We start from the raw sequence: 55,458 nt of genomic DNA, 5'->3' as shown, positions 1-55,458 counted from the left end.
GGACTTCGCGGCACTGCTCGAGATGCTCGACCCCGACGTCGTGCTCACGGCCGACGAGGCCGCCACGGCGATGGGCGCACCGGCGCAGCTGCGAGGCCCGGACGCCGTGGCCCAGCGCTTCAACGGCGGTGCGAGGTCGGCACGGCTCGCGGCCTTCGACGGCGGCGTCGGCGCGGTGTGGACCCTCCACGGCCAGCCACAGGTGGCCTTCCGCTTCACCGTCGAGGGCGACGTCGTCACCGGCATCGAGATGGTGGCCGACCGAGCCCGGCTCGGTGAGATGGAGATCTACTACCTGCCCGCCTGAGGGCGCCGGTCCGCGGGCTATCGTCGAGATGTGGCAGAGGGGATTCGTGCGGCCGTCGTGCTCGGCTCCGGTGGGGCCCGGGGCTACGCCCACATCGGGGCGCTCGAGGTGCTCGCCGAGCGGGGGTTCGAGGTCGTGTCGATCGCGGGCACGTCGATGGGCGCGCTCGTCGGCGGTGTCGCCGCGGCAGGCAAGCTCGAGGCCTACACCGAGTGGGCCCGCAGCCTCACCCAGCGCGAGGTGTGGCGCCTGCTCGACCTCAGCCTGACCACGGCCGGGGGCGCGATCCGCGCCGAGCGCATCATCGGCAAGGTCGGCGAGATCCTCGAGGGCGCGACCATCGAGGACCTGCCGATCCCCTACACGGCGGTCGCGACCGACATCAACGCAAGGCGCGAGGTGTGGTTCCAGCGCGGACCCGTCGAGCACGCGATCCGGGCCTCCATCGCGATCCCGGGCGTCATCACCCCGGCCGTCATCAACGGGCGGGTGCTCGTCGACGGCGGCCTCATCAACCCGATCCCGATCGAGCCGACGGCGGCCGCCTCCGCCGACCTGACCATCGCCGTGTCGCTGTCGGGCATGCGCGCGGCCGGAGGGCCGACGACCCCGGTCAAGGAGTCGTCCGAGCCCCGCCCCCGCGAGGAGTGGACGACCCGGCTGCGCCGCAGCGCCACCGAGGTGCTCGACTCGGAGCGGGTGCGGGCCATCACGAGCCGCTTCGGCAGTCACCCCCGTGACGTCGAGACCGACGCGACGCTGCCCCCCTCGGCGGTCGAGGAGGTGCCGCAGACCCCGACCGAGGCCCTCGTCACCCGGCACGCCGACGTGGGGCTCGTCGACCTGCTCAACATGTCGTTCGACACGATGTCGGCGCTCATCTCGCGCTACCGGATGGCGAGCAACCCGCCCGACGTGCTCGTCACGGTGCCCTCCAACGCCGTGCGCACCCTCGACTTCCACCGGGCCGCGGAGATGATCGAGCTCGGCCGCCTCCTGACGACCGAGGCCCTGGACCACGCCGGCTACTGAGCTCGCTGGATGTCGGTGGTGGGCTGTCGGTAGGGGCTGTCGGTGGGCGGGCGGAGACTGGGGTCGTGGTCCTCCTGCACGCCGACGCCGACGCCTTCTTCGCCTCGGTCGAGCAGCGGGACGACCCGTCGCTGCGCGGGCGGCCGATGGTCGTGGCCCACGAGGTCGTCGCGTGCCCGTCCTACGAGGCCCGCGCCCTCGGCATCCACGCCGGTATGCCGCTCCGCCAGGTCACGCGCCGCTGGCCGCAGGTGCTCGTGACCGGCTACCGGCCCGAGGCCTACGAGGAGGCGTCGGCGCGGCTCTTCGAGATCTTCCACCGGTTCACGCCGCTCGTGGAGCCCGGCTCGGTCGAGGAGGCGTTCCTCGACGTCACCGGCCGCGACCGCGGTGACCCGCACGGGCTGGCCGTCGCCCTGCGCGCCGCGGTCCGCGACGAGGTGGGGCTGCCCGTGTCGGTGGGCGTCGGCCGCACCAAGCTCATGGCCAAGCTCGCGAGCCGCCGCGCCAAACCGGACGGGCTCGTCGTCGTCGACGCCGAGCTAGAGGCCCGGGTGCGACCACGGCTGCGCCTCGACGAGCTGTGGGGCGTCGGCCCCACGACCTACGCCAAGCTCCACGCCGCAGGCCTCTTCGTCGTCTCGGACCTGCACGGCCTCGACGAGGACGACCTCAAGACCATCGTCACCACGGCGATGGCGCGGCGCCTCGTGGCCATCGCGCAGGGCACCGACGACGCGACGATCCGCCTGCCGGGACCGCGCCGGTCGGTGAGCGCGAGCCGGTCCTTCTCCGCCACCCGGACCCGGTCCAAGGTCGTCGCCGTCCTCGACGGGTGCGTCGAGCGGGCCGTGGAGCGGGTGCTCGGGCTGGACGGGCCGGCGCGGCTCCCGAGCCGGCTCGAGGTGCTCGTCCGCTACGACGACGGCGCCCAGGTGCTCGAGCGCGGACCGCTCGAGGTCCCGACCCTCGACCCCGCCGAGCTGCGGACCGCGGCCGGGCACCTGCTGGAGCGGACGGCATACGACAGGGACGGGCGCGGCGTCACGATGGTCGGCGTCACACTCCCCCTGCCCGCGCCCGCTTGACCTCGAGTCGGCTCGAGGTCGCAGCATGGTCGGGTGACCCCACACCTCACGGCTGCCGAGACGGCCGCCTACCTCGCGCGCGTCGGCGCCGCCGCCCCCGAGGCGCCGACGGCCACGGCTCTCGCGTCGCTGCACCGGGCCCACCTGCTCTCGGTGCCCTTCGAGAACCTCGACATCTCGCTCGGCCGGCCGATCCTGCTCGAGCGGGATGCCCTGCTGGACAAGGTGGTCCGCTCTCGCCGCGGCGGCTACTGCTATGAGCTGAACGGCCTCTTCGCGCTGCTGCTGCGCAGCCTCGGGTATGCCGTCGACCTCGTCTCGGCGCGGGTGGCCACCGCGGAGGGCAGCCTCACCGCCGACTTCGACCACCTCGCGCTCGTCGTGTCGGGCGGCCACCTCGACGGACCGGTGCTCGCCGACGTCGGCTTCGGCGACGCGTTCATCGAGCCACTGCGGCTGCTCGACGGGGAGCAGCGCGCCGAGCCCGGCAAGGACGTCGGGCTGGCGCGCGACGGCGAGGACTGGCACTACCGCGAGCGCCGCGCCGGGGGCGAGTGGCACGCGCAGTACGTCTTCTCGCCGACCCCGCACCCGCTGGCCGACTTCGAGGCGCGCAACGTCTGGCAGCAGACCTCGCCCGACAGCCACTTCACCCGGTCGAGGGTGGCGTCGCGCCTGACCCCCACCGGACGGGTCACGCTGAGCGGCGACCGGCTCATCACGACGACGCACGGGCGACGGCACGAGGAGCACCAGGGCGGCGAGGACGCCGTGACGGCAGCCCTGGCGGAGCACTTCGGCCTCGTGCTGCAGTGAGGCCTCAGCCCCACGCGTCCTTCGTGGGCCGGCAGAGGCAGAAGGGGTGGCCGGCCGGGTCGGCGTAGACGCGGAAGCCGCGCTCGGGGGCGGGCTGCGGCGGGTCGACCGGGTCGAGGGCCGTCCCGCCGAGGGCGAGCACCCGCTCGTGCGCGGCCGCGATGTCGGCCACGACGAAGTCGAGGTGCGCCTGCTGCTGTCCCCGCGGCCAGTCCGGCGACTCCTGGCCGGGCGCGACCTGGGTGGCGATGCGGGGTCCGTCCCACCGCACGTCGAACCAGTCGCCGCCGGGATCCGCGACGACAGTGCCGCCGAGCAGGCCGGCGTAGAACTGCGCGACGCCGGCCGCGTCGGCGCAGTCGAGCGCGACGCAGTCCCAGCCGATCTTCGGTGCAGAGGTATCAGTGGTCATGCTTCGACCCAACCACCATCCGCAGACACCACGTCGCGCGCCTGATCGCGCGGGAGATCGCGCAAGAGGTGTCGCCATGGCGCAGCGGACGCGCGATCAGGCGCGCGATGTGGCGCACGGTCACGAGGGCGACGTCCGCGGCGCGGTGGACGCCGGGCCGACTCAGCGGGCCGGCTGGGGCCAGACGAGGGTCGTCGACGTCACGGGTCGCACGGTCGAGGCCGGGCCGCTCCCGCCGAGGGTGACCGTGTGCGTCCCGGCCGGCATGTCGGCGAAGCTCGCGCGTCCATGGCCGGCCCGCAGCTTCGGCTCGGCGGTGGCGAGCACCTTGCCCTTGGCGTCGCGCACCGTCACCGTCACGGCCTTGTGCGGCGGGTCGGCGCCGGCGTCGTCGGACTCGAGGTCGAAGGCCACCTCGAGCGGGTGGCCTGCCGTGACGAGGTCGGGCACCACGGCGCGCAGGCTCGTGTCGGTGATCTCGCGCCGGCGGACCGGCTGCGCCGAGAGGATCTCCTGCACCTGGTCGAGGACGAACTGGTTGCACTGGAGGTTGGTGTGCTGCTCGGGGACCCGGACGGCGAGGTTGGTGTCGAGCGTCTCGCCCAGCCCGACCGCGCCGGTGAGTGGCACCGTCCCGTCGCCGTAGTCGTCGTCGGAGCCGAACGTCGTCGACGTGACCGCCCGGCCGTCCTGGAAGGTCACCGTCGTCTGGCTCGGCTGGCGGATGCCGACGACCATGTGCGTCATCGTGTGGCTCTCCGGTCGCGCCGCCTCCGCTGCCTGCAGGTCGGTGTGGAAGGCCATGGCGTCGGCGACCATGGCGGTGCTGACGTTGGGCACCGAGACCTCCGTCGTCTTGGCCCAGCCGCCGGCGTCGGCGATGCACGCGAACTCCGGGAGCAGCTGGAAGAGCGAGGGCATGCTCCGGGAGAAGGCCGTCAGGTCGACCGAGAGCGGCCCGATCCCCTTCTTGACGCCGTTGACGAGCTGTTCGAGCGCGTCCGTCGCCCCGCGCCACGGCGTGCCGAGGGTGATGAGCTTGCGCGTCACCTCGGCGCCCCCGCACTTCTCGATGTACCAGCGGGCGACGAGGCCCCCCATGGAGTGGCAGACGAAGACGAGGCGGGCGTCGGCATACGCCCCTCCCTGCGCGCGCAGCTGCTCCAGCGCCGGCTCGACGACGGACCCCAGCCGCTCGCCGTTGTAGCGGTTGGACAGGCGCCAGTCGTAGGCGAACGGGATGAGCGTCGCGGGCCGGCCGGCGCTCCCCTGGTGGTAGCCCTGCTGCTCCAGGGCGCTGACGAGCACGTCGTAGCCGCGGATCGGCGTCCAGATGCCCGGCAGCACGTGCACGTCGGGCATGAGCCCGACCGGTTCGACGCCGTCGTCCGGGTGCGCGTCGCCGATGCCCTCGGGCAGCGCCTTGCGGAGGATGGACTGGCCGCCGGTGAGCAGCTTCCAGACGGCTCCCGCGCTCGGGGCCCAGATGAGGTGGTCACTGGCGGGCGAGCCGTCGTCGCCGCGGACTCCGAGGGTGCTGCCGGTGATGCCGGGAAGCACCACGACCAGGTCGTTGCTCGTCATGCCGAACCACCATCCGCGCGTCGGTGAACTCTCCCGACCAACGGTGGCACCACCGGCCCGCGGTGATACGCGAAACGGGGAAGCCCGCGGGTGGGGCACGGCCCTACGCATACATCGGGTATGGATGCGGCACAGTGGATCCGGAAGCCTCCGGACGACAGAAAGGCCCACCGTGGACATCACCGACGTCATCCTCCGCCAGCACGACGAGCAGCGGCGGATGTTCGCCCAGCTCGAGGAGTGGCCGCGGGACGACCACGAGGGCCTGGCCGCGATCTGGAAGCGGCTCGAGATCCTCCTCGAGACCCACGCCGAGGCCGAGGAGCTCTACTTCTACCCGGAGCTGCTGCGCATCGGCACGGGCGGCGCCGACGCCGAGTCCGTCGACGAGGAGGTCCAGGACGCCGTCAAGGACCACAACGAGATCCGCACGTCCGTGCGGAAGGTGGGACGCTGCCGCACCGGCTCGGACGCGTGGTGGACGGCCGTCGTCGACGCCAACGTCCACAACAGCGACCACATGGGCGAGGAGGAGCGCCAGGACCTCGCCGACTTCCGGCAGCGGGCCAGCCTCGAGCTGCGCCACGAGATCGCGCTCCAGTTCCTGCGCTACGAAGCGATGCGCGGCGCCGAGGGGATCACCCCGAAGGACAAGGACCTCAAGGCCTACGTCGCGGCGAAGAAGACGAGCAAGGCCTCGGCCACCGCCAAGAAGGCTGCCACCCGGGCACGCAAGGCCGCCAAGACCGCTCCCGCCCGGGCGGCGAAGTCGAAGAAGGCCTCCGCCGGCGCCTCGGAGGAGTAGCCGAACGGACGACGTGCACCTCCTGTCACCCCGTGCGGACCGTTCGGCACGGGCCGACGACAGGTGCACGTCACGTCGTCGACAGCGCCGTCAGGCCGTGGAGCCCCGCTCGCGGCGTCGGTGGTCGAGGCGGAGGGCGACGAGGACGAGGACCCCCGCGACGAGGCCCCAGAACGCCGCACCGATCCCGGCGATCGTCACGCCCGAGGCCGCGACGACGAGGGTGACCGCGCCTGCCTCCCGCGACGACGCGTCCCCGAGCGCCGCCGCGGCAGCCGCCGCGAAGGTGCCGAGGAGGGCCAGTCCGGCGATCGTCTCGATCAGCCCCGGCGGCGCGGATCGCGCTGCGGCCGTGACGATCCCGGCCAGTGGTCCGAACGCGAGGTAGGTGAACCCGCACGAGACGCCGGCGACCCAGCGACGGTTGCGGTCCGGGTGCGCCTCGGGGCCGGCGGCGAGCGCCGCGGAGATGGCGGCGAGGTTGATCGCGTGCGCGCCGCCGAGGGCGCCGACCGCCGTCGCGCCGCCGGTGTAGAGCAGCGGGGCCTTGATGCCGGGGCGGTAGCCGAACGACGCGAGCACCGCCATGCCCGGGATGTTCTGGCTCGTCATCGTGACGACGAAGAGCGGGACCGCCACAGCCACGAGCGTGGTGGCGTCCCAGGTCGGCGTCACGAGGACGAGCGACGGGGCGGCCGCGCCGAGGTCGAGCCGGCCGAAGACGCCCTGAACGCCCATGACGACGAGGGCCGCCCCGAGCGCACCGAGCACCGCCCACCGACGGGCGACCGCGACGAGGACGAGCCACGTCACCATGACCGGAGCGATCGCCGCGGGTGACGCGACGACCGCCCGGAACGGAGCGACGCACAAGGTCAGCAGCACCCCGGCGAGCATGGCGCTCGCGAGCGGCGCCGGGATGCGCTCGACGAGCCGCTCGAGCGGGCGCACGAGCCCGCACAGCGCGAGCAGCAGCCCGCAGACCACGAAGGCGCCCACGGCAGAGGCGAACCCACCGGCCGGCACCGTCGCCGCCGCGAGGAGCGCCGCCCCCGGCGTCGACCACGCCATGGTGATCGGCATGCGCAACCGCCACGAGAACAGCACGCAGCCGAGGCCCATCGTCACGCACAGCACGAGCAGGCCCGAGGCCGCCTGGGCCGGGTCGGCCCCCACCGCGCGCAGTCCCGTCAGCACGACGGCGAAGGAGCTCGTGAAGCCGACGAGCCCGCACACGACGCCCGCGAGCACCGCGTGCGCCGTCGAACCCGCCGAGCCGCTCGAGCCCGCCGAGCCGGGACGTGAGGTCACCGGGACCTCAGGGCAGGTGGGCGCTCGAGGCGAGCGCACGGCATACGTGGTCGTATGCCGTGGGGCTGCCGGCGGCGACCAGGCCCGGGGGCGCGGTGTCGCGGGGTGAGTACGCGACGCCCTCGGTCGTGCCGAGCAGCCCGCCGGCCTCGGTGAGCAGGAGCGAGCCGGGCACGTGGTCCCAGGGCGCGGCGGACGCGTAGAGGATGTAGTCGGCCTCCCCCTCGACGAGCTTGGGGTAGTCGATGCCGCACGACACCCACGTCAGGGTCATCGGCTCGAGCCCGGCGAGCGACTGGCCGATCCAGGCGCGGCGCGACGTGCGGCCCCGCAGGTGCGCGTCGGCGCGGTCCGGCACCGTCAGGCGCACGGTCCCGTCGGCGTCGTGGCGCCAGGTGCCGCTGCCACGCTCGGCGACGTAGCCGACCTCGTGCTGCGGCTGCCAGATCCAGGCGCGCACGGCCTCACCGGCCACGGTCTCGCTCACCATGACGGCGTGGTCCTTGGAGCCGTGCACGAAGTTCTTCGTGCCGTCCACCGGGTCGACCGTGAAGGCGTGCTCGGCGACGGCGTAGCGGTCCATGAGGGCCGGGTCGCCGGCGAACGTCTCCTCGCCGAGCACGACGGCGTCGGGGTAGGCGGCGACGAGGGCGGCGGTGATGAGCACCTCGGCCTCGCGGTCGGCGTCGGTCACGAGGTCACCCGGTCGCTTCTCGTGGATCTCGCCGTCGGCGAGCGCCCGGAACCGGGGGTTGATGACCTGCTCGGCCACGTCCTTCAGGAGGCTCAGCACCTCGTCCGTCTGCACGGGCTCCAACCTAGCGACACCGGCTCAGCGCTCCGGGCGCAGGTGCTCCGGCACGGCGAGCCACCAGCCGAGCACGCCGCGCGCGATCTCGGGCATGGCCCGCGGGTCGGGCCCCGGCGCCGGCAGCGCGTCGCGCAGCGCGGTCAGCAGGTCGCGGCGCCCCCGCATGCCGAGGACGTAGACGAGGCCGCGCAGCAGCTCCGCCTGGAGCTCTGCCTGGAGCTCCGGGTCGTGGGCGCCACCCGCGACGACCTCGGCGATGCGCCGCGCGAAGGCCACCTCGCGCTCGTCACGGCGGCGGCCGCGGCCCTCGAGGGTGTTGCCGACGACGTAGCCGGCCTCCATCGCGACGGTCGGCGGCGTGGCCGGCGAGAGCGCGACCCGCTCGAAGAGGTCGAGGTCCTCGACCTGCCCCATCCAGGTCAGGACCGTGGCGCTCTCGTGGGCGGCGACGTGGTCGTGCCTCGCCATGGCCTCGGCGAACGCGGCGGCGTGCACGGTACCGATGATCGAGGCCTGCGGCGAGAGCATGAGGATGCACAGGGCGTTGGAGCGGTCCTCCTCGTTGGTCTCGCCGAGCGCCGTCTGGAGCAGCTCCCCGAGGATCGGCTCGCCCGCTGCGGCCCGGCCCTCGCCCGTCTCGAGCACCGACCGGATGCGCTGGCTCGCCTCTCGGATCGCCTGCGCGGTGATGGCGCGGCCGTCGCGGATGATCGAGGCGGCGGCGCGGCGGTCCTCGGCCGTCAGGACGGTCGCGACGCGGTTGCTGCCGGCCGGCCCGAGGGTGCGCACGAGGTTGGCCGCGCCGCGGTGGACGAGGTAGGGCTGGTCGGGGTCGCGCAGGTGCCGCACGGCGAGGCGGACGGCCTCGAGCCGGGTCTCGGGGTCGAGCCGGGCCCCGCGCACCAGGGTGGTGAGCACGATGAGGCAGGCCCGGAGCGAGCTCGGGTTGGTCGGCTCGCGTAGCTGCCCGAAGAGGACGGCGAGGGCCTGCGGGTCGCGGGTGAACTGCAGCAGGCTCAGGGTGTCGTTGTAGAACTGCGCGTCGGGCCGGCCCACGACGTCCGCGGCCAGGGCGGCGACGACGGCTCCGCTGCGCGGGTGCCCGGCGAGGCGCGCGAGGGCCTCGGCGCGCTGGGCGTAGTCGAGGTGCAGCCCGAGGCTGAGCTCCTGGAGCAGCCGACCGAAGACCTGCTCCCAGTCCGCGGCCCGGACCATCGCGTGCGGCATCCGGCCGAGGTTGTCCGAGAGCCGGTCCCAGTCCAGCCCCGTCATCGGCTCGTGGCCGAGCGCCCGCTCGAGCAGCGCCAGGGTCGCGTCGACGTCGGGCGGGGTGCGCGGCGGCAGCGTCGCGGCCGACCGGACCGGGTGGCGCGAGCGGGAGAAGAAGTCGATGGCGCTGAGCAGCAGCCCCTCCGGGAGATCGAGCACCGACTCGTAGCGGCGCACGAGCGCCCGCGTCACCTCGACGCCGCCGCTCTCCCACCGCCCGACCTGCGCGCGGTGCACCGGCTCCGCCCGTCCGGCACCCTGGGCGAAGCCGGCGGCGCTGCGCAGCGCCGGGTCGGCGGCGTGGAGGCGGGCGTTGCGCAGCACCCACTGCATCTCCTCGCTCAGCACGTCGCGCCCCCGCCCGGCGCCGAAGCTGTTGCGCGCCGGGCGAACCTGCGCAACGTGGGACGGGCACGGCACCCGACCTTCGTAGGGTGACGGTCGAGCCCGATGCTCGGGGACGGGAGCCGTGGCCAGGGGGAGGCTCCCGTCCCGTCATCGGGCAGGCCGGTGTCCCGGGTGCGCCCGCACGTCCGTGCGACCCCTGTCAGCGACCCCACCGCAACCCCCTTCACCGGCCGGCGACCCCTGTGGCCATGCCTGCGCCCTCCCCCGAGTTGCGCGCGTCAGGAGGGCACGCAACGCGTGTTCGTCCTGACGGCCCATTGGGTACGGTAGGCCTCGGTACGCAGCCTGTGGAGGGGAAGCGGGCCATTTGGACCGGGAGCCGGCTCGGCCGGCTCCCGGTCCGACTCGTCTCCCGGGACCTCGGGCGTCACTCCCGGGGCTCAAACCTCGGTGACGAGGGCGTATGCCGGCTGGCAGGCTGACGCCGTGACCGACACCTCCCCGCCGCCCACCGACCACCCCACCGTCACCGGTCCCGTCACGGTGCTGACCGACGGGGTCGTGACCCTGCGGGCGCACTCGGTGGACGACGCCGACGCCATCACGGAGCAGAGCAACGACCCCGAGAGCCTGCGCTGGACGACCGTGCCGCGCCCCTACTCGCGCGAGGACGCGCTGGGGTGGGTCGAGCACAACCTCGCGGCCTGGGCCGACCCCCGTGCCACCCGCTCCTGGGCGATCGAGTGGACCGACGAGACGGGCGCCGCCCGCTACGGCGGCACGATCGACCTGCGTCCCGGCGCCGCGCCGTCGGCCGGCGAGCTCGGCTTCGGGCTGCACCCGGACGCGCGCGGCCGAGGCCTGATGTCCCGCGCGGTGCGCCTCGTCGTCGGCCACGCCTTCTCGACACCGGTGTGGGGTGCCCCGGTCGGCCGCGTGCACTGGCGCGCCGTCGTCGGCAACTGGGGCTCGCGCCGGGCCGCGTGGGCCGCGGGCTTCACCTTCCACGGCACCATCCCCGGCGGCCACCCGGACCCGGAGGGCGGCCCGGTCGCCCTCGACACGTGGACCGGCAGCATCGCCCCGGGTGACCCCCTCTCGGCCCGGACGCCATGGCTCGCACCGCCCCCCGTCGCCGGCGAGCGCGTGCAGCTGCGGCCCTGGCGCCTGGCCGACGTCGAGGCCATCGAGCCGCGCGACGACCCCGAGCACTGGATGCCGCCACGGTCGATCCTGCGACCGGAGACCTTCGCGGCCTGGCTGCTGACGCGGCAGGAGCGGATGTCCGAGGGGACGGCGGTCGACTGGTGCGTCGCGGACCGCGAGACCGACCGCGCCCTCGGCAGCGTCACCCTCTTCAGCCGCGGCGGCCCCATCGGCGACACGGCCGAGCTCGGCTACCAGTTCTTCCCGAGCGCCCGCGGGCGCGGCGCCGCGAAGGAGGCGGCCCGGCTCGCCGTCGCGCACGCCCTGGCGCCGGTCGCCGAGGGTGGCCTCGGGGTGCGCCGCCTCGTCGGTGAGACCGCGGCCGACAACGAGGCGAGCAACGCGGTGCTGCGCTCGGTCGGTTTCGTCCCCTTCGGCCGCGAGCACGCGGTCGACCGCGTGGCCGGCGGCGGCTGGGGCGACGGGCTGCACTGGGAGCTGCTGCCTCCCGGCGCGACCGACTGACCGGGCCGGCTCCTGGTCGGCCTTGGGCCGCCCGGGGCTGCCCGGGCGCCCCTGTCGGGGCCGGTCCGGGTATGCCACCGTTGACCACAGCGCCGCCCGTCACGACCCGGGCGGCGCGGCCGACGGAAGGACACCCGATGAGACTCGCCCACGAGCAGGAGCTCGACGCACCGCAGGACGTGGTGTGGGCGAACTTCATGGACCTGCGCCGCATCGGCCGCTGCTTCCCCGGCGCCAAGGTGACCCAGGTCGACGGCGACGACTTCGTCGGCGAGATCAAGGCCAAGCTCGGGCCGCTGTCGATGTACTTCGACGGCACCGGCTCGATGGTCGAGCGCGACGAGGACGGCGGCCGAGCGCGCCTCACCGCCACCGGGCAGGAGCGGCACGGGCTCGGCCGGGCGACGATCGACATCACGCTGAAGCTGCGCCCGGTCGGGTCCACCGGGCGCACCCGCGCCCACCTCGTCACCGACCTCGTCTTCCTCGGCTTCCCGATGGACTTCGGCACCGGGCTCGTCCAGCGCGCCTCCGACCCGCTTATCGAGCGGTTCCTCACCTGCATGGCCGTCAAGGGTCCGGTCGCCGACGCCGAGGCCGACGACGACGGCTCGCTCGACCTGGTGCGCTCCGCGACCGACCTGTTCGGCTCCTTCCGGCGCGACCGCCGCGAGCGCAAACGGCGATGAGGGTCGCCGTCGTCGGCGCGAGCGGCTACGTCGGGTCGCGGCTCGTGCCGGAGCTGCTGCGGCGCGGCCACGAGGTCGTCGCCACGCACCATCGGAGCCCGTCGACGGCATACCCCTGGTCGGGCGACGTCGAGTGGCGACGCGTCGACGTGCAGGACGAGGAGCGCGTCCTCGAGTCCCTGCACGGGGTCGACGCGATCTGCTACCTCGTGCACGGGCTCGACGACGCGGACTTCATGCGGCTCGACCGCCAGGCGGCCGACAACGTCGCGTATGCCGCGGGCGTCGTGGGCGCCTCACGGCTGGTCTACTTCTCGGGGATCGTGCCCGACCTGCCCGACGACGAGCTGTCGGACCACCTGCTGTCGCGGCTCGAGGTCGAGGAGATCCTCGCGACGGCCGACTGCTCGGTGCTGACGCTGCGCGCCTCGATGGTGGTCGGGGCCGGGTCGACGAGCTTCGAGGTGATGCGCCAGATGTCCACCCGGCTCGGCGTCGTGCAGACCGTCCCGGCGTGGATGGGCGGCTCGGTGATCCAGCCGGTCGCCGTCGCCGACGCCGTCTGGTTCCTCGCCGAGGCCCTCGAGCGGCCCGAGGTGACCGGGCACCTCGACGTCGTCGGCCCCGACCGGCTCAGCTACGTCTCCCTGCTGAGGACGTATGCCGCCCGCGCCCGCCTGCTCCGGGTGCAGCTGCCCGTGTGGCTGGCGCCGGTCGAGACGGTCGCCCGGGTCGCCGGCGCCCTCGTCGACGTGCCGAGCGGCACGGTGCAGTCGCTCATCCCGAGCCTCGGCCACGACATGGTCGGTGAGCGCGACGCCGCCGACGTGCTCGGGGAGCCTCCGGGTGGGCGGCTCGGCGTCGCCGACGCCGTGTCCCGGTCCCTCGCCACGCCGCTGGCGGGTGACGGCGCCCCCGACGGGGCCGCGGTCGACGGGGACCCCCAGGCACCGTCGGTCGGCGACCCCGCGTGGGCCCGCCACCGCTCGGTCCTCGACTGGGTGTGGTCGACCGCCCGCGGCCGGTAGCCGCAGGCGGTCCTGCCCACCGACCGGCCCCGTCACACCGCCGGGGCCGGCGTGGGCGCTCGTGGGCGCCGGTGCTGCTGCTGGGCGCTCGGGTCAGCGCGCGATGTAGCCGCCGTCGATGTAGAGCTCGAGACCGGTGACGAAGGCCGCGTCGTCGCTGACGAGGTAGGCGACGCCCGCCGCGACCTCCTCCGGGCGCCCCAGCCGTCCCATCGGGGTGAGGTCGATCATGGCCTGCTCGAACGGGGTGCCGCGGGCGCTGTCGAGGATCGGGGTGTCGATGAAGCCCGGGTGGATCGAGTTGACCCGCACCCCGTCGGTGGCCCAGTGCAGCGCGACGTTCTTCGTCAGGGTCCGGACCGCGCCCTTGGCGGCGTGGTAGGCGGGCGAGGTGCCGAAGCCGCCGCTCGTGCCGAAGATGGAGCTGATGTTGACGACCGCACCGTGGCCCGAGGCCTTGAGGTGCACCGCGGCGGTCCGCATGCCGAGGAAGACACCGGTCTGGTCGATGGCGACGGTGCGCTCCCAGTCGGCGAGGCTCGTGTCCTCGAGGGGCGCGAGGTCACCCATGCCGGCGTTGTTGACGAGGACGTCGAGGGAGCCGAACTCCTCGACCGCCCTGGCGACCGCTGCCTCCCAGTCCGCCTCGCTCGTCACGTCGTGCCGGAGGAAGTCGACCCTGGCCCCCGAGGCCCGGAGCTCGTCGGTCGTCGTGGCGCCCAGCGACTCGTTGACGTCGGTCAGCAGGACCGCCGCGCCCTCGTCGGCGAGGCGTCGTGCCGTGGCCTTGCCGATACCGCTCGCCGCGCCCGTCACGAGCGCCACTCGTCCTTCGAGCCGCATCATGGTGATCACTCCAGTTCAGTTGTGGGGCAGGCTCTTCCGTGCCTCTCCAGTCTCGTCCTGTCCCGTCGCAGGCGCAGTCCATCAGGTCACATTCCGACCGACGTGACGGACCAGACACTCGCGTCACGCGAATGCGGACATCCCGGGCAGGTGTCCCGTCGGGGCCGGGCGCTCAGGGTCGCTCGGGGTCGATTCCGGGGTCCATCTCCGGGTCGACCCCGGTTGCGCCGAGGCCCCACCGGGTATGACCGTGGAAGCAGTGAGCCCGACGCGGGTCGGGACCAGTGCGAGATGAGGAGACCACCGTGTCGTTCGGTGAGCAGCTGAAGCACAAGGCCGACGAGGTCCACCTTCAGGAGAAGGCGAAGGACTTCGGCGACGCCGTCGTGGAGATGGCCAAGACCGTCATGTCCGCCGCCGCCGGCTACGCCCAGGAGAACCGGGGCAAGGTCGACGGCGCGCTCGACAAGGCCGAGGCCAAGATCGACGAGAAGACCGGCGGCAAGCACGCCGACACCGTGACCAAGGTCCGAGCCTCGGTCGACAAGGGCATCGACAAGCTCGTGGAGCAGAACGACGTGGCGGCTCCTCCCACCCCGGCCGCCTCCGTCGTGCCCGACGACAAGCACAGTGCCTTCGACGAGGACTCCCCCGCCGGCAACCCCACCTGAGCCGGCACCTCAAGGACCGTATGCCGCCGAGCCCCCCTCTCGGCGGCATACGGCTGTGTCCGGCCGGGGCTGACGCACCAGTCCACGCATTTCGGGCAGTTTGCGAATCCGCTTTGCTGTCAACCGAATTGATGCACCCACTCTTCATGCCGGATTTGCCCGCGTAGGTCGACGTTTGGGCTGGGTACGTCGACTCATCCGGCCGCCGACGCGTATCTTCCGGCGGCCCTGCTCCTTCTGAGGTCTCGACAGTTCGACCTCAAGGAGCAACCACCATGTCCCAGCTCGCCATCGACCACCTCGACCCGCAGACCGGCCGCTCGTCCCGCACCGGTGGGCCGGCCGGCCTGCGCGCCGGCGCCACCCGCCTGGCCACCGCCGCCGTCGACCGCCTCCAGGCGCTCCTCGTCGCGCACAGCCTCCAGACGCTGCGCATCTGCCTCGGCCTCGTCTTCCTCGGCTTCGGCATCATCAAGTTCGTGCCGGGCCTCAGCCCCGCCGAGGCCATCGCCTCCGCCACGCTCGACCGGCTCACCTTCGGCCTCGTCTCCGGGCACTCGGCCGTGCTGCTGACCGCGGTCACCGAGACCGTCATCGGCCTGACCCTCGTCACCGGCAGGTTCCTGCGCGTCGGCATCGTCGTCCTCGGCGGCGCCCTCATCGGGATCATGTCGCCGCTGGCGCTCTTCACCGCCGAGCTCTTCCCGCACGGCCCGACCCTGATGGGCCAGTACGTCCTCAAGGACATCGTTCTCGCCGCGTCGGCCCTCGTCGTCGCCGCCTACGCCCTCGGCGCCCGGCTGCACACCGGCTCGGACGACTGACGAAACCCCACCACCGCACGACCGCTGGGTGCACCCTGAAGGCGAGGGGCACCCAGCGGTCGACAGACAGGAGTCCGCAGATGACCGCGCTGACCACGATCCCGGCGCCCACGCCGACACCGCCGCCCGCCGCCGCCGCGCGCCCGCACCTCGTCGACGTGCCGACCGACTACCGGCCGCACGTCCGGGGCCGCCGGGGCGAGCCACACCGCTTCCCCGCCGCCACCTACCTGTGCCGCAGCGTCGCCCGCGAGGAGCGGGACGTCGCCCGGGCGTCGCTGGACGCCGTCGACCGGTCCGCCTCCCGGCGCACCGGCGGGCTCGGCGCCGTCGTGGCCCTGCTGTTCGCGGCCGCCCTCTTCGTGCTCGCGACCGGGCGCGCCGAGACCCGGTCCGGGGTCGTGACGCTCGCCGCCCTCGGCGTCCTGGCCGTCGTCACGATCGTCACGCTCGTCGGCGTCCTGCGCAGCCACGAGCGCGAGCACGACGTCCTCGCCGAGCGGGTCCGGATGTACGACGCCCGCCTGCTCGAGCTGCGTCCGCGACGCTGACGGGCACCCGGCCGGACGGGGGGCACCCGCCCGGGCACACGGCATACGCGATCGGCTCGAGACGGCCGGGACACGCCGCCCTGACGCGGCCGCGGTCCCGGCCGTCTCGACATACTGGCCGCATGACCGAACACGTGACGATCCCGACCGACTCGGGCGACCTCCCCGCCCACCTCTGGCTCCCACCGAGCGGACACGGACCCGGCATCGTCGTTCTGCAGGAGATCTTCGGCGTCAGCGACTACATCCAGCGGCGCGCCGCCCAGCTCGCCGAGATGGGCTACGTCGTCGTCGCCCCGGAGATCTTCTGGCGCCTCGGCGTCACCTCGCCCGTCGAGGGCGACGACGCGCTCCAGCAGGGCATGGGCCTCGTGCAGCGCCTCGACTGGGATGCCGCCGTCGCCGACGCGGCCGCCACGGTCGAGTGGCTGCGCGGTCGCGACGAGGTCACCGCCGGTGTCGGTGCTGTCGGCTTCTGCTTCGGCGGTGGGCTCGGCTACGCCGTGGCCGCGCACCTGGAGTCGGGCGACACCGGTGGCACGTCCGGCCGGGGCCCGCTCGACGCCCTCGTCAGCTACTACGGGTCCGCGCTGCCCGGTCTGCACGACACCCTGACGGTGACGGCGCCGAGCCTGCACCACTTCGGCCTCGCCGACTCCTTCATCGACACCGACACCGTGCGCCGCATCGAGGCCTCCGTCACCCAGCAGCCCGCGACCGTCTTCGAGACGTATGCCGGGGCCGACCACGCCTTCGACAACGACGACATGCCGTGGCACGACCCCGCCTCCGGGGCCCTCGCCTGGTCCACGACGACGCAGTTCCTCCGCGAGCGGCTGCCCGTCTCCTGAGGGCGAGCCGGATTCCTCGACCCCACGTGTCGAGACCGTCCCACGTCGATCGACGCAGTGGTGACCGGCCTGAGCCGGCAGAGACCGCCCGGCACCACCACCGGGACCACCACCCCTGACACCAGGAGCACTCCCATGACGCAGTTCCTCCTCTCCGTCCACCACCGCGAGGGTGACCCCATGCCGTCCGACACCGAGATGCAGCAGATGTACGCCTCCGTCGACGCCTTCAACACCAAGCTGCAGTCCTCGGGCGCCTGGGTCCTCGCCGGCGGCCTGACCGACGTCACCGAGGCCAAGGTCGTCGACGCCTCCGCCGGTGCGACGAGGGCCGTCACCGACGGTCCGTTCAGCGAGGCCCGCGAGTGGCTCGGCGGCTTCTGGATCATCGAGGCGGCCGACCTCGACGCGGCCCTCGCCCTGGCGCAGGAGGGGTCCGCGGCGTGCCACGGACCCGTCGAGGTGCGCGCCCTGCAGGGAGCCTGACCCCCACCACCACGGGCGCGCAGCCTGCGGACGTCGGGCGAATCGTGGAGTTCGTGACGGTCCGGGCGCGTCCGTCCCGGCGACGCGCCCGGCAGCCGGGTGGGCTCGGGCCGCAACGGGTATGGCCAGCAAGGCTGCCGTTGCAGCCCGACACCGTGAACCTTGAGGAGAGCCCGTGGAGCTGCACCAGGTCGAGGCGGTGGCGCCCGGCCTAGCCGCGCGAATCGCGGGCGCCGAACCGGGGCGCGCCCGGACGTTCGCCTTCCGAGTGGCTCGCCTCGCCTGCGCGGTGGCGGGAGTCCACGACCAACAGGCCCTCGACGTTGCGCGGGAGGGCCTGGAGCGCTATCCCGAGATCGACGAGCTCGTCCACCTCTGGGAGCTCGAGCGCGAGCTCGACGCCGCCTGCGAGAGCAAGCTCGGGTCCGCCCCGAGCACGGTGACGCTCGACGAGCTGCAGCTGACCTCGGAGTGCGTCGAGGCGCGGGCCGTCGCCGCGGTCATCGCCGCCCTGACCCCGGACGCCCGTGACGCGGCTCGGGGCGCGACCTACGAGGCCCTCACGGCCGGCTGCGACGGCCGGGAGCTCGAGGCCATCGCCGACCAGGTGCTCGACCCCTCGGCCGACGCCGAGGGCGCCGACAGCCTCGAAGGCGCCGACAACGCTGACGATGCCGACAGTGCCGACAGCACCGGGGCGTCCAGCGCCAGCGAGCGGCCGTCGCAGGACTGAGCCGTCGCGTCCTCCCCGGCGGAGTCTGCCCGTCGTCCAGGAGCGTCCCTCAGCGTGCCCCAGGGCTGCTCGTGGCGTGAGACGGGCGTCGTCGCGTCCGGCGCCGGGGAGCCAGGATCGTCGGTGCGTCGGTGCGTCGGGCCAGTCGGTGCGTCGGGTCAGTCGGTGCGTCGGGTCAGTCGGTGCGTCGGGTCAGTCGGTGCGTCGGGTCAGTCGGTGCGTCGGGTCAGTCGGTGCGTCGGGTCAACCGCCGCGCCCAGCGGTAGGCGGGCTCGCGCACGGCCACGACCCACGACGGGGCCGTGGTGCCCTCGAGCTCGTCGACGACGGGGTCGAAGCGCAGCGCACTGTCGAAGCGCTCCTGGCGCAGCTGCACCAGCCCGACGACGTCCCACGGGCCGTGGTCGACGGCCACGGCCAGCTCGAACTCCTGCGGGTCCGGCTCGTCGCCGACCGGTCGCACGAGCAGCGCCAACGTGTGCCCCGCGGCGCGGGTCGGCAGCAGGGTGGTCAGGGGGCGTCCGGACGCGTGCCGCACGGGACGCAGCAGGTGCCGGGACACCCGACCGGTGCCGGTCGTCGCGAAGAGGAGGTCTGCAGGGCGGCCCAGGACGCCGGCGCCGGGCAGGCGCAGGGCCAGACCGCCGATGTCCCACCAGCCGTCGGGCGTGCCGACCGCCCGCGACACCCGGACCGTGCACGGGTGGACCCCTCGGTCATGCAGGATCGGCACTCTCAGCTCGGGCCTGGGAGCGTCGATGCGCAGGTCCGCCGCCCACGTGCGGCCGACGGCGTGGAGCGGCTTGTGGCCCGTCGCCCAGGCGACGAGACCGAGTCCTGCGGCGAGCGCGACGCCGGCAGCCCGGACCGGCGGGCTGGGCAGGCGCGGCGCCGCTGCAGGTGGGGTCGTGGAGGTGCTGTTCACCCCTCCCACCTACCCATCCACGGGTCGAACGAGCACCGGCCGAGCGCCGCCGACGCCCGTGGGACGTGGGGCGGGGCGCTCACTCGACTGGGGCGGCGGGGCGGAGCGCTCACTCGACTGGGGCCGTGGGGCGGAGCGCTCACTCGACTGGGGCCGTGGGGCGGAGCGCTCACTCGACTGGGGCGGTGGGGCGGGGCGCTCACTCGAGTGGGGCGGGGCGCTCACTCGACTCGGTGGTCATGGCGGCCGGCAGGTCGGCCGGGTCCGCGACCGGCCAGGACGTCGGGTCCGGGCCGAGCGCGTCGAGCTGCGCCACCTGGTCGCGGCACCACGACGAGACCGCGCGGCGGCCGGACAGCACGTCGGCGGCGAAGGCCTGCCACGGCACCCACCGGGCCTGCTCGACCTCGGACGGGTCGGCCGCGGGCTCGGGCTCGGTCCCGGGCACCCGAGCCGTCAGCACGGGGCACAGCTCCCACTCGACGACACCGTCCATCTCGGCCCGGTAGGAGAAGCGCGGCAGCACCAGCCGGAGCTCGTGGACCTCGAGCCCGAGCTCGTCCCGCGCCCGTCGCCGCACCGCGCCCTCCACCGGCTCACCGGGCGCCGGGTGCCCGCAGGCGGAGTTGGTCCAGACACCCGGGAAGGTGGCCTTGGCCAGGGCGCGCTGCGTCACGAGCAGGGAGCCCCGGTCGTCGAAGAGGTAGACGGAGAAGGCGAGGTGGAGCGGGGTGTCCGCGTGGTGCACGGTCGCCTTGGGCGCCGTGCCGGTCGCCCGGCCGTCCGGGGAGACGAGGACGACGAGCTCCTCGTGCGCGCCGGCAGCCCTCGGGCCGCTCGCCACGGGGCTGCCTGAGCGCTCGGGCGTCATCGGCCGGGCCTCGCGAGCTCGTTGACCGCGCCACGGAAGACCGGGGGCAGGGTGGCGGCCGCGGGCACGAGCAGCCGGCGCGTCCACGCGGGTCGGCTCACCTGCACGAGGGCGTGGGTCAGGAGGGAGTAGCGCCGGGTGGCCGCCCGCCAGGACCGCTCGTAGGACTGCGGGTCACCCTGGCCGATCGCGGTGACGGCAGCCCGCGCGTGGGCGAGCCCGAGCGAGATCCCTTCCCCGGTCAGCGCGTCGACGTAGCCGCTCGCGTCGCCGGCGAGCAGGACGCGTCCGGCGACGCGGTGCGTCGTGCGCTGGCGCAGCGGTCCGGCGCCGCGCACCGACGTGACGACCGGGGCCCCGTCGAGCCGCTCGCGCAGCTGTGGGAACTCGGCGAGACTCTCCGACAGGGGGATCCGCCGCCTGCTGAGCACCGCCACCCCGACGAGATCATCGGCCACTGGTGTCACGTAGGCCTCGCCGTGGGCGGCCCAGTGCACCTCGACGTGGTCACCCCACGGGCGTATGCCGTAGTGCTGGCGCAGCCCGAAGCGGCGCGGCGGGCGCCCCTGCGCCGAGCGCGCGTCGCCGTTACCGCCCCGGTGGTCGCGGTCGAGGCCGAGGGCCCGACGGGTGGGCGAGTGCAGGCCGTCGGCCGCGACGACCCAGGGCGCCGTGAGGGCCGGGCCGGAGCCGCCCGGTCCGTCGGTGCGCACGGTGACGCGGTCGTCGTCCTGGGTCACCTCGGCCGCGCCGAAGGGCAGCACCTCGATGCCCGCGTCGGCGACCGCTGCGGTGAGCGCGTCGTGCAGGGTGGTGCGTCGCACACCCCGACCGGGGCCTGCCGTGAAGTCGGCCTCGGCGTGGCGACCCCGGGCGAGGTAGCGGATGCCGCGCAGATCGTGGCCGGGAGGGTCGACGCCGAGCCCGGTGAGCGCCTGGAGGCCGCCGGGCATGAGCCCCTCGCCGCACGCCTTGTCGATCGTCCCGGCCCGCGGTTCGAGGACGACGGGAGACAGACCCGAGCGGGCGGCATACAACGCCGTGGCGAGTCCGACAGGACCTCCGCCGATGACGATGATGTCGGCACTCACGGGGCGGCCTCGGTGGGCGACCCTGCGGGAGAGGCGATCTCGCGCAGGGCGGCGTTCTCGACCCGGATGCGGACGGTCAGCAGTGCGGCGTTGGCGACGGTGAAGACGAGCGCCGTCACCCACGCGTCGTGCACGAGCGGGAGGGCGAGGCCCTCGACGACGACCGCGACATAGTTCGGGTGCGGGATGACGCCATAGGGGCCGCGGCGCACCAGCGACAGGCCGGGCACGACGATGACGCGGGTGTTCCACTGGTTGCCGAGGGTGCGGATGCACCACCAGCGCAGGCCCTGGCTCGCGACGACGAGCGCCAGCATGAGCCAGCCGACCGCCGGCACGAAGGGGCGGTCGGCCAGCCACACCTCCGCGACCGCGCCCACGAGCAGGCCGGTGTGCAGCACCACCATGACGGGGTAGTGCGACTGGCCGCGCTCGACCCCGCCGCGCGAGAACGCCCACGCCGCATGGCGTTTCGACACGACGAGCTCGGCGAGCCGCTCGAGCCCGACGAGCAGGACGAGACCGGTGAAGAGCCACTGCGAGAGCACCAGGGGCCTCAGTCCGCCGCGCGCAGCAGCACGAGCTCGAGGCAGAAGCCCGGGCCCATCGCCATGAGGACGCCCCACGAGCCGGGCTCGGGCGTGTGGTCGGCGAGGGTGTCGGCGAGCACGTGCAGCACCGACGCCGAGCTGAGGTTGCCGATGCGATCGAGCGAGCGCCACGTGACCCCGAGCGCCTCGCGGTCGACCTCGAGCGCCTCCTCCATCGCCTCGAGCACCTTGGGGCCGCCGGGGTGGGCGACCCACCAGCCGATGTCGGCGCGGGTCAGGCCCTGGTCGGCGAGGAAGCGGTCGACGTCGTCACGGACGTTCTCGCGCACGAGGTCGGGCACCTCGGCGCCGAGCACGATGCGCAGCCCGGTGGCACCGACGTCCCAGCCCATGGCGCGCTCGGTCTCGGGGTAGAGACGGCTGCGCGTGGCGACGACGTGCGGCTGGGCCGGGGCGAGCGTGGCGGCCCGGTGGGCACCGACCATGACGACGGCCGCGGCGCCGTCACCGAAGAGCCCGCTGGCCACGAGGTTGGCGACCGAGCGGTCGTCACGCTGGACCGTGAGGCTGCACAGCTCGACGGAGAGCAGCACGGCGACGTCGTCGGGGTGGCCGAGGAGGTAGTCGTGGACCCGTGCGACGCCGGCGGCCCCGGCGACGCAGCCGAGCCCGACGAGGGGGATGCGCTTCACGTCGTCGCGCAGCCCGATCTCGGCCGCGACCCGTGCCTCGATCGACGGCACCGCGAGCCCGGTGATCGTCGTCGACATGACGAGATCGACGTCCCGCGGAGTGAGACCCGCGGCAGCGAGCGCCTTGGTGACGGCGTGCGACCCGAGCTCGGTGGCGACCCGGATGAACTCGTCGTTGGCAGCGCCGAAGTCCTCGAGCTCCCAGTAGCGCTCCAGCGGGAGGGCGAGGTGCCGCTGGCTGACGCCGGCGTTGGCATGGAACCGCTCGAGCAGCGCCCGGTCGGACCCGACCGAGCCGAGCACGTCGGCGAAGGCCGCCGTGACGTCGGCCTGGGCGTACGTGTGCTCTGGGAGGACTCCCCGGACGGCCGCAAGGTGGCTCACCCTGCCCACCCTAGGTGGCCCGTGACGCAACGAGGTGCCGAGGCTGGACAGCCCGGCCCGCCCGCCAGGGGTCGCTCACTCCGCCGCCCGCCTCCGCCGCTCGCCTTCCCCCCTCGCCTCAGCGGCGGACGACGAGGGCCACGACGTTGACGAGCGCGATGCCGACCGCGGCCACGAACGGGAGCCGGCCCCGCGCCAGCACCGCCACCGCGGCCAGCAGCGTGCAGACCCCGAGGAGCAGGACGCCCGGCGCGTCGAGACCGGGCCCGGACGCCGCCACCACGGTCCCGGCGAGCAGGACGGCCGGCGCCAGCCGCCGCACGGTCCGGCCGCCCAGCCGCTGCGGCAGCCCGTGCACCCCGGTGGCCTCGTCGTCGGCGAGGTCCGGCAGGGCGTTGAGCAGGTGGGCGCCCACCCCGAGGAACGCTCCGGTCACCATGACCCACGCGGCCGGCCAGACGGCCTCCGGCAGCGCGAGCGTCACGACGGCGGGCAGCGCGGCGAAGGCGACGGCATACGGCAGCGGGGAGAGCAGCGACCGCTTGAACCACACGTTGTAGGCCCACCCCGACGCCACCCCGAGCAGGAGGTGGACGAGGCCGGAGGCGGGGCCGCACGCCAGCGACAGGACGGTGGTGGCGACGAGCGCGACCGCCGTCGCGGCGCGCACCGTGCGCTCGGACACGGCGCCCCGCGCGATCGGCTTGTCGGCACGGCCGACCGCCCGGTCTCGCGCGGCGTCGAGCAGGTCGTTGCTCCAGCCGATGGACAGCTGACCCGTGAGCACCGCTGCGGTCACGAGCAGCCCGCGTGCCGGCGTGTGCCCGGCCGACGCCGCAAGCAGGGCCGTGAGGACGGTGACCGCCAGGGTGGGCCCGGGATGGCAGGCGAGCGCGAGACCCTGCAGCGTCGCTCTCCCTCGCCCGGCCGGCACGCGCCGAGCCTACGGCGCGAATCGCCGTTTTCCGACAGGCCCGTGCGGCCGGCGCTAGCCTGAGGAGTCGGCGTGACGACCGTGCGCCGGATCCGCGGAACCGAAGCAGTCGGGGCTGCCGATGCGTGACTACCCCTACGCGTTCCACGTCGCCCTCGACGGGAACGGTCTGAACGGCCTCGAGGGTCGGGCCGGCGTGTGCCTGTTCCGCTACGACCCCGTGACCGGCGACCACTCCTACAAGGTCAGCTACTTCCACGGCGCGTCCGGCGGCCACGCCCCGAGCGTCGACCCGAGCCGGCGGATCGGCTTCCTGGGCAACACCGGCCAGCACCTGCTCTTCTACGACCTCGCCACCCTCGAGGAGGTCGACCGGGTCTCGACGCTGCGCTTCGAGGTGCCCGACACGACCATCAAGGGCAGCACCCACCTCGTGTGGCTCGACGACACGACGTTCGTCACGGCGATCGGCGAGCACCTGTGGAGCTTCGACGTCAACCGCCTCACCAAGGCCGAGGTCCTCGCCCCGCACGGGCTCAAGGTGCCGCACGCCATGAAGCGGACGGCGTCGGGCCGCTACGTCGTCTACGGCGGCATGGACCACCCGTCGCGCGGCGAGGCGCGCGAGGTCGGCATCCTCGACACCCTCTCCGGGGAGGTCCGCACCGTGACGCTGCCGACGACCTGCTGGCACGTCGTGTGCCATCCCGTCCTCGACGTCTTCTACGCCGTGTCCTTCCGGGTGCACCCGGCCGACCGGACCGACTACGCGCACTGGGGCATGGCCTGGCTGAGGCAGTATGCGTTCGAGATCGACGCCGAGCACGGCCAGGTGCTGCGCCACTGGGTCGCCGACCGTGACGTGCCGGCCCACATCAACTCGGACGTGACGATCTCGGACAGCGAGCTCATCTTCTGCACCGGGGGCAGCCACACCGTCGTCCTCGTCGACCTCGAGACGATGACCCACCACCGCCTCGTCGACGAGCACCCGGGCGCCCTCGAGTCGTGGGCCTACCCCCGGCAGTCGCTCAACACGCTCGCGGAGTCGTTCATGCGGGCCAACGTCGTCGGCAACGCCAACCTCTTCGCCGAGTCGTTCCGGGTGAGCCGTGGCTCGCTCATCGACGGCATCTACGCGTGCCAGCTCTCGGCCGACCAGACGCTGCTCTTCACCGCGAACCGGGGGCAGAACCACATCAGCGTCTACGACTACCCGTCGCTCGAGCTGCGCGACCGCATCGTCATGCCGGAGCTCGGCGAGATCGACGCCGGCCTGTCGGACTGGGCCGACCCCCGGCTCGGCTTCCACCACTCCTACCTCGTCAGCCCCGAGACACCTCTCGTGACACCGCCCGACACACCGCCCGACACACCGCCCGACACACCGCCCGACCCACCGCGCACCGCCCAGGCAGGAGAGCACTGATGGCCACGTACTCGATCGACACCGCCCTGAGCGGCAGCGTGGGCAGCGACGTCACGGCCGACGTCACGAGCCAGCTCGCCGGTCTCGACGACATGAAGCTGACCCTGGCCGGCGACAACACGGTGCACACCGACTCGAAGGTCGCGCTCGCGCCGGTGACGACGACCGTCGACACCACCTCCAAGCTCGACTCGACGGCCAAGCTGGACTCGACCTCGGCCGTCGACACCACGTCGAAGATCGACTCGGCGTCGGTGGTCGACCTGCGGCCCGTCGCCCTCGACTCGTGCGTGCGACTCGAGCTCGCCCCACCTCCGCCGACCGAGGTGTCGACCCCCTACGAGCAGCAGTGGAGCTGGTCGGTGCTCGGCCTCGAGGTCTTCGCCGTCACGGTGCGCGGCCGCACGTCCACGCACGTGCGGCCCGTCCCCACCGGCCCCGTCGTCATCGACCTGTAGGCCCCTGCCATGCCGACCCCACGACGCAAGCCACCCGCGGCGAAGACCGTCTCGACGCCTGCCCGACCGTCCCGCCGACGACCGCCCGCGGCCGAGCCGGACGACGCGATCGTGCTCGCCGGTCCACCGGGACGGCTCACGACCACCGTCACCGTCGAGAACGTCTCGGCGGACCGGCTCGTCGTCCGACGCCCCACCCTGCACCTCGGCGGTGAGGCCGTCACGGGCGCGGCGAGCGCCATCATCCCGGGTGGCCGCACGGTCGAGGTCCCGGTCGTCGTGCCCCTGCCCGCCACGACTCCACCGGGTCGGCACGAGGCCGAGATGGAGCTCGGCGGGGTGCGCCGACGCGTCGTGGTCGACGTGGCACCGCACCCCGCACTCGAGCTGAGCCCCCGCCGGGTCCTCGCGGTCGAGGGGAGCCAGGACGTGACCCTCGTCGTCACCAACACGGGCAACGTGCGTATGCCGCTCGCCGCCCTCACGATGGCCCGAGCCGACGACGGTGGCCCGGACCCGGGCCCCGACGTCGTCCTCGCGCTCGAGGCGCCCGCGGCCGTCGAGCCCGGCCAGACCGTGACCCTGCCCGCCCGGCTCGAGGTCCCGCCCGGCCTCGACCCCGCCCGGCGGCACACCGCTTCCGTCCCCGTCGGCATCGCCGACCTGGACGTCGTCATCCTTCCGCGAGACCGATCGGAGTCGAAGTCATGAGCACCTCCACGCCAGACCTGTTCACCTCGTTGCGGACCGGCTGGGCCGACGCCGTCCAGCAGTGGACCGACGCCTCGCAGTCGCTGTGGGACGAGATGGCCGCGCCCTTCCTGGGCAGTGGCGGCGCGGCCGCCGGTTCACCGTGGCAGGGGTGGGGGCAGCAGCGCTCCCGGCCCGCGCCCGACCACGGTCCCCACGGTGGCCACCACCACGACCATGACCACCACCACGAACACCACGACCACCACCACGACGACCACGGCCGCCACCCCGGACCTGACGACTGTGGCTGCGGGACCGAACGGCACGGCTGTGGCTGCGGTGGCGGATGTGGATGCGGGGGCGGCGACCAAGGTCACGACCACCACGGTCACGACCATCACGATCACGAGCACCACGACCACCACGACCACCACGGCTCGACGTGTGGCTGCGGGGATGGCTGCGGCTGCTGCGTGCCCGACGCGGACGTCGTCGTCCACACGCGCGTCGGTGAGCGACGGATCGTCCCCCTGGCCCTGCACAACGCCTGGCGCCGCGAGCGCCCGGTCACGTTGGCGGTGGGCCCCTGGCACCTCGGCACCGTCACCGACCTCGCGGTCGTCGCGGTGCTCGAGGAGGAGCAGGTCACCCTCGCGCCGTGCGAGGACCGCATCGTGCGGCTCGTCATCGGCGTCACGACGACCGCCGGCCAAGGCGGCGACGGACAGGGCGGCGACGGACAGGGCGGCGACGGACAGGGCGGCGACGGGCAGGGCGGAGACGGCCAAGGCGGCCAGGCCGGCGGGGGCAAGGGCTCTGACGCGTCCGCTGCGAGCGAGGAGGACAGCTCCGACGCCCGCCTCGACACCCACGTGGGGATGGGCCAGGGCCGCCTGCCGGGCGACCTCGACGCGTGCGCGTGCGCCTACGCCGACGTGCGACTCGAAGGGTGCTCCCGTCCCCTGCGCGTCGCCGTCGTCGTGAGCCCGTCGCGGTGCGATCCCGTGCAGGCCGGCTGCGACTGCGGCTGCTGCTGAGGAGGCACGTGATGTCGTCGAACGCGAGGGGCCAGGACGAGATGCTCGCCCGGATCACCGAGCTGGCGCGCGACGCCTGGTCGGCGCAGGCGGACTTCGCCCGCCAGTCGATCGAGCTGGGTCGCGCCACGCTCACGTCCGAGGTCGACCCGACCACGGCCGGACGGGCGTGGATGGAGGCGGTCAGCCGCGAGGGCGCCCGCTACTGGAAGGACGTCGGAGAGCTCGGTCTCGACGTGGCGGGCAGCCTCGTCGCCATCGGCAGCCGCAGCATGGCCCGGGTCATCTCGGACACGCGCTCCGCGACACGGGCGGCGACGCACGCGGGGGCCCGAGCCGGGTCACGGGCCGGCGGCCGGGCAGACACGTGGGCCGGGACAGGCGCCGCTGCGGGTCGCTGGCCGGCGCCGGGACCGCACGCTACGCACCGTGACAGCCCCGGTCACGATCACGGCCCGAGCGATCCCGGGGACCCTGATGGGGCCGCAGACCACTCCGACGTCGTCGTCACCGGGCCTCCCCCGGAGCCGGGCAGGTCCGAGCCGCACGAGCCCACCGGCGCCGGGCCGGGGAGGCCGGCGGTCACCCTGCACGGGCGTCCGGGAGACACGGCGACGGGTCGGGTCACGCTGTCGAACGCCCACCCGCGCGCCCGCAAGGTGCTGCTGTCGGCCGGGCGGCTGCAACCGGACTCGGGGCGTCACGTCGAGCTCGAGCTGCGGCTGGACCCCGACGGCGTCACCATCCCGGCCGGCTCGGAGCACGACGTCCTGCTCGAGGTGGACCTCAAGTCGGACGTGGTGCGGCCCGGTGAGCGCTACGAGGGGGTCATCCTGGTGACCGGCGGCGTCGAGGCGGAGCTGGACGTGGCGGTCGTCGTCGAGGAGTGAGCGGCCGGGCGGACCCCGGGTCGCGCCCCTCGGCCCCGGCGTCCGGACCGGGTCGCGCTCCTTGGCCGGTCCCGGCGTCCACGGGATCGGGGAGGGCTCTGGGCTCGAGCGGCCGGGCGGCCCGCACCGCAGGGGCGAGGCGCAGCGACTCCCGCACGAAGCGGGGCAGGTCGGGCCCGATGGCCAGCCACGCGAGGGAGGCGGCCACGGCCTCACGGGCCGGGCGGGCGGCATACCCGATCGTGCGGGCTCGGTCGGAGGCGTACCAGTAGTAGCGCCCGACGGTCGAGGCCTCCTCGCGGGTCGACAGCGGCGCGGACGAGGTGAGCCGTGCCCACGCCTCTGCCGCGCCGGCGGCCAGCCACGCTGCGCCGGCCGGGAGCTCGAGGGCCGGTTGGCCGACGCCGGCCAGGTCGGCGACGAGGCCGTGCAGCGTGCGCCACGAGACGTCCTCGCCGCCGAGGAGGTAGCGCTCCCCCGGCTCGCCGCGCTCGAGCAGGACGACGTGCCCCGCCCCGACGTCGCGGGCGTCGACGACGTTGCAGCCGCCCGGGAACGTGCTGCGGGTGGGGTCGAGGAGGTAGCGCAGGACGATCGCGTTGCTCGGGCCCAGCCGGTCGTAGGGACCTCCGAGCACGACGGTCGGCAGCGCGAGCACCACCTCGAGCCCGGTGCTCTCGGAGACGTCGAGGGCCGCCTGCTCCTGGCGCACCTTGCTCGCGTAGTACTCCGGGGCAGGCTCGGTGCCGAGGTGGTGGCGCTCGTCGCGCGGCAGTGGCTGGAGGCTCGAGCCCCGGGTCACCGCCGAGCTCGTCACGACGGCGCGGGTGACGCCGGCAGCGGCAGCCGCCTCGAGCACGGCGCGGGTCCCGCGGACGTTGACGTCGGCGAGCTGCTCAGTGGCCGCGGGGTGGTAGGAGTAGACGGCGGCGCAGTGCACCACCGCGTCGATGCCCTCGAGGGCACGCGCGAGCGAGACCGGATCGGTCAGGCTCGCGCGCTCCTGACCGACCTCACCCAGAGCGAGGAGCCGCTGGGGCAGATGGCGTCCGGGACGGGTCACGGCGACAACCTCGTGGCCGCCTCCCAGCGCTGCCGCGACGACGTGGTGGCCGACCAGTCCCGTCGCCCCGGTGACCGCGACCCTCATGAGGTCGCCGCCTCGTCGCGCGCGGTGTCGCCGACGCCATGGGCGTGGGGGCCGCTGCGGGGACCCGGGACGTGCCGGAAACCGTGCACGTCGAGGGCAGGGTCGGGAGCGCCGCAGCGGCCGGCCGGGGTCGCGTGGTCGCGCCGCGCGTCCCCCACGCCCAGGCGGGAGGTGAGGGCGTCGACGAGCATGCGCACCGACTCGGTCAGCAGCGGCTCGGACGGGTCCGGTGGAGGACGGCCGATGCGGTGCTCCCGGCCCTCGAAGCAGGCTTCGAGGTTGTCGAAGGTGGCGGTGAAGAAGCGCCGGTAGGCCTCCTCCAGCAGGGGCCCGCGCACCTCGGGCACGGACGGCAGGTCGACCGCGTCGAGCACGGGCGGCAGCGTGAACAGCTGACGGCCGCGGATCGTCACGAGCGTGGCACCGTCACCGGTGCGCTCGAAGGCGAGGGTGCCGTCGTCGTGGGCGGCGGAGCCGTTCGGGCTCGAGACGGTGCGCCAGAGCAGCCGTTGGCGGTCCGGTCCGCGCTCCACGAGCTCGATCTTGCACACGTCGATCGGCTCGCCACCCCACGCGGCCAGGTAGTTCGGCTGGGGCAGGTAGAGGTTGCGCTCGGCCTGCCGCTGCCGTGAGCCGCCCCGGCTCTCGGTGGGATCGGCCTCGGCCGGATGAGCCTCGCCGACGAGGACGCGCCGGCCGCCGAGGTAGTCGGCCATGAGGCTGATGCCCTCGGCGACGTCGACGCGCTCGACCCAGGCGTCGAAGTCGACCGCGACGGCCCGGCGGACCTCGAAGACGGTCGCACCGTCGACGAGGCACCACCGCAGGGCATCCGGGTCCTCGCTCCTCGGCAGCCGGTCGACGACCGCGTCGATGGCCGCGAGCTGGGCGGCGAGCGTGTCGTAGTCGGCGTCGGGGTGGTCGGCGGGGTCGAACCCCAGGGAGACGACCCGCCGGTCGACCTTGGCCTTGTCCATCGTCGCGGCCCAGGCCTCCCCGCCGGCCGAGAGCGTCGACGCCAGCCCGAGCAGGGCCACGAGCCCGGCCTGTCCGATCGGGTCGGCGGCGGCCCGGACCGCCTCGGTCACGAGCGGTCGCAGGGCGGCGAGGACGGGGTCGGCGGTGACCGATCCGGCATCCGGGCCGCCGGTGGCGGCGCTGAGGACCCGGGCCAGGCGCGTGTCGCGGGCGACCTGACGGGCCGCCCTGACCGCGAGGGGGTGGGCGTGGGCGACCGGCGGGAAGGGCTGCAGGTCGCCCTCGACGGAGCCGCTCGGCTCCCCGAGGAGCCCCACGGCCCGCTCGACCAGCGACGAGCTCGACCGGTCCACGCCGAGCAGACCGGCGAGCGTCACGTCCGCCAGCACGGGGTCTCGCGCGACGACGGCGGTGTCCGTCTCGCTGACCTGCGGGAGCCGGCCGCCGTCGGCGCCACCGCTCGCGTCGAGGGCATCGAGCACCGCGAGGTGCGGGCCGAGATGCCGCGCCACCTCGGCGGCGAGGTCCGCCGGCTCGCAGCCCGCCACCTCGGGGACGGCTCGGAGCAGCGTGTCGAGGCACCCGGCATACGTGTCGACGAGTTCGGTGACGGCACGCCCCACGACGACGCGGGTGTCCGCCGTCAGCCACGCCCGCGGCACCGGCAGCCCGGCGAGGACGCTCCTCGCGGGGGCCCGGGAGGGCACGAGGTCCTCGGCGAGGTCGACGACGGCATACGGCCTCCCCCGCTCCGTGCGGCCGGTGAGGCCGGCCGCGTGCGCGAGCGCCCCCACCGACCGGTGCCCACGGTCGCGGTCCCGACTCGTCAGCAGGCCCGCGACGGACACCTCAGACCCGGCCTCGACGAGCGCGTCGACGACGACGTGCACCACCGACGCGGAGGCCGGAGTCGGCGGCGAGAGCCGCGCGAGGACGACCGCCCGGCCCGACGCGGTCGAGGGCGGCAGCAGGCGGCGCACCGCGGCGGCCAGGAGCGCGGGGCCTCGTCCGCGAACGACGATCGCGTCCGCGGGGTCAGGCGATTCGGCGACGCCGGAGGGCCGCATCCCCCCATGAAACCAGCGCGGGCACGCGCTCGGTCGGGATCGGGCGGAAAGGGGCGCCGACCCTCGTGGGTCGCGTCAGACGGTCGGCGTGATCCGCACGACCACGCGGTTGCTGTTGCCGCGCCGCACGACCCACTCGATGGCCATGAAGATGCGGAACTCGACGCCGTACTTTCGCGAGAGCCGGCGGTTGACGGCGTCGGACGCGGCGGAGTCGGTGATGATCTCGGCGGTCCCCTCGACGACCGGCGCGCCGTCCTCGACGTTGCCGCGGCGGTCGCACGGCTGGATCGTGACGCGAGGGTCGTGGCGCAGGCGCTTGAGCTTGCCGGCGCCCTCGGGGGTGCTGACGATCGCGGCTCCGGCGTCGGGCAGCACCCACACCGGGGTCGGGACCGGCTCGCCGGTGCGGCGGTAGGTCGTCATCAGCACGAAGCGTTCGCCACCGAGGTTGTGGAGCGTGGGCGCCTGGGTCATGGCGGAGACATACCCGTTGACGCTTCATCTACCTACACCCGCTGGCGCGCGCGTCCCTGCTCTGAGCCGTCGAGCGACACCTCGACGACGTAGGCGTCGTGGTCGGAGAGGTGACGGCCCTCGGCCTGCATCGGCACCTGCTGCGCCGGCCTCACGACCGGGGTCCCGACCGGAACGGCGAGGTGGTCGATGGACCCGTGACCGTCGAGCCGGTGGGGCAGCCCGGCGGTGAGGACGCTGAGCCCCAGGCGGGTGACGGCCTCGTTGATCGCCTCACGACCGGCCCTGCTGCCGGCCATCTCGGGCCCGTCCAGCGCATGGTTCCAGTCGCCGCCCCAGACGATCGGCCCCGCGGGCAGCGCCGCGGTGAGCTGATCGAGGGCGTATGCCGTCCGCTCGGCGACGTTCGCACCGCGCCACGGGTGCGCCCCACCGCTCGAGCGCCAGGGCAGGACGCTGCTGCAGTAGGTGATGCCTCCGGCGACGAGCGCGGCACTCGCCGGGTGCGGATCCGGCGTCGACGCGTCGGGCGCGAGCTCCTGCCGCGCGGATGGCGCGGCGCGCTGGCTTCAAGCGGATTGGTTGCGCCCTGTGCCCTGGGTCGTCGGCTGACTCAGCCGGAGACGTGGCAGTCGAGTGGGCAGTCGAGTGGGCCTGAGTCACTTCGCAACCCAAAGCACAGCGCGCGCCGGCCGCCGGCGTCGGACCCCGTGGCTACGATCGGCGGGTGAGCGCCAAGCCCGCCGTCGTCGCAGCGCCCAGTCCGTCGAGCCCTGACGGGGTGCGGGAGGTGCGCGTCTCCAGCCCCGACCGCGTGCTCTGGCCGCCGGCAGGGATGGCCGACGGCAAGCCGGTCACCAAGCTGGACATGGCGGCCTACCTCGTCTCGGTGGCCGACCCGATGCTGCGAGCGCTCGGAGACCGGCCGGTCACGCTGCAGCGCTTCCCCGAGGGGATCGAGGGCGAGGAGTTCTTCTCCAAGAACCCGCCCAAGGGCGTCCCCGAGGGCACCCGCACCGTCATGTGCACCTATCCGTCCGGGCGCAAGCACCCGCAGCTCGTCATCGACGAGATCGCCGATGCCGTGTGGGCCGCGCAGATGAACACCATCACCTTCCACCCGTGGCCGGTCCGCACCGCCGACGTCGACCGACCCGACGAGCTGCGCATCGACCTCGACCCGCAGCCCGGACGCGGTTTCGCCGACGCCGTCGAGGCAGCCGTCGCGCTGCGCGAGGTGATGGCCGAGATCGGCCTGACCGCGTGGGCCAAGACGTCCGGCAACCGGGGCGTCCACGTCTACGCCCGCATCGCGCCGACGCACGAGTTCCTCGACGTGCGGCACGGCGTCATCGGCATCGCGCGCGAGCTGGAGCGACGCCTCCCCGACCTCGTGACGACGTCGTGGTGGAAGGAGGAGCGCGGCGAGAAGGTCTTCGTCGACTTCAACCAGGCGTGCCGCGACCGCACCATCGCGTCGGCCTACTCCCCGCGCCCGCTGCCGGGTGCGCCGGTGTCGACGCCGGTCACGTGGGACGAGCTGGGCTCGGTCGACCCCAAGGAGCTCACGGTCCGCACCGTGCCTGCTCTCGTCGCCGACCGCGGTGACGCGTGGGCCGGCATCGACGACGAGGTCGGCGACGTCGCCGCCGCGATCGCATTGTGGGACAAGGACGTCCACGAGCGCGGCCTCGGCGAGCTGAACTTCCCGCCCGACTACCCCAAGATGCCGGGCGAGCCGCCGCGCGTGCAGCCGAGCAAGCGCCGCACCGACAAGGCCGACGGCGACTACATGGCACCCAAGGCCGAGCGCGACGCCGACCTCCGCACGACGTGGGGCATGCCGGTCGTCCCCCCTGTGTCGCCGATGCTCGCCAAGCCGGTCAAGGACTTCACGGCCGTCAAGGTCGACGTGCTCTACGAGCCGAAGTGGGACGGCTTCCGCTCGATCATCTTCCGGTCGGGCGACCTCGTCGAGATCGGCTCCCGCAACGAGAAGCCGATGACGCGCTACTTCCCCGAGGTCGTCGAGGCGGTGCTCGCGAACTTCCCCGACAAGTGTGTCATCGACGGCGAGATCGTCCTCGTCTCCCCCTCGTCGGGTGACCGCCTCGACTTCGACCTGCTCCAGCAGCGCATCCACCCGGCCGCCTCACGCGTCAAGAAGCTCGCGGCCGAGACGCCGGCCTCGTTCGTCGCCTTCGACCTGCTCGCCCTGGGCGAGGAGTCGTACCTCGACAAGCCGTTCGCCGAGCGACGGGCCGCGCTGGAGAAGGCCCTGGCCGGGGCCGAGGCCCCGATCCACCTGACCGCCGCCACCGCCGACCGCGACGTCGCCAAGGGCTGGTTCACCCAGTTCGAGGGCGCCGGCCTCGACGGCGTCATCGCCAAGCCCGTCGACATCGCCTACGAGCCCGACAAGCGCCTGATGTTCAAGATCAAGCACGAGCGCACCGCCGACTGCGTCGTCGCCGGCTACCGCGTGCACAAGAGCGGGCCCGACGCGATCGGGTCGCTGCTGCTCGGGCTCTACGGCGACGACGGGAAGCTCGCCTCGGTCGGTGTCATCGGCGCCTTCCCGATGGCCCGGCGCAAGGAGCTCTTCGAGGAGCTCCAGCCGCTCGTCGCCGAGTGGGACGACCACCCGTGGAACTGGGGCCAGCCCACCGACGACGGGAGCATGCGCACGCCGCGCTCGTCGGAGTACTCCCGCTGGAACAACGGCAAGGACCTCTCCTTCGTGCCGCTGCGACCCGAGCGGGTCGTCGAGGTGCGCTACGACCACATGGAGGGTGCACGCTTCCGGCACACCGCCCAGTTCGTCCGGTGGCGCGAGGACCGCACCCCGGAGTCATGCACGTACGAGCAGCTCGACGAGCCGGTCAGCTACGACCTCGCCGACGTCCTCTCGGCCGGCTCGGACTGAGCCGCCACCGGCCGAGGCGTTGCCCCACGACCCGGCGGGACGGCATACCTCGAGCCCGGAGGGGGCGGGCGCCTCAGTGCCGGACCTGGCGGGGCCGGCGGTCGTGGTGCCGGTCGGCTGCCTCGCGCAGCTGCGCGACGACCTTGGCCTCGGCCTCGTTGAGGGCGGCCTTGGTGTCGCCGAGGTTGGAGACGCCGATGACGGTCGGCAGCCCGCTGATGCAGACCTCGACGGAGGTGTGCATGCCCGGCTGCCCACGGTCCTTGACCCGCAGCCCGATGTGGACCATCGAGGGGTCGAAGCGCTCCAGCTGCGTGAACAGCTGGGTCAGGGCGTGCTCGATGAAGGGGAGGTCGTCCTCGTGGTACCCGTCCTCGAGGCGGACCCGCTCCATGTAGAGGCTGGACGTGCTCATGCCGAGCTCCTTTGCCGCGTGGACGTCGTGCTCGACGTCCACCAGAAGTCTATCGAGCAGGCTCGGGGACCAGCCGTCTGCGCGCCTATGAGAGTGCTCACCCACGAACACACCCAGAGCCATCGCTCAGCGGTCGCCGTGCCCCGAGCGTCGGACGTGGCGCCGGACCGAGCCGTCCGCGACGAGCACGGTGCCGGCCCGGTGGACGCGGGCCAGCACCACGTGGTCGGCGTCGGCGCCGGCCGCTCCGATCTCACGCAGCGACAGCCGGGGTCGCTCGACGAAGTGGCCCGGCACCGGGCCGTCGGGGCCGATGACCTCGTCGTCGGGCTCCTCCGCCCACGACACCGCGAGATGCACGCGTCCGTGGCTCTCGGCGACGACGTCGCTGCCGTCGAGGCGTGCGCCGCCCCCGGTCAGCACGATCTCGCGACCGAACCCGTCGATGGCCATGCCCGGTGAGACGACGAGCTCCTCACCCTCGACCGAGACCTCGAACCCGGCGACGACGCCCGCGCCGTGCAGCATCCGGTTGTGCAGCCAGACCCGCTCACGGCTGGCCTGCTGCTCCGAGCCGAGGTCCTCGGCCGTGACGAGGCGGCCCTCGAAGAAGTTGACCCTCCGGCGGGGTGTGTCCGGCAGCGTCATCGCCGCCTCCTTCTCTCTCTCGCGACCCTCAGAGGAGGTCGGTGAGCTCGTTCCTCGCGGCCTCGCGGACGGCGGTGAGGGCGTCGACGGCGGTGCGCGCTCCGCGCGCGGCGTCCGCGATCGCCTGGCACTCGGCCACGGAGTGGAGCGAGAGCGCGAGACGCACGACCGGCACCTTGCTCGGCGCCATCGACAGCGACGAGACGCCGAGGCCGACGAGCACGAGCGCGAGCAGCGGGTCGCCCGCCGACTCGCCGCACACGCCGATGGGCCGGTTGACCCGGGCGGCGCCGTCGCAGGCCAGCCCGACGACGTCGAGCACCGCGGGCTGCCACGGGTCGAGCAGGTCGGACAGCGCGCCCTGCATGCGGTCGGCGGCCATCGTGTACTGCGCCAGGTCGTTGGTGCCGAGAGAGCCGAAGTCGACCTCGCCCAGGACGTGGTGGGCCCGCAGGGCCGCGCCGGGCACCTCGATCATGACGCCGGCCTTGGGCAGGCCGTTCTCGCGCACGCGACGCGCGAACCAGGCGGCCTCCTCGGCCGTCGCGACCATCGGCGCCATGACGCGGACGTCGGCGCCGGTCTCGCGGGCCGCTATGGCGAGCGCCTCGAGCTGCGCGTCGAGCAGGTCGGGCCGCTCGGCCGAGAGCCGCAGCCCGCGACGCCCGAGGGCGGGGTTCTCCTCCGGGCCGAGGTCGGCGAACTTGAGCGGCTTGTCGGCGCCGGCGTCGAGCGTGCGCACGACGACGCGGCGCCCCTCGAACGGCGCGAAGACGCCGCGGTAGATCTCCGTCTGCTCCTCGACGGTCGGGGCCTTGGTCGCGGAGAGGTAGACGAACTCGGTGCGGAAGAGCCCGACGCCCTCGAGGTCCTGCGCGCCGGCAGCGACGGCGTCCTCGACGCCGCCGATGTTGGCGAGCAGGGCCACCTCGGCCCCGTCGGAGGTGCGGCCGGGACCGGAGAGGCGCGCCAGCGCCTCGGCCCGTCGAGCGGCCCGCTCACGCTGGGCCGTCACGAGCTCCATGTCGGGCGCGATGGTGACCTCTCCGGTGTCGCCGTCGAGCGCCACCGGCGTGCCGGGGGCGATCTCGGTGGCGCCGGCGAGCTGCACGACGGCTGGGATGCCCATCTGCGCGGCGAGGATCGCCGTGTGGCTCGTGCGGCCGCCGGCCTCGGTGATGATCCCGACGACGAGCCGCCGGTCGAGCGTCGCCGTCTCGGCGGGCGCGAGGTCCTCCGCGACGATGACGCTCGGCTCCGAGAACGAGGGAACGCCGGGGGCCGGGACGCCGAGCACCGCTGCGACAGCGCGTGATCCGACGTCCCTGAGGTCGGCCACCCGCTCGGCGAAGTAGCCGCCGAGCGCCTCGAACTGCGCGGCATACGTCTCCACCGCGTTCTCGATGGAGTGCGCCCGCCCGTGGCCGGCCGCGAGCTCCTTGGCGGCCGCCTTGACGAGGCCCTTGTCGCGCGCGATGAGGGCCGTCGCCTTGAGGATCTGCTGCGCCGTGTCGTCGACCCGCGTCGCCCGCTCCTCGAGCGAGACGGCCACCGACTCGAAGGCCGCGCGCACGTCGGCGAGCGCTGCCTCCTCGTCGTCGACCGCCTTCTCGTCGGCCGGCGGCCGGACCGGTGGTGCGACCTGCACCACCGGCCCGTATGCCGTGCCGGGGCTGACGCCGATGCCGTGCCGTGCCTCCGGCACCGGCTGCGACGTGCCAGCAGACGTAGCAGCAGACGTGGCAGCGGACGTGGTCTCCGACCCGGCCATGGTGACTACTCCGCGTCGAGGTCGCGCGACAGAAGCTCGACCAGGGAGTCGAGCGTCTCGTCGGCGCCGTCGCCGTCGGCCGTCAGGACGACCTCCTCGCCGTGCTTGGCCCCGAGGGCCATGACGCCGAGGATGCTCGTCGCGTCGACCGGGTCCTCGCCGGGCTTGGCGATCTCGACGTTGAGCCCGGAGGCGCTGGCTGCCTCGACGAACAGGGCGGCCGGGCGGGCGTGCAGGCCCACCGAGGAGGCGATGGTGACGGTGCGGGTTGCCATGGACGTGCTCCTTCGTTGGAAAACGGGTGGTCGTGCGTCGGTGTGGTCAGACGGCGATCGCGATCACGCCCTGCTTCAGACCGTAGCGGTCGCGTCGATCTCCGCAAGGTTGTGCTCACGGGACTTCATCGCGACGACGAGGCCGGTCATGACGACCACACCGACGGCGAGCGCGAGCAGGAAGAGCAGGAAGTTGCCGATGAGCGGCAGCACCCAGATGCCTCCGTGCGGGGCCCGGAGCGTGGTGCCGAAGGCCATCGCCAGGGCGCCCGTGACGGCCGAGCCGATGACGGAGCTCGAGATGACGCGGACCGGGTCGGCGGCGGCGAACGGGATCGCCCCTTCGGAGATGAACGAGAGACCGAGCAGCCAGGCGGCCTTGCCGTTCTCACGCTCCGGCTCGGAGAAGAGGTGCGGCCGGACGGTCGTGGCGAGCGCCATGGCGAGGGGCGCGACCATGCCTGCCGCCATGACCGCGGCCATGATCTTCAGCTGCGGCGCGTTGGTCGCGGCGCCCGCGGCGGCGAGACCGGTCGTGGCGAAGGCGTAGGCGACCTTGTTGATCGGGCCACCGAGGTCGAAGCCCATCATGGCGCCGAGGATGATGCCGAGGATGATGGCGCTCGCGCCGTTCATGCCGGTCAGCCAGCTGTTGAGGGCGTCGGTGAGGCCCTTGATCGGGCGGCCCAGGACAGTGATGAACAGGCCCACCGTGATGAGCGAGCTCAGCAGCGGGATGACGACCACCGGCATGACGCCCCTGACCCCCTTGGCGACGTTCCACCCGGAGACCCAGCGGGCGACGAAACCACCGAGCAGACCGGTGACGAGGCCGCCGAGGAAGCCGGCACCCATGGTCGCCGCGACGGAGCCGCCGACGATGCCGGGCACGAGGCCGGGGCGGTCGGCGATGGCGAAGGCGATGAAGCCGGAGAGGATCGGGACGAGGAAGCCGAACGACGCGCCGCCGATGACGAAGAGGAGCGCCGCCCACGAGGTGAGGCTGGTGGGGCTGAAGGTCGTCGCGATGTTGAGCGGGTCGCCGGGCTTGAGGTTGTACTTGACGATCTCGATGGCTCCCTGCTCGCCGAGGGCGACCTGGGCGAGCATGAACGACAGGGCGATGAGGATGCCGCCGGCGGCGACGAACGGGATCATGTAGGACACGCCGGTCATGAGCCACTGGCGGATCTTGGTGCCGGTGCTGGCGCCCTCCTCGACCTTCGAGATGAGGCCCCCGGACGCGCCCCCGGCGCCGGCGGCCGCGACGGCCGCCGCGCGCTTGCTCGGGTCGGCGTCCCACTCGGCGACGAGCTGCTCGGCCTGGGAGACGAGCAGGGGTCCGTCGGAGATGCCCTTCTTGACGCCGACGTCGACGAGGGGCTTGCCGGCGAAGCGGCGGGCGTCCTTGACGGGCAGGTCGTGGGCGAAGATGACGGCGTCGGCGGCGGCGATCTGGGCGGCGCTCAGCGGCTTGGAGCCGGCGGAGCCCTGGGTCTCGACGAGCATCGTGTGGCCGGCGGCCTTGGCGGCGTTCTCGAGACCCTCGGCCGCCATGTAGGTGTGGGCGATGCCGGTCGGGCACGAGGTGACGCCGACGAGGTTGAGCACGCGCTTCGCGGCCGGCGCCGAGGCGCCGCTCGTGTCGGCGGCGCCGGCAGCAGCAGCACCCGCGGCAGCGCCGGCGGGCTGGTCGAGCTCGACCTCGGCGCTGACGATGCGGACGACCTCGGCCTCGGTGGTGGCCGCGGCGAGCGCCGCCTTGAAGTCCTTCTTCATCAGGGCGCGGGCCAGCTTGGGCAGCATCTGCATGTGCGCGTCGCCGCCACCCTCGGGAGCCGCGATGAGGAAGACGAGCGTGGCCGGTCCGTCCTTGGCACCCCAGTCGATGCCGCCACCCTCCGTCGCACGCCCGAAGACGAGGGACGGCTCGGTGATGGCGGTGCTGCGGGCGTGCGGGATGCCGATGCCGCCGGGCAGGCCGGTCGCCATCGTCTCCTCGCGCTTGCGCACGTCGGCGAGGAACTGGTCGAGATCGGTGCAGCGGCCCGTGGCGACGAGTCGTTCGCCGAGCCTCCGGGTCGCCTCGTGGCGATCGGCACCGGTGAGGTCGAGGACGACCTGGTCTTCGGTGATCAGGGACATGTCATTTCCTTTCGGAGGATCGGGACGATCAGGTGTTCGGCGTCTGGGGCCGCGTCAGGTGAGGACACCGATGACACGGTCGAGGTCGGGCTCGCGGGTCAGCTCAGCGCGTATGCCGTCGAGGTCGTCGGGTGAGGGGACGCGGCTTCCGGGGAGGGTGACCGCCGCGGCGCCCCACGTCACCCCCGTCATGAGGGCGTCCGCCGGGGCGAGCCCGGTGGACAGGCCGTGGAGCAGGCCGGCGAGCATGCAGTCGCCGGCGCCCACGGTGGACTGGGGGGCCGTGATGGTGGCCCGGGCGTGGGCGCACTCGTCGGCCGTCACGAGCAGGGCCCCGTCGCCGCCGAGGCTGACCGCGACGACGTCGATGCCGGCCGTGACGAGCTCGCGGGCCGCGTCGCGGACATGGCCCAGGGTGGGCAGGTCGTGCTCGACGAGCTCGGCGAGCTCCTCGTGGTTCGGCTTGATCAGGTGCGGGCGGGCGGCGACGGCTGCCGCGAACGGCGCGCCCGAGGAGTCGATGGCGATGCGGCCACCGCGCTCGCGCACCCGGCGGACGAGGACGGCATACAGGTCGGTGGGGGCGCCGGGCGGGAGGCTGCCGCAGCCGACGACCCACTGGGCCCCCTCGGCACGCTCGAGCGTGGTGGCGACGAGCGCCTCGACCTCGTCGGGCGACAGGTCCGGGCCGGGCTCGTTGAGCTTGGTCGTCGTGCCGTCGGGCTCGAGGACGCTGATGTTCATGCGCACGGAGCCGCGGACCGGGACGGAGGCGTAGGAGACGCCGGCCGCGTCGAGGAGCTCCTCGAGCAGGTGGCCCTCGGGTCCGCCGCTCGGCAGCACCGCGGTGGTCGAGCCGCCCTGCGCGGCCAGGGCGCGGGAGACGTTGACGCCCTTGCCACCCGGGTCGATCCGGCTGCTCGTGGCGCGGTGCACCTCGCCGCGACGGAGGGCGTCGATGAGGACGGCCCGGTCGATGCTCGGGTTGGGGGTGAGGGTCACGATCATGCGGTCACCACTTCCGGTCCGGCCGCACGGATCTCGGCGGCGACGTCGTCGTCGAGGTCGGTGTCGGTGATGACGACGTCGACGTCGGCGAGCTGGGCGAATCGGTGGAGGTGGTCGTCACCGGCCTTGCTCGAGTCGGTGAGGACCACGCACTTGCGGGCGGCGCCGACCATGGCGCGCTTGACGAGGGACTCGGACTGGTCGGGCGTCGTCAGGCCGCGGGCGACCGACAGGCCGTTGGTGCCGATGATCGCGACGTCGACGACGACGTCGGCGAGGGCGCCCGTGGCCCAGTCACCGACGGCGGCGCCGGTCGTGCCGCGGACGCGTCCGCCGAGAAGGTAGAGGGAGATGCCGGGGTGCGTCGAGAGCACGGTCGCGGCGGCGAGGCTGTTGGTGAGGACCGTGAGGTCGAGGTCGGGCGGGAGCATCTCGGCCACGGCCAGGGCGGTGGACCCGGCGTCGAGGATGATGCTTCCGCCGCTCGGCAGCTCGTCGAGGGCGCGGGCCGCGATGCGGCGCTTGACGTCGGTGAGGCGACCGGAGCGGGTGGCGAGGGTCGGCTCGACCTCGAGGCGCTCGACGGGGATGGCCCCGCCGTGCACCCGGCGCAGGGAGCCCCGGCGCTCGAGGGCGGTGAGGTCACGGCGCACGGTCTCGGCGGCGACCCCGAGGGAGTCGGCGAGGGCGGTGACCTCGACGCGGCCGGCACGGCGCGCCTCGGCGATGATCCGCTGCTGGCGCTCCGCTGCGTACATCGGACTCCCTCGTCCTCGTCGACTGCGGTCCCCCTTCGGGCCGCTTCACCAAGGAAACCACCCGTTCGGTCCTATGTAAATAGATTCGGGCACCCGTTTTTGTGGCTTCGGGCAGGAGCGGGCGCGTTCGGACAATGAGATCTACGCCCGGCTGCCCGCGCGGCGGCGACCCCGCGGCATACAGTTCGGCCATGCAGAGCAGCACGTTCACGCTGATGACCCCCGACGGCACCGAGGTCTTCGTCAACCGCTGGCTCCCGGACGGGCCGGCCAAGGCCGTCGTCCAGGTCTCGCACGGCATGGCCGAGCACTCGAGCCGCTACGCCCGCTTCGCGCAGCGGCTCACCGACCACGGGTACGCCGTCTACGGCTCCGACCATCGCGGGCACGGCAAGACGGTCGGCAGCCGCGGCTACTTCGCGCAGCAGGACGGCTGGCAGACGGTCATCGACGACCTGCACGCCGTGACTGAGCGCGCCCGCGAGGAGCAGCCGGGTCTGCCCGTCTTCCTCCTCGGCCACAGCATGGGCTCGTTCCTCGCGAGGGGGTATGTCGCCCAGTTCGGTTCCGAGCTGACCGGCCTCGTGCTCTCGGGCACCTCAGGCGGGGCCGGCGCGATCAGCAGGGTCGGCCTCTTCCTCGCCTCGACCCAGGCCCGGCTGCGCGGCCACACCCACGCGAGCGGGCTGATGAACACGCTGACCTTCGGGCAGTACAACAGCGCCTTCAAGCCGACCCGGACGCAGTTCGACTGGCTCTCACGCGACACGGCCGAGGTCGACAAGTACGTCAACGACCCCGACTGCGGGTTCGTCTTCAGCGCCGGCGGCTTCGTCGACCTGATCCGTGGCCTCGAGGGCGTCAACACCGACGCGGTCGCGGGGCGCATCCCGAAGAACCTGCCGGTCCACCTCACGTCGGGCGACATGGACCCGGTCGGCGCCAACGGCAAGGGCGTGCGCAAGGTCGCCGACCAGCTGCGCCGGCTCGGGGTCCGTGACGTGACGCTGACGCTGTGGCCCGAGGCGCGGCACGAGATCCTCAACGAGACCAACCGGGATGAGGTCGAGGTCGAGATCCTCGAGTGGCTCGACGCCCATCTCGTCCCCGCCGCGGCCTGACCGGACACGACCCAGCAGGCACGGGAGCGCCCGCTCGACCACGAACGTCGAGCGGGCGCTCCCGTCTGTCGGGACCCCGGAGGTCCGCCGGAGTCAGCGGACCTCGGCAGGGGTCAGCTCCCGCGCGGCTCGTCGGACCTCGGCCCGACGGGCCCGGCGGCGGACGAGAGCCGGCGGGTGCCGGCCAGCGTCTGCAGGCTGCGGGTGTAGCCGGGCAGCACGGTCGGGACGATGCGCGGGTCGGGCTGCGCGCTCGTCGGGACCGGCGTGTGGTGGTAGTCGGCCTGGACGCGCTCCGGCGTCACGTCGATGACGACGAAGCCGTGGCTGACCCCGTCGATGTAGCGCAGCCACGGGTTGAGCTGCTGCGCGGCGCCGATGGCCTGCCGGGTGGCCCCGACGACGACCTCGGCCGGCTGACCCTTGAGCTGCGCGGTGCTGCCGAGCACCTCGTAGAAACCGTCGCTCGTCACGGACGGGCAGACGAACTCGACGCCGGCAGAGGTGTAGGCCGCCTGGCCGGGTGACGAGGTCACGGGCAGGTCGCACGAGAAGGAGGCGTGGATGTCGCCGGTCAGCACGACCGCGTCACCGGCCGCCGCGGGCTGGGCCGCGAGGTGGGTCAGCAGGCTCGTGCGGTCGGCGGTGTAGCCGTCCCACTGGTCGGCGTTGACGAAGGTGTAGCCGGGTGCGCCGAGCGCAGCGCCCGGGTAGAGCACCGGCGCGACCATGACCTGGTTGCCGAGCAGGTGCCACTGACGCCCCCGCTGGGCGAGGCCGTCCTTGAGCCAGGCCAGCTGCTCGGGCTCGGGCAGGTGCCGGGCGGGCGAGGCGATCGCGCCGTCGATCGCCGGGCTGAGGCCTACGGGGACGAAGCCGTCGAAGGGCACGCCGGGCACGGTGACCTGGCGGCTGCGGTTCTGCCGTGTCTCGAGGATGGACAGGTCGCCGAGGTCGCCGAAGGTGAACCGCTTGAAGAAGCGGGTGCCCTGGTGCGGCACCGACTGGTCGGGCAGGCGGAACGGCATCCACTCGAGGTAGGCCTGCATCGCCTGGGCGCGGCGGGCGAGGTAGTCGCCCTCCCCCGGCTGGTGGTTCTGCGCACCGTCGGCCCACGAGTTGTTGGCGACCTCGTGGTCGTCGAAGATCGTGATCCAGGGCAGCGCCTGGTGCGCGGCGCGACAGTCGGGGTCGGCCTTGTGCAGGGCGTGGCGCAGGCGGTAGCCGAGCAGGTCGATGGTCTCGGTGGGCGGCTGGCTGTCGCGGACGCCGGCGAGGGCGGCGGGGCCGTAGCGGTCGGCGCCGTTGCCGTACTCGTAGATGTAGTCGCCGACGTGCAGCACGAAGTCGAGGTCGTCGCGGGCGGCGATGGCGCGGTAGGCCGTGAAGTAGCCGCCCGTGTAGTTGCTGCAGCTGACGAGCGCCATCCGCAGCGCGTGCGTCTCGCCCGCGATGTCGCCGGCGGTCTGGGTGCGACCGACGTCGCTGAGCTCGCCGAGCGACTGGAAGCGGTAGTAGTAGCGCGTGTAGGGATCGAGCCCGGTGACGTCGACCTTGACCGTGTGGTCGCTGTCGGGCGAGGTCATGACGGTGCCGTGCGCGGCCAGGCGGGTGAACCTGCGGTCGCGGGCGACCTGCCAGCGCACCGGGATCGGGCGGCCGAGGCCGCTGCCCGGGGTGGCGACGGGCTCACCGGGCCGCGCCGGCGGCGTCGCTCGGGTCCAGATGACGACGGAGTCGGCGGTGGGGTCGCCGCTGGCGATCCCGTAGCCGAAGATGCCCTTGCTCGCCGGCGCCGCAGCGGCGGCCGGGTCGAAGACGCGAGGGACGGCGAGTGCTGCGGTGGCCGCGGCGACACCCTTGAGGAGGGTGCGCCGGTCGAGGGACGGCGATGTCATGACCGCGAGGCTATGCCCGGGCGGTGACGCTCAGGGGCGTATGCGTGGACCTGGGTCCGGCCGCCGGGTGACGTCCCGTGGTCGGGGCCGTCTCCCACTGCACCTGCCCGTGCCGCTCCACCGGCGTAGCGTCGGGGCATGAGCACCCGGCTGCGTGGCCCGTCATGACCCACCCCGTCCGCGTCATCGTCGGCGTCCTGCTCGTCCTCGTCGGAGCGCTGTGGACCCTGCAGGGCCTCGGCTACGTCGGCGGCAGCGTCATGTCGGGCGTCACCCTCTGGGCCGTCATCGGCCCCATCGTGGCCGTCGCCGGTCTGGGGCTCGCGCTCTCCGGCGCCCGACGTCGACCCTGACCCGGCGTCGGGCGCGGAGGCGCGCGCGGTCAGCCGTCCACCTGGCGTGGCGGCTCCGTGCGGTCGGCCGGCACCGGGGGCGCCACCTGTGACGGCAGCGGTGACGGCGGAGCGAGCGGGACCTCCGAGCCTCCCTCGTCGAGCTGGAACGGCGGGTAGACGTCGGTCATGAGGGCGGCATACGCGACGACGCGGTAGACCCAGCGGTTGAGGCCGATGACGAGGTCGAACAGTGCTCGCGGGTAGCGCGCGGTGAACAGGAGCGAGAACCCGGCGATCGCCACGAGGAGCCCGAGGACGCTCCAGCCATAGGTGTCGATCCGGGCGCCGCTGTTGGTGGTGCGGCCCCACGCCCATCCGCCGCCGCCCAGGAGCAGGCCGAGGATGATGTAGTGCGGGATGGCGAGCAGCCACCACTTCACGAGCACGAGGCCGCGCGAGAGCCGCTCGGGGTAGGCGATGTCGAGCCGGGCCGGGTAGTCCGGCTCTGGGCCCAGGCTGAACGGCGGGTAGCGGTCGGTGCCGAGGCCTCCGTTGCCGCAGTAATACGACACGCGCCAGCTCCACTGCAGGACGCCGACGTTGAAGGCGAAGAGCCCTCTCGGGTAGCGGCCGGTGAAGAGGATCGCGAAGAAGGCGACGACGCTGACCACCGAGAAGGCCATCCACAGGAAGCCGAGCACGATGAAGTGCGGGATCGCGAGGAACCACTTGACGAGCCACAGCCAGCGCGAGAGCGGCTCGTCGAGCCGGGCGTCCAGCGCCACCGGGCTCATCGCCCGCGGGTGCGAGGACCACGCGACCGGCTCGCCGGTCGGGGGCGGTGCCTGCACCGGGACGCCGGCCCGCATCGACATGGGTGTCGCCGTCGTCATCGCCGTCGTCATCGCCGTCGGCCCGCCCGGGCCTGCGGCGGCAGAGGGCACCGGCGTCGGTGACCCCGGCGGCCGCGTGTAGCTGGACGGCCGGCTGCCGGACGCGCCGACGATGATGAGCGCGACCGCGACACCCGCGACGACGAACCCGAGGCCGAGCATGATGAAGGCCATCGGCAGCAGGAAGCCGGCGCGGACACCGATCGACGACGCGACGGCGACGCCGCTGCTGCCGTCGGCGTTCATGATCACCGCGGCCCACTGGCCGCCGGTGACGCGCCACGTCAGCTGCTGCTGGCCGGGGCCTGTGGCCACGGCGGTCCAGAAGGTCTGGCTCGTCGGGGCCGGCGCCCGGTTGGCGCCGGGCGTCGCCTGCAGCACGGCCGTGCGCTGACCGCCGGACCGCGGGTCGGAGATGCCGACGACCTGGTCGTGGGCGACCCCGGAGAGGTAGGTCGACAGGCTGCCCGCGGGGGCGATGCCGAGGAAGACCCTCCTGCCCGGCTCGAGCGGCCGGGCGGTCAGGCGCACGTCGAACTCCATCCGGTCGAGCACCCAGGACGGCACGTCGGAGCTCGTGGCGACGACGGCGTCCTCGGCCGTGAGCGCGGGGGACGAGCTCGAGAGGTCGGGCATCGAGAAGGTCAGGTAGCCAGCGCTGTCGCGGGCGACGGCATACGTGATGCCCAGGCCTGCCCCGCCGAGGAGCAGGCCCAGCCCGGGCAGGATGAGCAGGCAGCCGATGATGAGGGCGGCGAGATTGCGACCGCCGGGATGCGACGGCGCCGCGCCCGCCGGCGCGGGCGCCTGCACGGTCGGGGGACTGGTGGTGAAACGCACGTCACCGAAGGGGTCGTTCGTGGAGCTCACGGCGATCACATCCTCGGGAAGCGGCCGCGGACGAGCCGGCTCAGCGAGTCGAGGATCCCGACGCCACCGCCGACGAAGCCGAGCACGAGCAGGACGCGCGCGACGACCTCCCACGCGGTGCCGATGACGTCGAGGGGGAACACCTGCCAGATCTCGATGAGGGCGACGAGACCGAAGCCGATGGAGACGAGGTCGCCGAGGGCCCGCGGTCGAGGCAGGTCGAGGACGACGTTGACAGCGTCGGCGACGACTCGAGCGATGATCGAGGCGTTGACGGCGCCGACGACGAGCACGGTGCGCCCGGTGAGGAACGGCACCGCGTCCCAGCCCGGCCAGCCGTTGATGAGCCAGAGCAGGATGAGGTTGACGACGATGGACCCGACGTAGCCGCCGCGTCGGCCGCGGACGGGGCGGAGATCCTCGGGCTCGCGAGGCCGACCGGGCGGCTGGTCACCCGGGTCGGCGACCCGGTGCTCGCTCAGCGGCTCGGTCAGGCGTTCCCGAGGGGGCTCGCTCGGGAGATGGGTGGGGTACTGGCCCGGGATGGACATCATGATGCACTTCCAACTGACGTGGCGCCGGAGTGGGCGCCGAGGACCGGGAGGGGCAGCGCGGACCGGACCGCGGCGGCCAGACCGCCGGGGACGACCTCGCGCAGCTCGTAGCGCGCCCGCACGAGGGGCGCGGGCACGGAGAGGACACGGGTCAGGTCGATGGGGGTGCCGCTGACGACGGCCTCGCACTCCCCCGCCTCGACGGCCGCGCGGATCGTGGCCTCGAGGTCGCGCACCTGCTCAGCGCCGTAGCCCATCGCGGGCAGGATGCCGCGGGCGTTCGGGTACTTCGCGTAGGTCGCGGCGATCGACCCCACGGCATACGGGGTCGGGTCGACGATCTGGGCTGCGCCGGCGGCCCGGGCCCCGACGACTCCGGCCCCGTAGGTCATCGACCCGTGCGTCAGGGTCGGGCCGTCCTCGACGACGACGACGCGACGCCCCGCGACGACGCTCGGGTCGTCGACGGTGACCGGGCTGTCGGCGCGCAGCACCGTCGCGCGCGGGCTCAGGGCGCGCACCGACCGCTCGACGGCCTCGATGTCGGCCGTGCGCGCCGAGTCGCACTTGGCGACGACGACGACGTCGGCCATCCGGACGTTCGCCTCGCCGGGGTGGTATGCCGTCTCGTCGCCCGGGCGCAGCGGGTCGGCGAGCACGAGGTGCAGGTCGGGGACGTAGAACGGCAGGTCGTTGTTGCCGCCGTCCCAGAGGATGACGTCGGCCTCCTGCTCGGCCTCGCGGAGGATCCGCTCGTAGTCGACGCCGGCGTAGACGACGACGCCCGCGTCGAGGTGCGGCTCGTACTCCTCGCGCTCCTCGATGGTGCACTCGTGGCGGTCGAGGTCGGCGTAGGTCCCGAACCGCTGGCACGCCTGGGCGCCGAGGTCGCCGTAGGGCATCGGGTGCCGGACGGCCACGACGCGCAGGCCGAGGTCGGCGAGCAGGCGGGCGACGTAGCGGGTGGTCTGGCTCTTGCCCACGCCGGTGCGCACCGCGGTCACCGCGACGACGGGCCTGGTGCTGCGCAGCATCGTGTGCCGCGCGCTGTGGAGCCGGAAGTCCGCGCCGGCGGCGACGCACCGCTCGGCGAGGTGCATGACGTGCTCGTGCCGCACGTCGGAGTAGGCGAAGACGACGACGTCGACGCGCTCGCGCTCGACGAGGTCGGTCAGCTCGGACTCGGCGACGATCGGAATCCCTTGCGGATACAGCGATCCCGCCAGTTCGGGCGGATAGCGACGGCCCTCGATGTCGGGGATCTGCGTCGCGGTGAAGGCGACGACCTCGTAGGCCGGGTCGTCGCGGAAGACCACGTTGAAGTCGTGGAAGTCGCGTCCTGCCGCGCCGAGGATGACGACGCGGGTGCGATGGGAGGGGACGGTGCTCGTCAGGATGCTCATGGCCATCTCCGCGGCTGGGTCATCGACGTGACCGACACACCCCACTGCGGGTAGTCCTGGCTGCGGGACCCGCCACTTCGAGTCTCCCACCGGGGCACTCGCCCGGCGCCGGTCCGAGAGCGGGATCACCCCACGCTCCCGTCACTTTCCGGCGCCGTCGCCGAGGCTCGGTGCCACGATCGAGGGGTGAGCGACACGGCCGCACGACCCGGGGCCCGCGAGCACCGCGGCCCGATCCCCGGCACCCCCACCCACGAGCACGTCTCCCTCGCCGAGGAGTGGGTGGCGAGCAACTACAGCCCGCTGCCGGTCGTCATCTCGCACGCCGAGGGGGCCTGGGTCACCGACGTCGAGGGGCGCCGCTACCTCGACGCGCTGGCGGGCTACTCGGCCCTCAACTTCGGGCACCTCCACCCGGCGCTCGTCGGGGCGGCGAGGACGCAGCTCGAGCGACTGACGCTGACGAGCCGCGCCTTCCACAGCGACCGGCTCGGGCCGTTCTGCCGGGACCTCGCCGCGCTCGCCGGCAAGGAGCTCGTGCTGCCGATGAACACCGGCGCCGAGGCCGTCGAGACGGCGATCAAGACGGTGCGGCGGTGGGGCTACGAGGTCAAGGGCGTGCCGGACGGTCGGGCCAGGATCGTCGTCATGGCCGGCAACTTCCACGGCCGCACGACGACGATCATCAGCTTCTCGGACGACCCGGTGGCGCACGACCACTACGGCCCCTACACGCCCGGTTTCGACACGGTGCCGTTCGGCGACATCGAGGCACTCGAGGCTGCCGTCACCGACGACACGGTCGCGGTCCTGCTCGAGCCCGTCCAGGGCGAGGGCGGCGTGATCCTGCCGCCCGACGGCTGGCTGCGCAAGGTGCGCGAGCTGACCCGTCGCCGTGGGGTGCTCATGGTCGCCGACGAGATCCAGTCGGGCCTGGGGCGCACCGGCACGACCTTCGCCTGCGACGTCGAGGGCGTCGTCCCCGACGTCTACGTGCTCGGCAAGGCGCTCGGCGGAGGCATCGTGCCGGTGTCGGCGATCGTCGCCGACCGTGACGTGCTGGGCGTCATCACGCCCGGCAGCCACGGGTCGACCTTCGGCGGCAACCCGCTCGCCGCCGCCGTCGGGCAGGCCGTCGTCGGGCTGCTCGCGACGGGCGAGTTCCAGCAGCGCGCGCGGTGGCTCGGGGCGCTGCTCGAGAGCGGGCTGCGCGAGCTGCTCGGGCACGGCGTCGAGGCGGTGCGCTGCCGGGGCCTCTGGGCCGGCGTCGACATCGACCCGCGCCTCATGACGGGTCGCGAGGCCTCCCACCGGCTGCTCGAGCACGGCGTCCTCGTCAAGGACACGCACGGCTCGACCGTGCGCATCGCGCCGCCTCTCGTCATCGGCGAGCCGGAGATCCGGATCCTGCTCGACGCGTTCGCCGCGATCCTGCACTGAGCGATCCTGCATTGAGCGCGGTGCACGCGGGCGGGGGGCTCGTATGCCGTCCCCGCCCGCGCGCTGCTCGCGCCCGGCAGGTCTCGCGCCGTCAGGCGGGGAAGCCGAAGCAGGGGAAGAAGCCCTCGACGCCGGGACGCGGGAGCTCGATGCAGTGCGACCGCGTCTGCTCGAGCACCGCCGAGGGGTCGGTGCCGGTGGCCGACCGGCCGGCGACCTCGACCGAGACCTGGGCCGAGGCGGCACGCCGCAGGTCGTTGGCGGTGGAGCTGACGTTGCCGTCGGCGAAGTGGACGTGGGTGGAGTCGGTGGTGTGCTCCAGGGGTCCGGAGCCGGTCCACGACGCGGTGAGGTGCACCGTGACCGGGTTGCCGTCGCCGTCGGTGCCGGTGAGGTCGGTCGTGACCGAGGCCCGGGTCAGGCGGGGGTCGACGACGAGCGGTGCGCCGTTCTGCACGTCCGCCTGGAAGACGACCGGTCCACCACCACCTCCTGCTGCCGGGGCGACCCGTGCACCGGAGGCCGCGCAGGAGTCGGTGACGCGGACGAACACCGCGGTGAGCCCCTGCTTGCCCACGGGACCGGGCTGGGCGGCATACATGGCCCTGCTCGAGGAGACGAACACCTCGGTGAGCTGGCAGTCGGTCGTCGACGAGAACGTCGCGGACGCCGAGGTCGAGCCGATGGTGTGGTAGATCCGGGGCTGGGCCGCGCCCGCCGACGCTGTCGCGAGGGGCGCGAGGAGGAGCGGCGCGGCGAGGACCGTCGCGACGGCGAGGGCACGTCTCATGAGGACTCCCAACCGAATCCCTGTCATCTCAAGCGTGACACCGGCAGGTCGGCGTGGCTGTGGCGCAAGGCGTCTCGTGCGTCACATCGCTCGACGGACCGGGGGCCCACCTGCTAGTCCGGAGGGGACTGATCCGACGCGACCTGAGGAGAGCTCATGCCCACGAACCTGACGACGAGGAAGAAGTGGTCCGACCTGACGAGCGGCCAACGGGCTGCGGTCATCGCGGTCGGCGCCGTGCAGCTGTCGCTCGCCGCGGCGGCGTGGGCCGACCTGGCCCGTCGACCGGCCGAGGAGGTCAACGGGAGCAAGGCGAAGTGGGCGGCGGTCATCGCCATCAACTGGGTCGGGCCGATCGCCTACTTCACGCGCGGTCGCCGGATCGCGCCGGAGGTTGCGTCCTGACATCGGCCGACATCGGCTGACATCGCCCCTGATGTGCCGCGGATCTGGATTCGGATTCACCTGCGGCCATTGGGCTTTCGCGCCACGATCGGAATCTGTGGCCAACCGCGGCCACCTGATCAGTGCGAGGTAGTCATGGTCGACGGCAACGATGCATTCACCACCACCCGACGGGGAGCCATCAAGACCGGGGCCCTCGGTCTCGGCGGCCTGACGGGCGCCATCGCGCTCGGTAGCAGCGAGGCGGCCTCCGCCGCGCCCCTCCCGTCGATGGACACGGTCGCCGCCTTGGCTGGCGTGTCGGGCGCCGACTACTTCCTCCGCCTCGACGGCATCACCGGTGACAGCGTCGACGCCCAGCACCAGGGTTGGGTCGACGTCCAGGACTACTCGTGGAAGGCCACGAACGGCACGACGGTCACGGGCTCGGGGTGGTCGGCGAGCAAGGCGTCGCTCTCGGCCATGACGCTCTCGACGCAGCTCGGCCAGCACAGCCCGCCGCTCTTCCTGCGCACGATGAACGGCCGTCACCTGACGTCCGCCCTGGTCCAGGGGATGACCACTGGGGCCACTCCTCGCCGGTTCGTCGAGATCGAGATGCGGGACGTCGCGGTCGCCTCCTACGAGGCGGCGTCGGGTGATGAGTCCCCCCAGGACACCTTCAGCCTGGCCTTCGCCGTGATCCGCTACTCGATCTACCTCCAGAGCGCGACCGGCGGTGAGGGGCAGGAGATCACGAGCACGTGGAACATCCGCACCGGCACCGGTTCGGGCGCGTGAGCCGCCGGACCCACTGACAGCCGGGACCGGGCGCGCGGCGGCCTACGCGGCTGCTGCGCGCTCGGCGCGGTCGCGGATGCCGCGGAGCATCTTCTGGCTCATCAGCGAGCTCACGGCCGACACGGGCTCGACGAGCACCGGCGACCACGGGTGGGGGTAGGAGAAGCGCTCGCGCACGATGAGCCGGGTGGCACGGTGCGGGTGGCGCCGCAGCACGAACGACCACGTGAAGTCGTAGGGAGCGGCCGACGGGTCGCCAGGCATCGCGGCGCCGGCGTGCAGCACGAGCGACCGCCCCGGCTCGATCGCCGTCACGGCCAGCGCGACCCGAGGGTGCAGCCGCACGAGGTCCCCCGGCTCGAGGTGCTGCCACGCGTCGACGACGGCGTCGGCGCTGTGCAGGTGGCAGCCGGCGAGGTTCTCGAGCCCGTCGTAGCTGTAGAAGCCGCCCCGGTCGGACCCCATCTGCACGACCCACCGCCAGACCTCCTCGGTCGGCGCCTCGACGGTGACGGCGCGGGTGGCGACGAGGCCGGGGTCGGGCAGGATCTCGTCGCCGGGCAGGCGCTCGCGGGTCTCCTCCGTCGTCGCGCCCCAGTGCAGCGCGGACCAGCGCAGCGTCACCACCCCCAGGGCGGCGACCCCGCCGACGACCGCTGCGAGCAGCGGCCCGGCGCCTCGCCTCATGCGTCCACGGTAGACCGGATCCCGTTGCCGGTCAGGGCGATCCGGACATGATGGAGCCCGGCTCGCGTTCGCGATGCCGGGCTACCAGTGACGGTTCACGTACCACAACGGGCCAACCGTCGGAAGTTACTGTCCCCTGCCAACGAGTGTCCCGTCCGGGGGCGACTGCGTCAGAGTGACACGCCGACGCCGTGGTGGTGGTTCGAAATGGACAGATCTGGTCACAACGGACCAGAGGTGACCATCCCGGGTGACCAGTCCGGGTGGCCATGTCGGACCATCCCGGGCGCCGTTCCGACCCGGCCGGTCTCACGGCACGCCGTCCAGCCCCCACGTCGTGCCGTCGGTCGTGTCGATGACCGCGGCCCGGTCGCACCGCAGCGTCAGCGGCAGCCGGTCCGACACCGCGTCGACGACGGAGGGCAGGCGCGCGCCGGCCACGCCGGTGGTCAGCGAGACGTGCGGCATCCAGTGGCCCGGCTCGTAGTGCCGGTGCACGACGGCGCCCGTCGCCCGCAGCGCCTCGACGACACGGGCCTGCCGGGTGGCGAGGGCCGCGGTCGCCGAGCCGGCGAGCGCCGCTCGCCCGCGGGGGAAGACCACGACGCCCTGGACGGCCACCTCGAGCGGTCCCTCGTCGCCCAGCCGGGCGGCCGCGGACAGCACCGCCTCCTGCTCGGCGGCGAGCAGGACGGCATACGACAGGTGTGGCACGTGCCGGCCGTGCGTGTGCGTCAGGAGCGTCGGGACACCCTGCTCCTCGAGCCGTCGCCACAGCGCGCGGACGAGCCGGTCCGAGGCCGGGTCGAGCAGGAGGCAGAGCGCGAGCGCCATGGCCCATTGTGGACACCGGCGCGCGGCCTACGCTGGCGCAGTGACCGCCTCACCGAGCCCCCTCCCGAGCGACCTCGACGTCGTGAACGCCCAGCGCTACGTGTCGCTGACGACCTTCCGCCGCAACGGGGAGCCGGTGCCGACGCCGGTGTGGATCGCCCGCGACGGCTCCCAGCTCGTCGTCGTGAGCGTCGACCCCGCCGGCAAGCTCAAGCGGCTGGCGCACACCGACCGCGTCGAGCTGCGGCCGTGCGACATGCGGGGCCGGGTGCCCGAGGGGGCGCCGACGTATGCCGGGTCGGCCGTCGTCGTGCGCACTCCCGAGGGCGTCGCCGCGGTCAAACGCGCCCTCGCGCGCAAGTACGTCCTGGCCCGCCTCGGCGATGCCGTCGCCCTGGTCACGGACCGCGTGCGTCCGCGGGCGCCGCGGGCCGGGATCCGGATCACGCTGGCCTGAGCGGCGCGCTCAAACACCTGTTCGACACATCGGACAAAGGTTGGACAGGCCGGTTTCGCACGCGCCTGACCTGCGGTTATGGTCGCAAGCATGAGCCCCACCGCAGGAGCCCGGCTGGTCCAGCGCCAGCTGGGCAGGATGCTGCGCAGCAAGGTCGCCGGTGACGACGCGCCGGCCCGCGCGCAGCGCATCTGGGGTGCCCAGGGCGAGCGGTGGTTCACCCCGGAGGACCCCGTGTGGCGGGTGCACGCCGACGCCTCGATGTTCCCCGCGGGCGTCACCTCGCTGCTGCTGCAGATGCTGCACCCGATGGCCATGGCCGGTGTGGCCGGCCACAGCGGCTACAAGTCCGACCCGTGGGGTCGGCTCCAGCGCACGAGCCACTACCTCGCGACGACGACCTTCGGCACGGTGGAGCACGCCGAGGAGGCCATCGCGATGGTCCGCTCGATCCACGAGCGGGTGCGCGGCAAGGACCACCTCGGCCGGCCCTACCGCGCCGACGACCCGCACCTGCTCATGTGGGTGCACGTCGCCGAGATCGACTCGTTCCTGCGCGGCTACCAGACCTTCGGCGACGCTCCGCTGACCGACGACGAGGCCGACACCTACGTCGCGCAGGCCGGCATCCCCGCCGCACGCCTGGGCGTCGTCGACCCGCCCACCTCGGTCGCCGAGCTGCGGGCCGTCCTCGACGCCTACCGCCCCGAGCTGCAGGCGACCCCGGCCGCTCGTGAGGCGGCGCGCTTCCTGCTGCTCGACCCGCCGCTGCCCTACTACGCCCGGCCGGGCTACGGCACCCTCGCCTCCGGCGGCGTCTCGCTGCTGCCGGGTTGGGCGCGCGAGATGCTCGGCATCCCCGTGCCCGACGTCGTGTCGTCGCTCGTCGCACGACCGCTCGGTCACCTCGGCACGGCCGCGGTGCGCTGGGGCATGGCCGGGCTCGCGGAGCGGCGGCCGTCCGACGTACCGCCCGAGTCGCCCGACCCCCACGGACCCCCCGACGAGCCGGATGAACTCGTCGGGGTCAAGGCCGCCAGCTGAGCGGCCACCTTTGACCGGGCCGGGCGGCACTCAAGAAGCGGGTGCCCCCGGCCCGGTGCCTACGCTCGATCGGGCGGTCGGAGCCTGAGAGCACCATGCCAGGAGCATGTGAATCTCCTGCGAGCCGTGCGTGACCGTGCACGTCCGACAGATCTGCCACGGACGCATCCCACCGTTCGGCGGAACGCCGTGGATACATTCCGGGCCATCGGGGGCCAGTTCCACACACCCATGGACGGAG

At 73.6% G+C, this 55,458-nt stretch carries 58 protein-coding genes (1 of these 58 only partly in view); 27 read left to right on the top strand and 31 right to left on the bottom strand.

The window, feature by feature from the left end:
• The 4 genes from ABD297_RS03260 to ABD297_RS03245 form a co-directional block, all read left to right on the top strand.
• Window positions 1–307, top strand: the 3' portion of a protein-coding gene (locus tag ABD297_RS03260) for a sigma-70 family RNA polymerase sigma factor (RefSeq protein WP_344252913.1). 611 nt of this gene lie to the left of the window's left edge; 307 of the gene's 918 nt are visible here — the last part of the coding sequence; its start codon lies beyond the left edge, outside the window; its stop codon occupies window positions 305–307.
• A 30-nt stretch (window positions 308–337) separates the two neighbouring features.
• A complete protein-coding gene (locus tag ABD297_RS03255) occupies window positions 338–1,339 on the top strand; it encodes a patatin-like phospholipase family protein (RefSeq protein ID WP_344252911.1) in 1,002 nt (333 codons plus the stop codon).
• A 65-nt stretch (window positions 1,340–1,404) separates the two neighbouring features.
• Window positions 1,405–2,427 (top strand): Y-family DNA polymerase, encoded by a 1,023-nt coding sequence (locus ABD297_RS03250; RefSeq protein ID WP_344252910.1) that lies wholly within the window; start codon window positions 1,405–1,407, stop codon window positions 2,425–2,427.
• Window positions 2,428–2,460: 33 nt separating this feature from the next.
• Window positions 2,461–3,243: an arylamine N-acetyltransferase family protein gene (locus tag ABD297_RS03245; RefSeq protein ID WP_344252908.1), complete on the top strand. Its 783-nt coding sequence runs from the start codon at window positions 2,461–2,463 to the stop codon at window positions 3,241–3,243.
• Window positions 3,244–3,247: 4 nt separating this feature from the next.
• Here the strand turns inward: ABD297_RS03245 and ABD297_RS03240 are convergent, their stop codons facing one another.
• Together ABD297_RS03240 and ABD297_RS03235 are read right to left on the bottom strand one after the other, a co-directional pair.
• Window positions 3,248–3,655, bottom strand: coding sequence for a VOC family protein (locus tag ABD297_RS03240; RefSeq protein ID WP_344252907.1), 408 nt, complete (start codon window positions 3,653–3,655; stop codon window positions 3,248–3,250).
• 162 nt (window positions 3,656–3,817) lie between these two features.
• A complete protein-coding gene (locus ABD297_RS03235; RefSeq protein WP_344252905.1) occupies window positions 3,818–5,239 on the bottom strand; it encodes an esterase/lipase family protein in 1,422 nt (473 codons plus the stop codon).
• Window positions 5,240–5,411: 172 nt separating this feature from the next.
• On the opposite strand from ABD297_RS03235, the gene ABD297_RS03230 reads away from it, so the two are divergent.
• A complete protein-coding gene (locus ABD297_RS03230) occupies window positions 5,412–6,044 on the top strand; it encodes a hemerythrin domain-containing protein (protein WP_344252904.1) in 633 nt (210 codons plus the stop codon).
• A 90-nt stretch (window positions 6,045–6,134) separates the two neighbouring features.
• On the opposite strand, the gene ABD297_RS03225 is transcribed toward ABD297_RS03230, so the two are convergent.
• From ABD297_RS03225 to ABD297_RS03215, 3 genes are read right to left on the bottom strand one after another with little or no spacing between them, the layout of a single operon-like run.
• Window positions 6,135–7,355 carry a benzoate/H(+) symporter BenE family transporter gene (locus ABD297_RS03225; RefSeq protein ID WP_344252902.1) on the bottom strand — a complete coding sequence of 407 codons (1,221 nt, stop codon included), beginning with the start codon at window positions 7,353–7,355 and terminating at the stop codon, window positions 6,135–6,137.
• A 7-nt stretch (window positions 7,356–7,362) separates the two neighbouring features.
• On the bottom strand, window positions 7,363–8,163 hold the full coding sequence (locus ABD297_RS03220; RefSeq protein ID WP_344252900.1) for an inositol monophosphatase family protein: 801 nt from the start codon (window positions 8,161–8,163) through the stop codon (window positions 7,363–7,365).
• A 24-nt stretch (window positions 8,164–8,187) separates the two neighbouring features.
• On the bottom strand, window positions 8,188–9,855 hold the full coding sequence (locus ABD297_RS03215) for a hypothetical protein (RefSeq protein ID WP_344252899.1): 1,668 nt from the start codon (window positions 9,853–9,855) through the stop codon (window positions 8,188–8,190).
• Window positions 9,856–10,269: 414 nt separating this feature from the next.
• Between ABD297_RS03215 and ABD297_RS03210 the strand changes: the two genes are divergently transcribed.
• From ABD297_RS03210 to ABD297_RS03200, 3 genes are all read left to right on the top strand, one after another.
• Window positions 10,270–11,454, top strand: coding sequence for a GNAT family N-acetyltransferase (locus tag ABD297_RS03210; protein WP_344252898.1), 1,185 nt, complete (start codon window positions 10,270–10,272; stop codon window positions 11,452–11,454).
• A 137-nt stretch (window positions 11,455–11,591) separates the two neighbouring features.
• Window positions 11,592–12,143: an SRPBCC family protein gene (locus tag ABD297_RS03205; RefSeq protein WP_344252896.1), complete on the top strand. Its 552-nt coding sequence runs from the start codon at window positions 11,592–11,594 to the stop codon at window positions 12,141–12,143.
• Complete coding sequence (locus ABD297_RS03200; protein WP_344252894.1) at window positions 12,140–13,171, top strand: NAD-dependent epimerase/dehydratase family protein; 1,032 nt, start codon at window positions 12,140–12,142, stop codon at window positions 13,169–13,171. Before ABD297_RS03205 ends, ABD297_RS03200 begins: the two co-directional genes overlap by 4 nt.
• Before the next feature lie 93 nt (window positions 13,172–13,264).
• On the opposite strand, the gene ABD297_RS03195 is transcribed toward ABD297_RS03200, so the two are convergent.
• Window positions 13,265–14,017 (bottom strand): SDR family NAD(P)-dependent oxidoreductase, encoded by a 753-nt coding sequence (locus ABD297_RS03195; RefSeq protein WP_344252892.1) that lies wholly within the window; start codon window positions 14,015–14,017, stop codon window positions 13,265–13,267.
• Window positions 14,018–14,322: 305 nt separating this feature from the next.
• Between ABD297_RS03195 and ABD297_RS03190 the strand changes: the two genes are divergently transcribed.
• The 6 genes from ABD297_RS03190 to ABD297_RS03165 all read left to right on the top strand — a co-directional run bounded on the left by ABD297_RS03190 (window position 14,323) and on the right by ABD297_RS03165 (window position 18,133).
• Entirely contained in the window at window positions 14,323–14,688 is a 366-nt protein-coding gene (locus ABD297_RS03190; RefSeq protein WP_344252890.1) for an antitoxin, read from the top strand.
• Between the two features lie 275 nt (window positions 14,689–14,963).
• Window positions 14,964–15,512 (top strand): DoxX family membrane protein, encoded by a 549-nt coding sequence (locus ABD297_RS03185; RefSeq protein ID WP_344252888.1) that lies wholly within the window; start codon window positions 14,964–14,966, stop codon window positions 15,510–15,512.
• An 80-nt stretch (window positions 15,513–15,592) separates the two neighbouring features.
• Entirely contained in the window at window positions 15,593–16,063 is a 471-nt protein-coding gene (locus tag ABD297_RS03180) for a hypothetical protein (RefSeq protein ID WP_344252885.1), read from the top strand.
• 122 nt (window positions 16,064–16,185) lie between these two features.
• Window positions 16,186–16,914, top strand: a complete 729-nt coding sequence (locus ABD297_RS03175; RefSeq protein ID WP_344252884.1) for a dienelactone hydrolase family protein — start codon at window positions 16,186–16,188, stop codon at window positions 16,912–16,914.
• Between the two features lie 135 nt (window positions 16,915–17,049).
• On the top strand, window positions 17,050–17,400 hold the full coding sequence (locus tag ABD297_RS03170) for a YciI family protein (RefSeq protein WP_344252883.1): 351 nt from the start codon (window positions 17,050–17,052) through the stop codon (window positions 17,398–17,400).
• A gap of 175 nt (window positions 17,401–17,575) precedes the next feature.
• The gene (locus ABD297_RS03165) at window positions 17,576–18,133 is read left to right on the top strand and encodes a hypothetical protein (RefSeq protein ID WP_344252882.1); all 558 of its coding nucleotides are present in this window, start codon (window positions 17,576–17,578) and stop codon (window positions 18,131–18,133) included.
• Between the two features lie 226 nt (window positions 18,134–18,359).
• On the opposite strand, the gene ABD297_RS03160 is transcribed toward ABD297_RS03165, so the two are convergent.
• The 6 genes from ABD297_RS03160 to ABD297_RS03135 form a co-directional block, all read right to left on the bottom strand.
• On the bottom strand, window positions 18,360–19,058 hold the full coding sequence (locus ABD297_RS03160; protein WP_344252880.1) for a phosphodiesterase: 699 nt from the start codon (window positions 19,056–19,058) through the stop codon (window positions 18,360–18,362).
• 199 nt (window positions 19,059–19,257) lie between these two features.
• On the bottom strand, window positions 19,258–19,929 hold the full coding sequence (idi, locus tag ABD297_RS03155; RefSeq protein ID WP_344252878.1) for an isopentenyl-diphosphate Delta-isomerase: 672 nt from the start codon (window positions 19,927–19,929) through the stop codon (window positions 19,258–19,260).
• Window positions 19,926–21,020: an NAD(P)/FAD-dependent oxidoreductase gene (locus tag ABD297_RS03150; protein ID WP_344252877.1), complete on the bottom strand. Its 1,095-nt coding sequence runs from the start codon at window positions 21,018–21,020 to the stop codon at window positions 19,926–19,928. Before ABD297_RS03150 ends, idi begins: the two co-directional genes overlap by 4 nt.
• The gene (locus ABD297_RS03145) at window positions 21,017–21,568 is read right to left on the bottom strand and encodes an isoprenylcysteine carboxyl methyltransferase family protein (RefSeq protein WP_344252875.1); all 552 of its coding nucleotides are present in this window, start codon (window positions 21,566–21,568) and stop codon (window positions 21,017–21,019) included. Before ABD297_RS03145 ends, ABD297_RS03150 begins: the two co-directional genes overlap by 4 nt.
• An 8-nt stretch (window positions 21,569–21,576) precedes the next feature.
• The gene (locus ABD297_RS03140) at window positions 21,577–22,647 is read right to left on the bottom strand and encodes a type III polyketide synthase (protein WP_344252873.1); all 1,071 of its coding nucleotides are present in this window, start codon (window positions 22,645–22,647) and stop codon (window positions 21,577–21,579) included.
• A 118-nt stretch (window positions 22,648–22,765) separates the two neighbouring features.
• Complete coding sequence (locus ABD297_RS03135; protein WP_344252871.1) at window positions 22,766–23,581, bottom strand: UbiA family prenyltransferase; 816 nt, start codon at window positions 23,579–23,581, stop codon at window positions 22,766–22,768.
• Window positions 23,582–23,702: 121 nt separating this feature from the next.
• Here ABD297_RS03135 and ABD297_RS03130 point away from each other — a divergent pair, with 121 nt between their 5' ends.
• From ABD297_RS03130 to ABD297_RS03120, 3 genes are read left to right on the top strand one after another with little or no spacing between them, the layout of a single operon-like run.
• Window positions 23,703–25,010 carry a hypothetical protein gene (locus ABD297_RS03130; RefSeq protein WP_344252869.1) on the top strand — a complete coding sequence of 436 codons (1,308 nt, stop codon included), beginning with the start codon at window positions 23,703–23,705 and terminating at the stop codon, window positions 25,008–25,010.
• Window positions 25,010–25,468, top strand: a complete 459-nt coding sequence (locus tag ABD297_RS03125) for a hypothetical protein (RefSeq protein WP_344252868.1) — start codon at window positions 25,010–25,012, stop codon at window positions 25,466–25,468. The genes ABD297_RS03130 and ABD297_RS03125 overlap by 1 nt, the downstream gene beginning before the upstream one ends.
• Window positions 25,469–25,477: 9 nt before the next feature.
• The gene (locus ABD297_RS03120; RefSeq protein WP_344252866.1) at window positions 25,478–26,179 is read left to right on the top strand and encodes a hypothetical protein; all 702 of its coding nucleotides are present in this window, start codon (window positions 25,478–25,480) and stop codon (window positions 26,177–26,179) included.
• A gap of 137 nt (window positions 26,180–26,316) precedes the next feature.
• Here ABD297_RS03120 and ABD297_RS03115 read toward each other — a convergent pair whose 3' ends face one another.
• Window positions 26,317–26,595 carry a hypothetical protein gene (locus ABD297_RS03115; RefSeq protein WP_344252865.1) on the bottom strand — a complete coding sequence of 93 codons (279 nt, stop codon included), beginning with the start codon at window positions 26,593–26,595 and terminating at the stop codon, window positions 26,317–26,319.
• A gap of 39 nt (window positions 26,596–26,634) precedes the next feature.
• Here ABD297_RS03115 and ABD297_RS03110 point away from each other — a divergent pair, with 39 nt between their 5' ends.
• Window positions 26,635–27,198, top strand: coding sequence for a hypothetical protein (locus tag ABD297_RS03110; RefSeq protein WP_344252864.1), 564 nt, complete (start codon window positions 26,635–26,637; stop codon window positions 27,196–27,198).
• Window positions 27,199–27,209: 11 nt separating this feature from the next.
• On the top strand, window positions 27,210–28,088 hold the full coding sequence (locus ABD297_RS03105; RefSeq protein ID WP_344252862.1) for a hypothetical protein: 879 nt from the start codon (window positions 27,210–27,212) through the stop codon (window positions 28,086–28,088).
• Here ABD297_RS03105 and ABD297_RS03100 read toward each other — a convergent pair.
• From ABD297_RS03100 to ABD297_RS03085, 4 genes are all read right to left on the bottom strand, one after another.
• Complete coding sequence (locus ABD297_RS03100; RefSeq protein ID WP_344252861.1) at window positions 28,027–29,238, bottom strand: NAD-dependent epimerase/dehydratase family protein; 1,212 nt, start codon at window positions 29,236–29,238, stop codon at window positions 28,027–28,029. The genes ABD297_RS03105 and ABD297_RS03100 overlap by 62 nt on opposite strands.
• Window positions 29,235–31,283 (bottom strand): hypothetical protein, encoded by a 2,049-nt coding sequence (locus tag ABD297_RS03095; RefSeq protein WP_344252859.1) that lies wholly within the window; start codon window positions 31,281–31,283, stop codon window positions 29,235–29,237. The genes ABD297_RS03100 and ABD297_RS03095 overlap by 4 nt, the downstream gene beginning before the upstream one ends.
• 75 nt (window positions 31,284–31,358) lie before the next feature.
• Window positions 31,359–31,760, bottom strand: a complete 402-nt coding sequence (locus tag ABD297_RS03090) for a PPOX class F420-dependent oxidoreductase (RefSeq protein WP_344252858.1) — start codon at window positions 31,758–31,760, stop codon at window positions 31,359–31,361.
• Window positions 31,761–31,792: 32 nt separating this feature from the next.
• Entirely contained in the window at window positions 31,793–32,059 is a 267-nt protein-coding gene (locus ABD297_RS03085) for a hypothetical protein (protein WP_344252857.1), read from the bottom strand.
• Window positions 32,060–32,487: 428 nt separating this feature from the next.
• On the opposite strand from ABD297_RS03085, the gene ABD297_RS23790 reads away from it, so the two are divergent.
• On the top strand, window positions 32,488–34,686 hold the full coding sequence (locus ABD297_RS23790) for an ATP-dependent DNA ligase (RefSeq protein WP_344252854.1): 2,199 nt from the start codon (window positions 32,488–32,490) through the stop codon (window positions 34,684–34,686).
• 73 nt (window positions 34,687–34,759) lie between these two features.
• On the opposite strand, the gene ABD297_RS03075 is transcribed toward ABD297_RS23790, so the two are convergent.
• The 7 genes from ABD297_RS03075 to ABD297_RS03045 all read right to left on the bottom strand — a co-directional run bounded on the left by ABD297_RS03075 (window position 34,760) and on the right by ABD297_RS03045 (window position 41,706).
• Window positions 34,760–35,101, bottom strand: coding sequence for a hypothetical protein (locus ABD297_RS03075; protein WP_344252853.1), 342 nt, complete (start codon window positions 35,099–35,101; stop codon window positions 34,760–34,762).
• A gap of 126 nt (window positions 35,102–35,227) precedes the next feature.
• Entirely contained in the window at window positions 35,228–35,749 is a 522-nt protein-coding gene (locus tag ABD297_RS03070) for a hypothetical protein (RefSeq protein ID WP_344252851.1), read from the bottom strand.
• A 28-nt stretch (window positions 35,750–35,777) separates the two neighbouring features.
• Window positions 35,778–37,520 carry a phosphoenolpyruvate--protein phosphotransferase gene (gene ptsP, locus ABD297_RS03065; protein WP_344252850.1) on the bottom strand — a complete coding sequence of 581 codons (1,743 nt, stop codon included), beginning with the start codon at window positions 37,518–37,520 and terminating at the stop codon, window positions 35,778–35,780.
• A 5-nt stretch (window positions 37,521–37,525) separates the two neighbouring features.
• Window positions 37,526–37,795 (bottom strand): HPr family phosphocarrier protein, encoded by a 270-nt coding sequence (locus ABD297_RS03060; protein ID WP_344252848.1) that lies wholly within the window; start codon window positions 37,793–37,795, stop codon window positions 37,526–37,528.
• Window positions 37,796–37,870: 75 nt separating this feature from the next.
• The gene (locus tag ABD297_RS03055; protein WP_344252847.1) at window positions 37,871–39,940 is read right to left on the bottom strand and encodes a PTS fructose transporter subunit IIABC; all 2,070 of its coding nucleotides are present in this window, start codon (window positions 39,938–39,940) and stop codon (window positions 37,871–37,873) included.
• A 54-nt stretch (window positions 39,941–39,994) separates the two neighbouring features.
• Window positions 39,995–40,948, bottom strand: coding sequence for a 1-phosphofructokinase (gene pfkB / locus ABD297_RS03050; protein ID WP_344252846.1), 954 nt, complete (start codon window positions 40,946–40,948; stop codon window positions 39,995–39,997).
• Window positions 40,945–41,706, bottom strand: a complete 762-nt coding sequence (locus tag ABD297_RS03045) for a DeoR/GlpR family DNA-binding transcription regulator (protein ID WP_344252843.1) — start codon at window positions 41,704–41,706, stop codon at window positions 40,945–40,947. Before ABD297_RS03045 ends, pfkB begins: the two co-directional genes overlap by 4 nt.
• 191 nt (window positions 41,707–41,897) lie before the next feature.
• Here ABD297_RS03045 and ABD297_RS03040 point away from each other — a divergent pair, with 191 nt between their 5' ends.
• Window positions 41,898–42,827: an alpha/beta hydrolase gene (locus tag ABD297_RS03040; protein ID WP_344252842.1), complete on the top strand. Its 930-nt coding sequence runs from the start codon at window positions 41,898–41,900 to the stop codon at window positions 42,825–42,827.
• A 113-nt stretch (window positions 42,828–42,940) separates the two neighbouring features.
• Here the strand turns inward: ABD297_RS03040 and ABD297_RS03035 are convergent, their stop codons facing one another.
• Window positions 42,941–44,725, bottom strand: a complete 1,785-nt coding sequence (locus ABD297_RS03035; RefSeq protein WP_344252840.1) for an alkaline phosphatase D family protein — start codon at window positions 44,723–44,725, stop codon at window positions 42,941–42,943.
• 164 nt (window positions 44,726–44,889) lie between these two features.
• On the opposite strand from ABD297_RS03035, the gene ABD297_RS03030 reads away from it, so the two are divergent.
• Window positions 44,890–45,078: a hypothetical protein gene (locus ABD297_RS03030; protein WP_344252839.1), complete on the top strand. Its 189-nt coding sequence runs from the start codon at window positions 44,890–44,892 to the stop codon at window positions 45,076–45,078.
• A gap of 29 nt (window positions 45,079–45,107) precedes the next feature.
• Here ABD297_RS03030 and ABD297_RS03025 read toward each other — a convergent pair whose 3' ends face one another.
• Genes ABD297_RS03025 through ABD297_RS03015 form a run of 3 tightly spaced genes read right to left on the bottom strand, consistent with a single transcriptional unit; the run spans window position 45,108 to window position 48,780 of the window.
• Window positions 45,108–46,823, bottom strand: coding sequence for a DUF4389 domain-containing protein (locus ABD297_RS03025; protein WP_344252836.1), 1,716 nt, complete (start codon window positions 46,821–46,823; stop codon window positions 45,108–45,110).
• A gap of 5 nt (window positions 46,824–46,828) precedes the next feature.
• Window positions 46,829–47,377: a hypothetical protein gene (locus tag ABD297_RS03020; protein WP_344252834.1), complete on the bottom strand. Its 549-nt coding sequence runs from the start codon at window positions 47,375–47,377 to the stop codon at window positions 46,829–46,831.
• Window positions 47,374–48,780 carry a cyclic 2,3-diphosphoglycerate synthase gene (locus ABD297_RS03015; protein ID WP_344252833.1) on the bottom strand — a complete coding sequence of 469 codons (1,407 nt, stop codon included), beginning with the start codon at window positions 48,778–48,780 and terminating at the stop codon, window positions 47,374–47,376. The genes ABD297_RS03020 and ABD297_RS03015 overlap by 4 nt, the downstream gene beginning before the upstream one ends.
• Window positions 48,781–48,966: 186 nt before the next feature.
• On the opposite strand from ABD297_RS03015, the gene rocD reads away from it, so the two are divergent.
• On the top strand, window positions 48,967–50,220 hold the full coding sequence (gene rocD / locus ABD297_RS03010) for an ornithine--oxo-acid transaminase (RefSeq protein ID WP_425581124.1): 1,254 nt from the start codon (window positions 48,967–48,969) through the stop codon (window positions 50,218–50,220).
• Window positions 50,221–50,311: 91 nt separating this feature from the next.
• Here rocD and ABD297_RS03005 read toward each other — a convergent pair whose 3' ends face one another.
• Complete coding sequence (locus ABD297_RS03005) at window positions 50,312–51,010, bottom strand: hypothetical protein (RefSeq protein WP_344252831.1); 699 nt, start codon at window positions 51,008–51,010, stop codon at window positions 50,312–50,314.
• A gap of 156 nt (window positions 51,011–51,166) precedes the next feature.
• On the opposite strand from ABD297_RS03005, the gene ABD297_RS03000 reads away from it, so the two are divergent.
• Together ABD297_RS03000 and ABD297_RS02995 are read left to right on the top strand one after the other, a co-directional pair.
• Window positions 51,167–51,415: a PLDc N-terminal domain-containing protein gene (locus ABD297_RS03000; RefSeq protein ID WP_344252829.1), complete on the top strand. Its 249-nt coding sequence runs from the start codon at window positions 51,167–51,169 to the stop codon at window positions 51,413–51,415.
• 135 nt (window positions 51,416–51,550) lie between these two features.
• Window positions 51,551–52,195, top strand: a complete 645-nt coding sequence (locus tag ABD297_RS02995; protein WP_344252827.1) for an Hcp family type VI secretion system effector — start codon at window positions 51,551–51,553, stop codon at window positions 52,193–52,195.
• A 42-nt stretch (window positions 52,196–52,237) separates the two neighbouring features.
• Here ABD297_RS02995 and ABD297_RS02990 read toward each other — a convergent pair whose 3' ends face one another.
• Both ABD297_RS02990 and ABD297_RS02985 read right to left on the bottom strand, forming a co-directional pair.
• A complete protein-coding gene (locus ABD297_RS02990; RefSeq protein ID WP_344252826.1) occupies window positions 52,238–52,882 on the bottom strand; it encodes an SRPBCC family protein in 645 nt (214 codons plus the stop codon).
• A 309-nt stretch (window positions 52,883–53,191) separates the two neighbouring features.
• Complete coding sequence (locus tag ABD297_RS02985; protein WP_344252825.1) at window positions 53,192–53,716, bottom strand: 2'-5' RNA ligase family protein; 525 nt, start codon at window positions 53,714–53,716, stop codon at window positions 53,192–53,194.
• 40 nt (window positions 53,717–53,756) lie between these two features.
• On the opposite strand from ABD297_RS02985, the gene ABD297_RS02980 reads away from it, so the two are divergent.
• Complete coding sequence (locus ABD297_RS02980; RefSeq protein ID WP_344252824.1) at window positions 53,757–54,173, top strand: PPOX class F420-dependent oxidoreductase; 417 nt, start codon at window positions 53,757–53,759, stop codon at window positions 54,171–54,173.
• Between the two features lie 90 nt (window positions 54,174–54,263).
• Window positions 54,264–55,217: an oxygenase MpaB family protein gene (locus ABD297_RS02975; protein ID WP_344252822.1), complete on the top strand. Its 954-nt coding sequence runs from the start codon at window positions 54,264–54,266 to the stop codon at window positions 55,215–55,217.
• Window positions 55,218–55,458 lie beyond the last annotated feature (241 nt).

Source organism: Terrabacter carboxydivorans (genome assembly GCF_039532035.1).
Classification (GTDB): Bacteria; Actinomycetota; Actinomycetes; order Actinomycetales; family Dermatophilaceae; genus Terrabacter; species Terrabacter carboxydivorans.
Note: the sequence above shows the minus strand (reverse complement) of the source record. Positions and strands in the feature narration are given on the sequence as shown.

Coding starts and splice junctions, on each gene's coding strand:
- ABD297_RS03090 (WP_344252858.1), bottom strand. CDS start 31,760: ATGACCCAGGCGCCCACGCTCCACAACCTCGGTGGCGAACGCTTCGTG.
- ABD297_RS03105 (WP_344252862.1), top strand. CDS start 27,210: ATGTCGTCGAACGCGAGGGGCCAGGACGAGATGCTCGCCCGGATCACC.
- idi (WP_344252878.1), bottom strand. CDS start 19,929: ATGACGCCCGAGCGCTCAGGCAGCCCCGTGGCGAGCGGCCCGAGGGCT.
- ABD297_RS03045 (WP_344252843.1), bottom strand. CDS start 41,706: ATGTACGCAGCGGAGCGCCAGCAGCGGATCATCGCCGAGGCGCGCCGT.
- ABD297_RS03095 (WP_344252859.1), bottom strand. CDS start 31,283: ATGCGGCCCTCCGGCGTCGCCGAATCGCCTGACCCCGCGGACGCGATC.
- ABD297_RS03015 (WP_344252833.1), bottom strand. CDS start 48,780: ATGAGCATCCTGACGAGCACCGTCCCCTCCCATCGCACCCGCGTCGTC.
- ABD297_RS03185 (WP_344252888.1), top strand. CDS start 14,964: ATGTCCCAGCTCGCCATCGACCACCTCGACCCGCAGACCGGCCGCTCG.
- ABD297_RS03040 (WP_344252842.1), top strand. CDS start 41,898: ATGCAGAGCAGCACGTTCACGCTGATGACCCCCGACGGCACCGAGGTC.
- ABD297_RS02995 (WP_344252827.1), top strand. CDS start 51,551: ATGGTCGACGGCAACGATGCATTCACCACCACCCGACGGGGAGCCATC.
- ABD297_RS03100 (WP_344252861.1), bottom strand. CDS start 29,238: ATGAGGGTCGCGGTCACCGGGGCGACGGGACTGGTCGGCCACCACGTC.
- ABD297_RS03030 (WP_344252839.1), top strand. CDS start 44,890: ATGACCCACCCCGTCCGCGTCATCGTCGGCGTCCTGCTCGTCCTCGTC.
- ABD297_RS02975 (WP_344252822.1), top strand. CDS start 54,264: ATGAGCCCCACCGCAGGAGCCCGGCTGGTCCAGCGCCAGCTGGGCAGG.
- ABD297_RS03175 (WP_344252884.1), top strand. CDS start 16,186: ATGACCGAACACGTGACGATCCCGACCGACTCGGGCGACCTCCCCGCC.
- pfkB (WP_344252846.1), bottom strand. CDS start 40,948: ATGATCGTGACCCTCACCCCCAACCCGAGCATCGACCGGGCCGTCCTC.
- ABD297_RS03170 (WP_344252883.1), top strand. CDS start 17,050: ATGACGCAGTTCCTCCTCTCCGTCCACCACCGCGAGGGTGACCCCATG.
- ABD297_RS03085 (WP_344252857.1), bottom strand. CDS start 32,059: ATGGCCGGCAGCAGGGCCGGTCGTGAGGCGATCAACGAGGCCGTCACC.
- ABD297_RS03195 (WP_344252892.1), bottom strand. CDS start 14,017: ATGATGCGGCTCGAAGGACGAGTGGCGCTCGTGACGGGCGCGGCGAGC.
- ABD297_RS03235 (WP_344252905.1), bottom strand. CDS start 5,239: ATGACGAGCAACGACCTGGTCGTGGTGCTTCCCGGCATCACCGGCAGC.
- ABD297_RS03130 (WP_344252869.1), top strand. CDS start 23,703: ATGCGTGACTACCCCTACGCGTTCCACGTCGCCCTCGACGGGAACGGT.
- ABD297_RS03240 (WP_344252907.1), bottom strand. CDS start 3,655: ATGACCACTGATACCTCTGCACCGAAGATCGGCTGGGACTGCGTCGCG.
- ABD297_RS03075 (WP_344252853.1), bottom strand. CDS start 35,101: ATGAGCACGTCCAGCCTCTACATGGAGCGGGTCCGCCTCGAGGACGGG.
- ABD297_RS03205 (WP_344252896.1), top strand. CDS start 11,592: ATGAGACTCGCCCACGAGCAGGAGCTCGACGCACCGCAGGACGTGGTG.
- ABD297_RS03070 (WP_344252851.1), bottom strand. CDS start 35,749: ATGACGCTGCCGGACACACCCCGCCGGAGGGTCAACTTCTTCGAGGGC.
- ABD297_RS03180 (WP_344252885.1), top strand. CDS start 15,593: ATGACCGCGCTGACCACGATCCCGGCGCCCACGCCGACACCGCCGCCC.
- ABD297_RS03125 (WP_344252868.1), top strand. CDS start 25,010: ATGGCCACGTACTCGATCGACACCGCCCTGAGCGGCAGCGTGGGCAGC.
- ABD297_RS03055 (WP_344252847.1), bottom strand. CDS start 39,940: ATGTCCCTGATCACCGAAGACCAGGTCGTCCTCGACCTCACCGGTGCC.
- ABD297_RS03060 (WP_344252848.1), bottom strand. CDS start 37,795: ATGGCAACCCGCACCGTCACCATCGCCTCCTCGGTGGGCCTGCACGCC.
- ABD297_RS03120 (WP_344252866.1), top strand. CDS start 25,478: ATGCCGACCCCACGACGCAAGCCACCCGCGGCGAAGACCGTCTCGACG.
- ABD297_RS03035 (WP_344252840.1), bottom strand. CDS start 44,725: ATGACATCGCCGTCCCTCGACCGGCGCACCCTCCTCAAGGGTGTCGCC.
- ABD297_RS02985 (WP_344252825.1), bottom strand. CDS start 53,716: ATGGCGCTCGCGCTCTGCCTCCTGCTCGACCCGGCCTCGGACCGGCTC.
- ABD297_RS03200 (WP_344252894.1), top strand. CDS start 12,140: ATGAGGGTCGCCGTCGTCGGCGCGAGCGGCTACGTCGGGTCGCGGCTC.
- ABD297_RS03005 (WP_344252831.1), bottom strand. CDS start 51,010: ATGAGACGTGCCCTCGCCGTCGCGACGGTCCTCGCCGCGCCGCTCCTC.
- ptsP (WP_344252850.1), bottom strand. CDS start 37,520: ATGGCCGGGTCGGAGACCACGTCCGCTGCCACGTCTGCTGCTACGTCT.
- ABD297_RS03000 (WP_344252829.1), top strand. CDS start 51,167: ATGCCCACGAACCTGACGACGAGGAAGAAGTGGTCCGACCTGACGAGC.
- ABD297_RS02990 (WP_344252826.1), bottom strand. CDS start 52,882: ATGAGGCGAGGCGCCGGGCCGCTGCTCGCAGCGGTCGTCGGCGGGGTC.
- ABD297_RS03020 (WP_344252834.1), bottom strand. CDS start 47,377: ATGATGTCCATCCCGGGCCAGTACCCCACCCATCTCCCGAGCGAGCCC.